This window comes from Desulfobacterales bacterium, assembly GCA_034003325.1.
In the GTDB taxonomy this organism is placed as follows: domain Bacteria; phylum Desulfobacterota; class Desulfobacteria; order Desulfobacterales; family JAFDDL01; genus JAVEYW01.
Genome location: JAVEYW010000004.1, coordinates 230,686 through 288,356 on the forward strand (window position 1 = coordinate 230,686; position 57,671 = coordinate 288,356).

General features: G+C 54.3%; 43 protein-coding genes (2 of these 43 only partly in view). 17 read left to right on the forward strand and 26 right to left on the reverse strand.

Annotation, left to right across the window (positions count from 1 at the left end):
- From RBT11_05945 to RBT11_05975, 7 genes are all read right to left on the reverse strand, one after another.
- A protein-coding gene (locus RBT11_05945) for a cytochrome c peroxidase (protein MDX9786293.1) crosses the window boundary here: on the reverse strand, positions 1–410 show its 5' portion. It extends 1,048 nt beyond the left edge of the window; only the first 410 of its 1,458 coding nucleotides appear in the window; it begins with the start codon at positions 408–410; the stop codon falls past the left edge of the window.
- A 41-nt stretch (positions 411–451) separates the two neighbouring features.
- Positions 452–1,624, reverse strand: a complete 1,173-nt coding sequence (locus RBT11_05950; GenBank protein ID MDX9786294.1) for a cytochrome c peroxidase — start codon at positions 1,622–1,624, stop codon at positions 452–454.
- A gap of 217 nt (positions 1,625–1,841) precedes the next feature.
- Positions 1,842–2,291, reverse strand: coding sequence for a hypothetical protein (locus tag RBT11_05955; GenBank protein MDX9786295.1), 450 nt, complete (start codon positions 2,289–2,291; stop codon positions 1,842–1,844).
- An 87-nt stretch (positions 2,292–2,378) separates the two neighbouring features.
- A complete protein-coding gene (locus RBT11_05960) occupies positions 2,379–3,416 on the reverse strand; it encodes a multicopper oxidase domain-containing protein (protein MDX9786296.1) in 1,038 nt (345 codons plus the stop codon).
- A 1-nt stretch (position 3,417) separates the two neighbouring features.
- Positions 3,418–4,761, reverse strand: a complete 1,344-nt coding sequence (locus RBT11_05965; GenBank protein MDX9786297.1) for a multicopper oxidase domain-containing protein — start codon at positions 4,759–4,761, stop codon at positions 3,418–3,420.
- A gap of 75 nt (positions 4,762–4,836) precedes the next feature.
- Positions 4,837–11,697, reverse strand: coding sequence for a tandem-95 repeat protein (locus RBT11_05970; protein ID MDX9786298.1), 6,861 nt, complete (start codon positions 11,695–11,697; stop codon positions 4,837–4,839).
- A 649-nt stretch (positions 11,698–12,346) separates the two neighbouring features.
- The gene (locus tag RBT11_05975; GenBank protein MDX9786299.1) at positions 12,347–14,617 is read right to left on the reverse strand and encodes a cbb3-type cytochrome c oxidase subunit I; all 2,271 of its coding nucleotides are present in this window, start codon (positions 14,615–14,617) and stop codon (positions 12,347–12,349) included.
- A gap of 468 nt (positions 14,618–15,085) precedes the next feature.
- Here RBT11_05975 and RBT11_05980 point away from each other — a divergent pair, with 468 nt between their 5' ends.
- From RBT11_05980 to RBT11_05995, 4 genes are all read left to right on the forward strand, one after another.
- Complete coding sequence (locus RBT11_05980) at positions 15,086–15,436, forward strand: DUF5752 family protein (GenBank protein ID MDX9786300.1); 351 nt, start codon at positions 15,086–15,088, stop codon at positions 15,434–15,436.
- A 167-nt stretch (positions 15,437–15,603) separates the two neighbouring features.
- Complete coding sequence (locus RBT11_05985) at positions 15,604–16,056, forward strand: universal stress protein (GenBank protein MDX9786301.1); 453 nt, start codon at positions 15,604–15,606, stop codon at positions 16,054–16,056.
- Between the two features lie 14 nt (positions 16,057–16,070).
- Positions 16,071–16,817, forward strand: coding sequence for a dienelactone hydrolase family protein (locus RBT11_05990; protein MDX9786302.1), 747 nt, complete (start codon positions 16,071–16,073; stop codon positions 16,815–16,817).
- Between the two features lie 34 nt (positions 16,818–16,851).
- Positions 16,852–17,091, forward strand: coding sequence for a four helix bundle protein (locus RBT11_05995; protein ID MDX9786303.1), 240 nt, complete (start codon positions 16,852–16,854; stop codon positions 17,089–17,091).
- On the opposite strand, the gene RBT11_06000 is transcribed toward RBT11_05995, so the two are convergent.
- Complete coding sequence (locus RBT11_06000) at positions 17,045–17,710, reverse strand: response regulator transcription factor (protein ID MDX9786304.1); 666 nt, start codon at positions 17,708–17,710, stop codon at positions 17,045–17,047. The genes RBT11_05995 and RBT11_06000 overlap by 47 nt on opposite strands.
- 547 nt (positions 17,711–18,257) lie before the next feature.
- Between RBT11_06000 and trpS the strand changes: the two genes are divergently transcribed.
- Positions 18,258–19,274 (forward strand): tryptophan--tRNA ligase, encoded by a 1,017-nt coding sequence (gene trpS, locus RBT11_06005; protein MDX9786305.1) that lies wholly within the window; start codon positions 18,258–18,260, stop codon positions 19,272–19,274.
- Positions 19,275–19,346: 72 nt separating this feature from the next.
- Here trpS and RBT11_06010 read toward each other — a convergent pair whose 3' ends face one another.
- The 8 genes from RBT11_06010 to RBT11_06045 form a co-directional block, all read right to left on the reverse strand.
- On the reverse strand, positions 19,347–20,132 hold the full coding sequence (locus tag RBT11_06010) for an AAA family ATPase (protein MDX9786306.1): 786 nt from the start codon (positions 20,130–20,132) through the stop codon (positions 19,347–19,349).
- A gap of 7 nt (positions 20,133–20,139) precedes the next feature.
- Positions 20,140–20,949, reverse strand: a complete 810-nt coding sequence (locus RBT11_06015) for an acyl-CoA dehydratase activase (GenBank protein MDX9786307.1) — start codon at positions 20,947–20,949, stop codon at positions 20,140–20,142.
- Complete coding sequence (locus tag RBT11_06020) at positions 20,946–21,719, reverse strand: acyl-CoA dehydratase activase (protein MDX9786308.1); 774 nt, start codon at positions 21,717–21,719, stop codon at positions 20,946–20,948. Before RBT11_06020 ends, RBT11_06015 begins: the two co-directional genes overlap by 4 nt.
- 15 nt (positions 21,720–21,734) lie before the next feature.
- Positions 21,735–23,120, reverse strand: a complete 1,386-nt coding sequence (locus RBT11_06025) for a 2-hydroxyacyl-CoA dehydratase family protein (protein MDX9786309.1) — start codon at positions 23,118–23,120, stop codon at positions 21,735–21,737.
- A 93-nt stretch (positions 23,121–23,213) separates the two neighbouring features.
- Positions 23,214–24,377: a 2-hydroxyacyl-CoA dehydratase family protein gene (locus RBT11_06030; protein MDX9786310.1), complete on the reverse strand. Its 1,164-nt coding sequence runs from the start codon at positions 24,375–24,377 to the stop codon at positions 23,214–23,216.
- 336 nt (positions 24,378–24,713) lie between these two features.
- The gene (locus tag RBT11_06035; GenBank protein MDX9786311.1) at positions 24,714–26,522 is read right to left on the reverse strand and encodes an acyl-CoA dehydrogenase; all 1,809 of its coding nucleotides are present in this window, start codon (positions 26,520–26,522) and stop codon (positions 24,714–24,716) included.
- Positions 26,523–26,590: 68 nt separating this feature from the next.
- The gene (locus RBT11_06040; protein MDX9786312.1) at positions 26,591–28,009 is read right to left on the reverse strand and encodes a 2-hydroxyacyl-CoA dehydratase family protein; all 1,419 of its coding nucleotides are present in this window, start codon (positions 28,007–28,009) and stop codon (positions 26,591–26,593) included.
- Positions 28,006–29,163, reverse strand: coding sequence for a 2-hydroxyacyl-CoA dehydratase family protein (locus RBT11_06045; GenBank protein MDX9786313.1), 1,158 nt, complete (start codon positions 29,161–29,163; stop codon positions 28,006–28,008). Before RBT11_06045 ends, RBT11_06040 begins: the two co-directional genes overlap by 4 nt.
- Positions 29,164–29,756: 593 nt before the next feature.
- Here RBT11_06045 and RBT11_06050 point away from each other — a divergent pair.
- The 3 genes from RBT11_06050 (at position 29,757) to RBT11_06060 (ending at position 35,921) form a co-directional block, all read left to right on the forward strand.
- Positions 29,757–32,909 carry a sigma-54 dependent transcriptional regulator gene (locus RBT11_06050; protein MDX9786314.1) on the forward strand — a complete coding sequence of 1,051 codons (3,153 nt, stop codon included), beginning with the start codon at positions 29,757–29,759 and terminating at the stop codon, positions 32,907–32,909.
- A 478-nt stretch (positions 32,910–33,387) separates the two neighbouring features.
- Positions 33,388–33,768 carry a metalloregulator ArsR/SmtB family transcription factor gene (locus tag RBT11_06055; GenBank protein MDX9786315.1) on the forward strand — a complete coding sequence of 127 codons (381 nt, stop codon included), beginning with the start codon at positions 33,388–33,390 and terminating at the stop codon, positions 33,766–33,768.
- 17 nt (positions 33,769–33,785) lie between these two features.
- Positions 33,786–35,921: a heavy metal translocating P-type ATPase gene (locus RBT11_06060; protein ID MDX9786316.1), complete on the forward strand. Its 2,136-nt coding sequence runs from the start codon at positions 33,786–33,788 to the stop codon at positions 35,919–35,921.
- Between the two features lie 120 nt (positions 35,922–36,041).
- On the opposite strand, the gene RBT11_06065 is transcribed toward RBT11_06060, so the two are convergent.
- The 3 genes from RBT11_06065 to RBT11_06075 form a co-directional block, all read right to left on the reverse strand.
- Positions 36,042–38,387: an SLC13 family permease gene (locus RBT11_06065; protein MDX9786317.1), complete on the reverse strand. Its 2,346-nt coding sequence runs from the start codon at positions 38,385–38,387 to the stop codon at positions 36,042–36,044.
- Between the two features lie 179 nt (positions 38,388–38,566).
- Positions 38,567–40,675, reverse strand: coding sequence for an acetate--CoA ligase family protein (locus RBT11_06070; protein MDX9786318.1), 2,109 nt, complete (start codon positions 40,673–40,675; stop codon positions 38,567–38,569).
- 98 nt (positions 40,676–40,773) lie between these two features.
- Complete coding sequence (locus RBT11_06075) at positions 40,774–41,400, reverse strand: LysE family translocator (protein ID MDX9786319.1); 627 nt, start codon at positions 41,398–41,400, stop codon at positions 40,774–40,776.
- A gap of 361 nt (positions 41,401–41,761) precedes the next feature.
- On the opposite strand from RBT11_06075, the gene RBT11_06080 reads away from it, so the two are divergent.
- From RBT11_06080 to RBT11_06120, 9 genes are all read left to right on the forward strand, one after another.
- Positions 41,762–42,493, forward strand: a complete 732-nt coding sequence (locus RBT11_06080; protein ID MDX9786320.1) for an alpha/beta hydrolase — start codon at positions 41,762–41,764, stop codon at positions 42,491–42,493.
- A 677-nt stretch (positions 42,494–43,170) separates the two neighbouring features.
- A complete protein-coding gene (locus tag RBT11_06085) occupies positions 43,171–43,905 on the forward strand; it encodes a TetR/AcrR family transcriptional regulator (GenBank protein MDX9786321.1) in 735 nt (244 codons plus the stop codon).
- A gap of 344 nt (positions 43,906–44,249) precedes the next feature.
- Positions 44,250–45,422, forward strand: a complete 1,173-nt coding sequence (locus RBT11_06090) for an acyl-CoA dehydrogenase family protein (GenBank protein ID MDX9786322.1) — start codon at positions 44,250–44,252, stop codon at positions 45,420–45,422.
- 31 nt (positions 45,423–45,453) lie between these two features.
- Entirely contained in the window at positions 45,454–46,638 is a 1,185-nt protein-coding gene (locus tag RBT11_06095) for a thiolase family protein (protein ID MDX9786323.1), read from the forward strand.
- A 26-nt stretch (positions 46,639–46,664) separates the two neighbouring features.
- A complete protein-coding gene (locus tag RBT11_06100) occupies positions 46,665–47,528 on the forward strand; it encodes a 3-hydroxyacyl-CoA dehydrogenase family protein (protein MDX9786324.1) in 864 nt (287 codons plus the stop codon).
- Between the two features lie 3 nt (positions 47,529–47,531).
- Positions 47,532–47,696, forward strand: a complete 165-nt coding sequence (locus RBT11_06105) for a hypothetical protein (protein ID MDX9786325.1) — start codon at positions 47,532–47,534, stop codon at positions 47,694–47,696.
- A 7-nt stretch (positions 47,697–47,703) separates the two neighbouring features.
- Positions 47,704–49,233 (forward strand): aldehyde dehydrogenase family protein, encoded by a 1,530-nt coding sequence (locus RBT11_06110; protein ID MDX9786326.1) that lies wholly within the window; start codon positions 47,704–47,706, stop codon positions 49,231–49,233.
- Between the two features lie 12 nt (positions 49,234–49,245).
- Positions 49,246–50,373: a pyruvate flavodoxin/ferredoxin oxidoreductase gene (locus RBT11_06115; protein MDX9786327.1), complete on the forward strand. Its 1,128-nt coding sequence runs from the start codon at positions 49,246–49,248 to the stop codon at positions 50,371–50,373.
- Positions 50,357–51,652, forward strand: a complete 1,296-nt coding sequence (locus RBT11_06120) for a thiamine pyrophosphate-dependent enzyme (protein MDX9786328.1) — start codon at positions 50,357–50,359, stop codon at positions 51,650–51,652. Before RBT11_06115 ends, RBT11_06120 begins: the two co-directional genes overlap by 17 nt.
- Before the next feature lie 112 nt (positions 51,653–51,764).
- Here RBT11_06120 and RBT11_06125 read toward each other — a convergent pair whose 3' ends face one another.
- The 7 genes from RBT11_06125 to RBT11_06155 form a co-directional block, all read right to left on the reverse strand.
- Positions 51,765–52,550 carry an SDR family NAD(P)-dependent oxidoreductase gene (locus tag RBT11_06125; protein MDX9786329.1) on the reverse strand — a complete coding sequence of 262 codons (786 nt, stop codon included), beginning with the start codon at positions 52,548–52,550 and terminating at the stop codon, positions 51,765–51,767.
- Between the two features lie 51 nt (positions 52,551–52,601).
- On the reverse strand, positions 52,602–53,345 hold the full coding sequence (locus RBT11_06130) for an amidohydrolase family protein (GenBank protein MDX9786330.1): 744 nt from the start codon (positions 53,343–53,345) through the stop codon (positions 52,602–52,604).
- A 71-nt stretch (positions 53,346–53,416) separates the two neighbouring features.
- Positions 53,417–53,806: a hypothetical protein gene (locus tag RBT11_06135; protein ID MDX9786331.1), complete on the reverse strand. Its 390-nt coding sequence runs from the start codon at positions 53,804–53,806 to the stop codon at positions 53,417–53,419.
- Between the two features lie 260 nt (positions 53,807–54,066).
- Complete coding sequence (locus tag RBT11_06140) at positions 54,067–54,846, reverse strand: tyrosine-protein phosphatase (GenBank protein ID MDX9786332.1); 780 nt, start codon at positions 54,844–54,846, stop codon at positions 54,067–54,069.
- A gap of 45 nt (positions 54,847–54,891) precedes the next feature.
- Positions 54,892–56,397, reverse strand: coding sequence for a radical SAM protein (locus RBT11_06145; GenBank protein ID MDX9786333.1), 1,506 nt, complete (start codon positions 56,395–56,397; stop codon positions 54,892–54,894).
- Positions 56,394–57,152, reverse strand: coding sequence for an ABC transporter ATP-binding protein (locus RBT11_06150; protein MDX9786334.1), 759 nt, complete (start codon positions 57,150–57,152; stop codon positions 56,394–56,396). Before RBT11_06150 ends, RBT11_06145 begins: the two co-directional genes overlap by 4 nt.
- Before the next feature lie 3 nt (positions 57,153–57,155).
- On the reverse strand, positions 57,156–57,671 hold the 3' portion of the coding sequence (locus RBT11_06155) for an ABC transporter ATP-binding protein (protein ID MDX9786335.1). The gene runs 246 nt beyond the window's last position; 516 of the gene's 762 nt are visible here — the last part of the coding sequence; its start codon lies beyond the right edge, outside the window; it ends in the stop codon at positions 57,156–57,158.

Sequence of the window (57,671 nt, forward strand, 5' to 3'; positions counted from 1 at the left end):
CAGCCGGTGGCCCGGCCGTCCCAGAACATGCCGCCGATCCATGAGGTTATACCTAAATTCACGTCGTAGTCTGGATTATAATAAAGTACAGGACTCTCCCCGCAATAAGCGGAGGTCGGCGGTTTTCGATTGCCGTAGCGCGTCGCGATCGCCCCCTCGTAAACGGCCAGGCTGTCGTTGACATCGGAATCCGGGCCGGTGAAAGCGGCGACAGGATCATGGCAACTCGCGCACGACTGAAGACCGGTTACCGACAGGCTGGAATCGAAAAATATAGCCTTGCCGAGGCTTATCAATTCAACATTTTCAGGCTCTTCTGCTGCCTGAGCCCGTGACGCCAGGGGATTTCCGAAAACGGATGGACCGACCACAAAAGTCATTGCAATCAAGATATAAGCTATTTTTTTCATACGGATGTTCCTTTCCGGCATTGTCTCTACCGTTCCGTTTCTTATGGTTGATAGCCATCGGTCAGAGTGTGCAGAAATGCTACGATATCATCTATTTCCTGCTCGTTCAGACCGAGGCGCCCAAGGGTTCCCGGCATGGCCATCGGATGCCGGTGAACGGTTTCCGGCACTTCGGCTTCAGGCCAGTTGCTTTCGGGAAGGTCGCGTGTATTGTTAAAAACAACGACTTCGCGGAGCGTTTGGTGGTAGCCGTTGTGCGTATAGGGTGCAGTAACGGCGCAATTCCTCAGAGACGGGATTTTAAATTTACCATCCTCCTTTGCCGCCTCTTCTTCCGGGTAGCCCGCGCTGCGCAGGAAATCACCCACCCCCTTGTCTATGTAATCTTCTTTATCCGGATTGAGTGCGGTAGGAATCGTGTAGTATGGCAATTCCGGATTACGCGGCGTGCCCAGGTTCTGGTGGCCGAAGTTCGTAAAAAGCCCCCAATCTCCCTCCGCGTGGCAATTGGCGCAACGGCCTTTTCCCATGGGCTGGATAAGCTGGTAGCCGCTAAGCTCCGATTCCGTGAATTCAGCCTCTCCTTTTTTCCAGTAATCGTATTTTGACGTGAATGGACTGACCTCGGGGGATTGCATATAGGCAGACAATGCCAGCGCAACGCATTCATACGTAAGATCGATGTCTTTAAACACCGATGAACCGAAAACATGCTTAAAAAGATCGGCATATTCGGCCTGGCGTACCGAAAGCACCACTGTTTTTTTGTTCGGATTATGCATCTCAAGTGGATTTAAAAATGGTTGCTTCGCCTGGTCTTCCAGAGTGTCCACACGCCCATCCCAGAACAAGCCCCCTTTGTACTGACCCTCAGGAATCGCAAGCGACGTGGCCGGATCGAAGTAAAGAGGGGGGCTGAACATGGCATACGCGACACTCTGCGCATTGCGGTTGCCGAACCGGTTCCGGATGGCCCCCTGCGAGACCGCCAACTGGTTGGAGTCCGCGAACCCGGCCGCCGGATCATGGCAAGAGCCGCACGACTGGCCCGGCGGTTTGGAAAGATTGGTATCAAAAAAGATTGCTTTGCCCAGGGTTTCGATAGGGCTTAGATCCGTGACCGGATTTTGCGCCAGCCCGAGAGATTGAGCTGCCAGGCCGTAAAGGCTTACTCCCAGGGCAAGCACCAGAAATTGATAAGCGATTTTTCTCATCTGAAACCTCCTTTTTGAAGCAGGATTACGACGCTGTCGGTCTCGCATAGCGCCCTCCCCTTTGAAAAGCCGGATTAACAGGTTAAAATTATGGTGTGCATACGGTAGCAGCGATCAACCAATCCGAGGGTACATGACGTTGAAGGCGTTTCCCCTCGTAACTTATTCAGCCACGCAGACACGACGGCGTGAAAAAATATACGGCCTTGCGATGGAATCATTCCACGATAAGATTTTCAGCCTTGAAATTTCCGATGACGACAGTGACCTTGTCTCCTGATTTGACGTACCCGCCCGGGTTACCAAAGAACATCCAGTAGACGTATCCTTCCTTCGGCTCGTTGGATGAGCGCAAGGGACCGGTTTTTGGGGGGGCCGGTACAATAAACTTCGCCCCTGTCTCCTGATGGATCAGATAGGGCTTGGTTTTGCGATCGAACAGGGGGGCTGCTTTTTGCGCATCTACCACCCGGTAGCGAAAGTCGAGCATGAAACCTGAAGAGGTCAACCTCATACCGGTGATCTGAATGCCCCATGTCTCTTTCATGCTTTCCGTAATTGCTGCCTCTTTTGCCGCCTGCTTTTTCGATGTGGCAGCGCACTCGCTCAGCGGCAGCGACAAAATGGCCAGAAAAATTACCAACGGCACCAGAACATTTCCCTTCATGCGCTTTTCCTTTACCTGATGAAACCGGGCATCCCCGTCGCCGAAAGATGCCCGGTTTCGTGTTCAACTCATCCTTTTTGCCGCCGGTCAAGGCACGAGTGCCTGGACCGATATATAAGCGTGCATCGCCCCTTTAACCGTAGCAACATTGGTCCGGAAAGCTCTGCGGTCAAAGATCGGATAATTTCCGGTTGCCGCCGTGGATGGCGGTGAAAACACCGCGTCCAGCGTCTTGCCCGCCGCCAGGAGCAGCGCATAGTGCTGCTTTGGATACGGGTACAGGTTGCCGTCTTCCGCAATGACGCTCAGATGGGCGCCGAGGATCTCCGGCGCGTGGTCTTTCAACCCCGCGTTCAGGAACCGCAGCAACACAGTAGTGCCTGCATTGATAGCAGCAATCGGCGCTTCCGCATCGGCGGCAACCCCGTTGACAAGGAAATACATCGGCTCGTAATCGATCGTGCTAGGATAGGCAGGAGTACCGTAGGTTCCGTCGGCCACCGCCGCATGCAACGCCGGGTCGATCTCACTGTAAATGATCATCACCTCTTCATTGTAGGGCATGTCCGGATAGGCCTGCGCCGGAATGTCCGCGGTGGCCTCAACCACATTCTTGGTTACCCCTCCATACAGTCCCATCTGCACCTGGACAGCGGGATGGGTTCCACTGTGATAAAGATACGTGCCGGGTTTGATATTGCTCCAGATGTAAGAGGCCGAACCGCCTTCCGCCGGGGTTTCATGGGTAAAGGATCGTATCCGGCCGTCCGGAGTACGGGTTACCAGCGGTGGTGAAGTCCCTACCTGTCCCGGGATGATAATGGACACCGGTACACTAAGTTCATTTGTCAAGTTTACCGTCAGCCCCTGTCCCGCCGGAACCATGAGTTTCGGTCCCGGGACAGTGATAAGGTTATCCCCGGGAACAGTGCCATCGCCTATATCATAAGATACGAGGGCATATCCCCACATAATGACACTTGCACCATCGGGCATATCGATAGTCGTTTGTGCGGCCCTCAGATTATACGTCGCGCCATAGGCCGGGCCAGCCATCACCGCCAGGGCGATCAACCCCATAAGTATAATTTCCGGAAATTTTCTTTTCGGCTTGTGGTTTATCATGTCAATTCCCTCCTTCCTTTCCCATTATGGGGTTTTCGCCTTGTTCCAGAGGCAGAGCCATCATGGAACCGCCGGGGGGTGTGACGATCAGCATGGTCATCATGCCTCCAGGAAAGATATCGTTGTTGGTCATCTCCTTCTCTGTATGACTGTGCAACATATAGGTGAAGCCGCCCATTGGGTTAAGCCCGCCCTCTCCCGGCGGCAGGCCGCCCAAAGCGCCCAAGAACGGGCTACCGCTCCAGAAGCCGCCGAAGGCCAGGTCTCCCGTCTCGGGCAGAAGCACCGGAAAGGGCTTACCGTGGTCATTCGGGTCCTCGCCGGGTGCCATGGGATCATCCGGGCCATGGCCGTAAATGTCCCATCCCATTCCGGCGCCTGTCCAGGTAAAAATCGCGTCCACGGTCTGCCCCGGCACGGACTGAACGGTAAACACCTCATAGCTCAAATCGGTTCCCTGGCCTGCGCTCGATTCGAGTAGCCTGCCGTCCCGGGCGATCACCCGGGAATGATTGCCGTGATGATGAAGGGGATGCAAATCTCTTCCCGCACCGATGACCCGCAGAAGTATTTTCTGGCCAGGTTCCATCATAGGCATACAGTTATATGGCTGGTTGGGCAGCCAGCTGACAAAGGGTGCAAACATGGTGTCCGGCGCACAGCGCCCGTTGATGAACCAGTACCCCGGGAAAAATGTAGTGGTGTCAACCTCATCCATCCTGCCAATTTCCACGAGCCTGTGGATCTTGGGATCCATCTCGCTCAGCAGGAAAAGATACTCCCCGTCGTACGCCGAATCAGGGTGGTTGTAAGCCTGCATGGGTATCGATGGTCTGACGATGAGGGCGCCAAAAAGCCCCATATCCATCTGCAGGTCGGTCTGGGTGCCGCTGTGATACAAATACGTCCCCGGTTGAGCGGCCGTGAAACTGTAAGTCACGGAACCTCCCGGAGGCACTTCCTCTGCAAGAAGGCCCGCGTTGGTAGCAACGGGGTCGGTTGTCACCTGGCCCTGCCCGGGAAATACGATGGACACGTTCACGGGCAAGGTATTGGTGAGAGCGACCGTCACCGAATCTCCCTGGTTGACGATCAGGGTGGGCCCGGGATACTGCACTATCGGGGTATCAGTCCCCGTCGCATTGGCGAACCCCCAGAAATAGACCGAGTTCCCCTCAGGGGTGCTGATATGGCCGGATTTCGCGGTCAGGGTGAAATCAGGGCCGGTAATTCCGTCGATCATCCCGGGCATCATCGCCTGGACACTCCCTGCAATCAGCAGGGAGAGTGCCATATAGAGCGTTAAAGCACCGAGGACTGCTATTTTTGATATGTTATCTTTCATGTGAATCCTCCTGTCGATTTACGGCGTTTGCTGTCCAATCCCGCCACTATCCTGTTGAATGAGTAGACCCATAGACTAACCCTGCGGTGTAGTAATAACGATTTCGGTCATCATTCCCCCGAGATCCTCCTGATTATTGCTCAGATAGTTCAAGTTGGTGGTATACAGGAGGTACGTTCCGGGAGCCACCTCGGTAGTGTCGATAATAGCGTCCACAGCCTCGCCGCCACCCAGGGTGACTGAGTTGGTCGTATAATAGAGGTCCTTGCCGCTTGGTCCCCGCAGTATCCGGGCATTAAGCCCCACCACCTTCATCGGGAGGGTGGAAGCCAGAGTGTAGAACCGGGTTACGTCCAGGTTCGAGATGCGCAGCAGGATTTTCTGCCCCTGTTTTGCCTGGATCAGGGAGCTGACGTTCTGCGACGCCGTACCGATGGTAAAGGCGTCTCCTGCCGAAGGCTTCTGGGGAAGCGCGCCAGCCAGAACGACCTCGATCCGCGTGTTGTTTCCTTGCTTTCTAATGGTGTAGTCTGCAATTCGCCTGGAGGCGCCTTTGAGTGCACCCGAGGTGAATACCAGATCCAGTCCGTTGTAAGCATCATCCACCATCGCAAGCATGTCGCCCGAAATGTGGAAGCTGCCCACCTGCGGCGCCGGCGAATTTACCACAGTCGCCATATCCACAAAGGTATTGGCAGCTGCCGGCGGCAGGCTGCCCTGCTTCAGGGTGTCCGGGTAGCCCCGGCCGTTCAGCATGGGGTACTTGTCCGCCATCAACTGAAATGGCAGCGGCTGTACCGTCAGACTGGCGTCGTGGAAAGCCGGGTCAAATCCCGCCATCTGAATGGGGTAATCCACATGATAACCGGTGGAGCCGTCGCCGTCATTGTATGCGAATCCCATATAAGGCGGAGTCCCTAGATCCTTTAATGCCTGATCGTAATCCTGCTTCGGCGTGACATACAGGTTGCCTAACATTCCCATCTGCATGTGCTCGGTGGCCTCCACGTGGCAGTGATACATATAGGTGCCGGGCTCTACCACGTTATAGTAGTAGGTAAGCATGCCCAACATTTTGATGGAGATGGACGCATCCGGCACCCCGTCAAAGACGGCTGACGCCTGCGGGAAACCGTGCCAGTGTATCGTATGCGGGTCGAACAGATCGGGACGCTTCGCCATGCCCACGTTGGCCAGGTTCAGGTAGAGTCTCTGGCCTTCCTTCACCTTGATGGTCGGTGCAGGCCATTCCGCCCCCAGCATCCCCTGGTGCATGACCATGTGCATGGGAACTGTTCTCACAGCCGGATCACCCGCTTGCACTGCGGGAAGAAGATGGCTCAGGTTGCGGAAGCTGAAGATATACTGCTCGTATCCATCCGCCATGGTGCTGAAACCATCACCGGCGCCCAGGAGGAGATACCTGTTATCGTTGTCCGGAATGCCGTCCCCGTCCGAATCGATACCGTCCTCATCCGGCGGGATCTGAACCACCATCGCCTGGGTCGGCGGCAGGTTCAGGCTTACGGTTATGTTTACCGTAACCGTGCCGGTCCTGTTATTCTGATCTTTTACTTGAACCGTCAGGGCGTCGGTGCCCAGGAAGTTCAACACCGGTGTATAGGAGACCGTACCGCCCTCCGACACGGTGGCCGTTCCATTCTTCGGGTTCACCTGGATAAGGTAGGTATGGCTATCGCCCACATCAGGATCGTTGGGCAGAACACGGGTCATGCCGACTGTGTTGATCTGGGTGATGATGTCCGCCGCCGTCGGGCTGGGCGCCTCATTGGCGGCTCTTATGGTCACCGTGATCGTCACCATGGCAACAGTGTAACGTTGGCCATCGCCTACCAGGTACGAAAAGGCGTCCGTGCCCTCAAATCTCCTGGTCGGCGTATACGTAAAGGCCCCGTCCGCGCTCAGCGCCACTGTGCCGTTAATCGGGTCAACCAGCGGTGTGGTATCGACCACGAGGGAATCTCCGTCGGGATCGAAGTCATTGGACAAAAGGCCGGGCGCCGCCACTACAAGAGGCGCGGGATTGCCTCGACTGGGCAGTAAAATGGTATAGGCATCATTACCCGCCACCGGTGCCAGGTTGCCCGGGGGGACATAGCGGTCGGCCCCGATATATCCGGTGTCTCCTGCGAGGTCGCCGTCCATATCCGTGGTGGTCAGGCCGGCAGCGCCTCCCGGGATAGTCGCCGTGACCTTATAGCTTGATACCTGAACGCCCGCTTCGTTAGAAACGTCGACATCGATGGAAAGCGGCGAGTAGCGCACATCGATGAAATTACCGCCCTCATCGAATGCGGGCATGGCCGACGGGATGGTGGTGAACTCTTGCTCGAGAACCGTTTGTCCTCTGGGGTTGTTGAAGTATGGCGCAACAAAACCCGGGTCGGTACCACCGGTGAAAAGACAGTTGATTACAAGCAGTGATTCCGGCTCCAGATCCCAGTATCTGTCATACACCAGACTGAATGTCGTCGGGCCGGCTATCTCGAAGTGGAAGGACCTATTTTCCCAGATGATGTTGCTGTCTATGACCGGGTTGGAATTCCGGGATATGATCCCGGCCGGTTGGGCCTCGGACAGGTTGGAATCCACAAATGCCGCGCCGGCCGTGGCCGTGGAATCGTTATGCGCCACGGTATTGTGGACAATCTCGATATTCGCCGTGTCCTGCATGGAGATGCCGCCGCCGGCCAGACCTGCCACGTTGTTCGCGATTATATTGTTGATGATCCGGATAGCGTCTCCGGGGAGGTTGAACTGGGTGCGAATACCGCCGCCGTCGCCGGCCCCGGCCAGGTTACCCTGGATCAGGTTGCCGTCGACCGTCACCGATCCGGAGCCCGGCGTCTGTCCGCCGAGGACCAGCGGTGCCGCGCCACCGATGAAGATGCCGCCGCCGGATACAGATATGCCCTGATTGAAGGACTGGTTGAAGATGATCGAGTTGCGGGCAATGGTGCCGCCGTCGCTCCTTCCGAAGTGGCCGATGCCGCCGCCGTTATTCTGCATGAAGTTTCCAGCGATGAAGTTGTTCGTCACCTCGTAGTAGTGAGCGCCGGTGTAAAGAGAAATGCCGCCGCCCGCGCCGCCCAGACCGCCGTTGCCGGAGATCTGATTATGGTGGATGCGGACGTGATCGTTGCCCGCGTCCTGGTACGCCAGGCCGTCGGCCGTCTCCAGTACCAGGGCGGGATGGCCGAGGGTGATGGCGCCCCCCTGGGCCGAACTGTTGAGCCGGACCCGGTTGTTGGAGATTTCAAGGAAGTGGGCGTAACCGTTGACGAAAATGCCGCCGCCGGTGGATGCACCTTCCACAGTGAAGCCGTCGATCCGCGCCCTGAACTCCTTACCGAAGCCGCCGTATAGCGGGATCGTGTTCTTTGCGAATACGGAGATACCGGCGCCTTCAACTGCTGCCAGGGCGGGTTCCAGCCCGGCAAAATTGATCTGCTGCGCAGGCAGCAGATCGAATGCGGCAGTTAGCCACAGGTCCTGAATTTTGTCCCGCCAGTCGAGTATTTTCTCCGAGGGGACCTGAACCGCGTCGATAAACGTGACACCGGCACCCCAGCCTTGAAGCTGAACCGCCTTGTGCATGATCACCAGCTCTTGATAGGTTCCCGGGCCCACCAGAATCAAATCGCCCGGGTTCGCGTTGTCGATCGCCGTCTGGATCCGCTGGCCGGCGTTGACATATCGAACCTCTCTTGGTTGTCCGGTCGGCCCTGTTCCCAGCGGTCCGACGGTGACGGTCACGCCCAGCTCGCTGGACTTACCATTATCACGGGTCACCACGAGCTGACCCGTGGTGGTTCCTGGGGCCACGGTGCCGGTGATAGCAGCTGAAGACCAAATGATATCGGTCAGTGGCACCCCGCCGATGGTCACGGTGCCTGCTGAATCACCGAATCCATAATCCCTTGTAAGCGGCGCACCTGTCTCCGGGTTCGGAACTTCGACGTTGCCCATGGATTCTATAGTGATCGAAGCACCAGCCGCAGCAACGTACGGTCCGCCATCCACCTGCTTGATGACCGGTGTGCCGTTCGGGAATTCGACATCCACCGGGAATTGTTCCGGTCCGGCGAAAGCAGCGATGGGAACCACAGGGGTATCCAGGTAGGTGGTTGTCCCCGGCATATACTGGAAGGTGTAGGTGAACTGGCTGTATTTCGGATTATGTTTTACCGTCGGATGCGTCGGATCATTCAGCACCACTGTCAGCATGTGCGGCGACATACCGCTGGGTTGCGGGAGGTTGGCCGTGTAGGTAGACGGCACCAGCGCATTGTAAGCGCCGTTCTTGTCGGATGCCGAATAGCTGATCAGATTGCCCTTCCAATCCCGAATAGAAATAGGCAGCTCCGGCGGTGCGTATTTCTCGCCAAAGGCGGGAGAGGCCGGGTCAAATTCGTTGGCCAGATCGTCCAGGATAAAGCCCACTACCTGGCCCGCCACGGGGACCTCGGTGAACAAAAAGAAGTTGCAGGCTGCGTTCAGGCCCGGCTTCAGTGCCACCTGCTTGCGGTCCGGCAGGGGCCTCTCCTCACCGGCAAAGGGAGCCGGAATTCCGGGAAAAAGGGTCAATTCGGCCGGAACCGGGCGGGAGTCGCCCACCAGGAGCGGCTGATTGTCAAGTGTATCCTGTTCCGGCGCCGTGTTATCCGGCGATTCGCCCGGCATTACCGGGCTGCCGTCTATCGGGAGGAAAGGACCGGTGTATTCGTCGCCAAAATCAACGTTTTTGTCCTCTTCCTTCACGTGCTCATAACCGGGCGGGGCCACCGCCTCCACGATGTAGATGCCGTCCGGAAGGTCGCCGAAAGCGTATCCACCGTCAAAAACTCCAGGCCGCGCCTGGTTGAAGTTCCTTATTCCGTCGAAGGCGTCATGTTCACCGAACAGCGCGCCGGGGGCAGGGCTGTTGCTGCCCATCGCGCAATCCGGCAGGTTGTCATCCCAGCTGTCGGTCCGGGTGAATGCGATCGCATCTCCCCAATCGAACACGCCGTCATTATTATGATCCACATCCTCGGGTCCCTTTGTTCCGCCTTCGGACCAGCCAATTGGATAATTGTCCACATCGGATAGGACAGGGACATACGGATATGTCGCATTTGCTGGGTCTTTGGGGTCGATTTTGCCGTCAGACCCCGGAAGGCCTGTCTCATTGTTGACTTCGTCGACATACAGGTTTACCTGCACTCTGGGAATGCCCGGCTCCCAAGGCTCAGCAGCGGCCAGCCGGGGGTCGTTTTCAGCCCGGGTCGTGGCATAATAGACCATGCCGGATATCCCGCCGTTCAAACTGGGATCGTAAGGCGCTTTGCCGAACTCCATCCGGACGGTCTGGCCCAGGAACACCTGGAACGCCTGGGTGAGCACCTCACCCGGTTCGGTTCTCGAAAGGCCCAGAGAATCACCGTCACAGTTTTCAAGTTGCTCCTGCGGGTTGAGAACTTCTCCAGGGACAACAGGTCCGCCGGCATCCACGACGAATGTGGCACCGGTTGCCTGGTAGCGCGTAAAGTCCACCTCGGCCACCAACCAGTTGAAAAAGGGGAAAACCTCATCGAAGGGAGCCTTGCCCTCCAAGTCGGTGGCAAAGGACTGATAGATGGTGCCATCCCGGAAGCGGATGTTGACTAGCTGCTCCGGCAGGCCCTTCTCGGCTGGATCCCAGATACCATCCCGATTGCTGTCCTCGAACACACCGGCTTCCAGGCGGCCGAACCAGTTGAACACCGCCACATCTCCCAGATCCCCCGCGTCAGCCGGCAAAGTGATGTTCTTGGTGGCGAAAATGACGTCCAGGTTATCATCCCAGATCACCAGTTCATAGGTCCCGGGGGGAATTCCGGTTATCGTAAACTCGCTGTTCTCGTCGCATGGCGCCGCATACACGCCACGGCCCGTCCCAGCCGTGCCGCTGTTCAGCCCGACCCATGCACCGGGGATTGGATGGCCCGTATAAAAAGTGAAATCCGGAGGTCTTGAGTTGTGAAGATTCACGATCCGCCCACTGATTTCGTTGCCTCCCGTGAAAAATGCCGGATCCCGCATGGTCTTGACAAACCCAACGAACACATGAAATCCGGGGGGGCCAAACTCCACGAAAAACGGGGGCTCGTTTGCCTTGACCCAGGCATCAATGACTTTCTTGCCCTCGATGGTTGAGGTCTGGTGCCAATCCTGGCCGGCAGGCGGGATTACAATGACCCCATACTTTCCGGGGGCCAGGTTCTGGATCAGCGCATGGCCGTCGGCATCCGTGGTCACCGACCCGTCACCCATTTTGACGACGTTGCCGTCCTGTCCGTATACAGTTCCGATAGGGTTGCCGAAGGCATCCGTCATCATGGCGCCCGCTGTGATACCGTATTTGCCGCCGGCATCCTCCACTGTGACCTTAAATCCTCCAAGTCCTCGCTCCTCGGGAAGATCGGGCGCGTTATTGATGGGAAAATTGTCCTCGAACACAAAGACTGAAATCTGCGCCGTGGGCAGGGGAAGGGGCGTTACCTTCACGTCCGCGACACCATTTATCACCGGTGCACCACCTATGGTATACCCCGCATCCGGTAGCACCGAAACAAAATACCTCTTGCCGGGGTCAAGGGGTATGTTGTCAGGCGGAGCCCCCCTACCTTTGGCCACCACCGGCGCATAGCTCCTGTGAAAATTCAGTGACAGCTGGTCAGGCTTTCCGGGGCCCAGATCATACGTGGTGTCTTCTTGCAGCAGCCAGCGGTAATCGCTCAGGGGTACAGTATTACCGTCTTGATCTCCCCAGGTTACATTCAGCTCGAGTGCCCGGGCGTTGGACGCAATAAGCGTTCCCATAAGCAGTACCAGCATGAATGCCAGGTACCACCCGGCGGGCCTTCGGCCACGCGTCGTGCAATAACTAGTCATGGTTTCCTCCTTTTTTGGTGATATACTTTTAATTAGAACCACTTGCTTGAGAACTCTTCTCGTTTACCGATAACCTCACGCTAATAACAGCCGATTTCTTTTGGCGCCGAACCCTATACTTTGAGACCCGATCACGGACCGCCGATCGTGCTTGATGGTTTTTTTAGGTGTTTAAAAGGAAAACGAAGGATCAGAGGGGCGTCCTTCCTGGATGGATTATTATGTTCTGAAGGGTATAAATGGAATGGGGTGCATCCTGTATCTAAGCCCTGCCAACAATTTATCTGTATTAAAACATTATCCGGCAAAGCCGGATGCTGGGATGCGGTGATGCTGAGATGCCGGGAAGCCGGGAAGCCCGAGATGAATAAAAGCTGCTTTTCACCTTCGGCAAACATACACGCAAAAGCGTGCATGTTTCTGATAAAGAGGGTCTATAACCTCAGATGCCAAGGTCGTGGTGTTACCATGCAGATCGCCGCCTGAAAATAAAAAGGCAGAACCAACTGAATAGCCCTGCCTTATGTTGCTTGATATGATTTCCCGGCTTATTCTTCCATTTTATTTCGATCAACCCCGGCGAACGCTATTAACCCAATGCGATGAAGGGGGATGGTGGCCGGCTCGGTGATGGCCCGCCCGGATACCATCAGGCTTTTATCGTTTTAAGGTAGGTCAACCCCGTCGCGATTACCATCGGCACAACACCAGCCACGATCAGGACCAGGTGGGAGGGCATGCTGATCCATTCCAGCATTCGAATTCGGTCGCTGCCGATAAATTCAAGGCTTCTGGCATGCCAATAGCCGTTTTCGAGAACATCCCAGATTTGTAACACGCCCTCCGGAAACAAATTGGTGATCACCATCAGGGCCAGCCCGATATTGATGCCCCAGAAGGAAAGTTTCACAAATTTTTCCGGAAGGACCCACTGCGCATCGGTCAGCACATGGCGCAAGCCCAGGACCACCAGCGCCATGGCCAGCATGCCGAAGGCCCCCAACAAGGCGGCATGCCCATGGTTCAAGGTCAATATGGTGCCAGCCTCAAAATAACTCACCACCGGCATATTGATCAGGAATCCGAATATGCCCGCGCCGACAAAATTCCAAAAGCCGACCGCCATTAAAAAATAAAACGCCCATTTATGCGGAATGATCCTTTTGGGGACGCCGGCGGCCTCTCCGGTACCGGTCAACTTGATAAAGTCCCATGCATCCAGGGTCAGAAGCGTGAGCGGCACCACTTCGAGCGCCGAGAACATGGCCGCCAGGGCCATCGTGAAATTGGACTGCCCGGTCCAATACCAATGATGCGCCGTGCCCATGATGCCGCCGGCCAGAAAGAGGATGGCGTCCATGTAAATGACCCGTACGACATTGATGCGCCGCACGACACCGAGTTGATAGAAGGTGACCGCAACCAGGACGGTTACGAAAAGTTCAAAAAACCCTTCCACCCATAAATGAATAATCCAGAAACGCCAGGTGTCCACGACCGTAAAATTGGAGGTGCTGCCGAAAAAAAAGGCCGGCAGGTAGAAAAACGGAATGGAAGCCGCCCCCCCTAAAAAAAGCAGGGTGATTTCTTTTTTATGGGGATCTTTGAGCGCCGGTATCGACACCCGGTACAGCAGCACCAGCCAGAAACTGAATCCGATCACCAGAATGATTTGCCAAAACCGACCCAATTCCAAATACTCCCAGCCCTGATGGCCGAACCAGGTCCACAGCCAGCCAAAGACCTGATGAATCCCGAGCAGTTCTCCCAACAAACTGCCGACCACCAGCACGACCAATGCCCAGAACAACAGATGCACCCCGATGGCATGTCCGCGCGGCTCCTTGCCGCTTAAGGAGGACCCCAGCAGAAGGCCGCCGGCCACATAGGCGGTGGCGATCCAGAAAATAGCCAGTTGAAGGTGCCAGGTTCGCAAAATATTGCTCGGCAGATACCTGGACAGATCCACCCCGTAAAAATTTCCCGGTTCCGCACGATAATGCGCCAGTGCGCCGCCGATCATGACCTGGGCTAAAAACAGAAGCGCAACGATGAGAAAGTACTTGATGGCGGCTTTTTGTCCCTCGGTCACTTCACCCGCGAGCATGAGCGGATAACTGCCCTCGGGACCGCCCTTCCAACCCAGGTAATCAAACTTGCCGAAAACAAACAACACGACGGCCAGTCCAGCCAGCAGCATGGCGACACTCAGGGCGCTCCAGAGAACCGCATCACTGGTCAGCGTATTGCCGACCGTCGGGTCATAGGGGAAATTATTGGTATAGGAATAGGGCTTGTCCGGTCGATTGGCGACGCTAGCCCACGCGGTCCAGGCGAAAAAAGCGGTCAGGTGATGAATGTCGTCTTCCTTGTGAATATAGTTGCTTGGAAGGCCTGAATTCACTGTGGGGTGTTTGAAATAATCGGCCCAGAATACAAGTTGCTTTCGGAAGGCGGCTTTTTCGGCATCCACGAACGTCAATCGGTTCAATTTTGAATCATATCGATTTTCTTTCAGGACAGTGGCTACCCGGGCATTAACCAGGGCTCGCTGTGAACCGTCCAGAGCGGATAAATCGACCCCGAAATCGCGTCTTGCGATATCCCCTGCCGCCTCCAGGGAGAGTTCGTGCAGGTACTGCGCCGAAAAGTCCGGACCCAGGTAGGAACCATGACCCCAGATGGAGCCGTTTTGCATCAGGCCATATTTTAAAAATACCTGCTGACCGGCTTCAATTTCTTCTCTACCGAAGATTTTGGCACCCGAGACATCGACCACGCTATCCGGTATGGGCGGCGCGAATCGATATGCCTGCACCGACATGAAAATCAAACCGGCCATGCCGACGAAAAAAACCAATACGACAGCGCGTCGCCACCATGCTGAAAGCGTCGGGGCGGCGGAATAGGGATCTTGCATGGCAAATCTCCTTCCTTGACTGTTGGAAATGAAACCTTTGTTTCCTGTTAGGGGCCTAACCCGGCAAAGCCGAAAGTCGGACGGCTGGGCTGCTTGGCTGCCAACGACCTTCTCCAATGATACACGCTTTTTCGTGTATGTTTCTGACAAAGGGCACTTAAGACGGCGTCAAGCGGTTTGAAACGGGTTTTACATGAGAAAAGAACTACCCGTTCCCGGCCGCTGAGACAATAGGGTGTACCATGTAAATTTATCCTAAATGAGATGTATTGCCGCTATCCAAGTCAGAAAAGGCTTTCACCGTACCGTTGCACGGTGGTTTTCAATTCATAGGTCGTTACCCTTAACAAAATAGGGTATGGACCTTATTTTTCTATGGACAATAAACGGTCATGCTAAAAGGCAACAGAACGCCCCTGTGCACGCGGGACAACCCATCCATATTGAACGATAGGAAAGCAAACGGGCATGGCAAATCCATTTATGGTCACCGATTGTGCGTTGATTGTCATCGCCACCGGCGAGAAGGCGTATAATCTGCGCGATCTTCTCGACCGTCTCCAACGCATGACGAATCCGGCGATGATGTATTTTCACTTCTGGGACGGGCTGTTGCGCACCGATTTTGTCGACCCGGAATATCAGAACGACCTTGCGTCCTGGGTGTATCATGGCCTGCACGACCGCCGCCTGGCCGATTTTGTGCTTCAAAAATCACTCAAAGAAGGCTTCGGCCTGACGGTCACCGAAGCCTTGTGGAAAGGAAAACCGGTGATGGTGGCCGTTCTTTCCGGAAGCAGGGACCGCATCAAACTTTAGAGGGAGCGGCAACCGAGTGGTGTTCAGCCAAGGGGTCCGTTTCAAGAACCGAATGAAAAGTGAAATATTTTTCACCACCGGCAACGGTTACAACGAGCCATCACGCGAACCGCATTGCATAAGCAGCAATTCCGGATTTCGCTTCACCCCAATGAAAGGAGGAAGCCATGTTACCCATTCGAAAAATAATCTGTCCGACCGATTTCAGCGAACCGTCTTTCAAAGGGATCGAAGCAGCAGTAGAACTCGCGGAACATTTTTCCGCGGAACTCATTCTCGTCAACGTCATTACGCCCGCGTACCCGTTTGTCTCCGGTGTGCCCGCGAAATTTGATATGGAACAATACCGGGAAGAATTGCTTCGACATGCAACCGAATCGCTGGGAACAATCAGCAAAGACCGGATACCGGATGGCGTCGGCACCCGGAAGGTGGTCAGGCAGGGCAGCGCCGTTGATGAAATCATACAACTGGCCGAATCAGAGCATGCCGACCTGATCGTGATCGCCACCCATGGCTGGACGGGGTGGCGAAAATGGATCTTTGGTTCGATTGCCGATAAGGTGGTGCATCTGGCCCCGTGCCCGGTGTTAACCGTCTCCGAGCCTGAAAAGAAGTAAACAGGAGGCTTCCGATGAAATACATATTCGGTTTTCTATTGATTTTAGGAATTGCATCCACGGCCGGTGCGGCCGGCCGGTCCGTGCCCTATGAAATCGATGGCGTGCCTTATGAGGGCTTTTTTGTCGACGCCGGCGCTAAGGCGCCCATGGTGTTGCTGATTCACGACTGGGATGGATTGACGGATTATGAGGTGAAGCGCGCCGAAATGCTGGCCAAAATGGGTTATACGGTATTTGCGGCCGATTTGTTCGGCGCCGGTGTCCGGCCGACCCGGATGGAAGACAAACGCCAGCATACCGGTGAACTGTATAAAGACCGGACAAAGATGCGTGCGCTGATCGCAGGAGCGGTGGAAAAGGCGGCCGCCATGGGGGCGGATATCGGCAACGCGGTGGTAATGGGGTACTGTTTCGGGGGCGCGGCGGTGTTGGAGTATGCCCGATCAGGGGCGGAAATGAAGGGATTTGTTTCCTTTCACGGTGGGTTAAGCACACCGGAAGGACAAAATTACACCCGGACAAAGGGCCGTCTGCTGATCCTGCACGGCACGGCAGACACAGCCATCCCCATGGACGATTTTGCCAAATTGGCCAAGGAGTTGGAACAAAACCACGTTTCTCACGAGATGATCACTTACAGCGGCGCCCCCCATGCCTTTACCGTATTCGGATCCGAGGCGTACCGGGAGGATGCCGACAGAAAATCCTGGCAGCGTTTTTCGGGTTTTTTGGCCGACACGTTGAAGAAAGTCAAATAAATTTGCGTAACTGCTCAGGTATTCAGGAGTCAGAATGAAAGAACCCGCAAAAAGGTTTGAAGACTTGGTGGTGTGGCAGAAAGCCCACCAATTTGTGCTTGCTGTCTACCGCTTGACGCGATCATTCCCGAAGTCAGAAACTTATGGTCTGTCTTCCCGATTCCGGCGAGCGGCTGTCTCTATTACCGCAAATATCGCTGAAGGATTCGGATTTCTTAACGATACCATCAAACTTTCTGGGTCACCAGCCCATTTTCAATGGCATAGGCCGTAAGGGTCGCAGCGTTATGCAGATCCAGCTTGTTCATGATATTGGCGCGGTGCTTTTCGACGGTTTTTACGCTGATATGAAGGAAGTTCGCTATGTCCTTGTTCAGGTAGCCTTCGGCAAGCAGTTTTAACACCTCACGCTCGCGCTGGGTAACCGTGTCCCAGGCGGTTTTGGTTTTCAATTGCTTTCTTTCTTCCAGGTAGCCTTCCATCACACTGTCCGCGATACCGGGACTGATGTATGTTTTTCCTTCCAGCACGCTGTCGATGGCAAGCATCAATTCATTTCGACTGGCGTCTTTGATGCAATATCCGTCGACGCCGGCCTTGAAGGCCTCCAGAACGTATTGATCGGATTCGTGAATGGTAAGCGCCAAGATTTTAACCGCCGGAAATTGACCCTTAACGTCTTTAATGACACTGATGCCGCTCAATCGCGGCATGGAAAGGTCCAGCAGGAGTAAATCGGGCTGATGCTTTTTGATATATCGCATGGCCTCAAGGCCGTCCGGCGCTTCATTGACGATCTCCAGATCACCCCGCATGGAGAGCATTGATTTCAGCCCCTCTCGAAACAGCTTGTGATCTTCCGCAATGACGACTGATTTCTTCCTGCATTCCATGACAACCTCCGGGTCCCATCCCCAATGTTACAAGAATGCGGGGGCTTCTGCGGCAAAAGGGCATTAAAGAGAAGACGCCGCTGATTGATTTGAGCCCTCGCCAATGCAGCCTCTAATACTCTCAGCTTTTTCTCAAAAGCATAAACTCATCGCCAACCGGCTAATTTCACGGGAATTTGTATTTTTTTGCAGCACACCTTCAGAGGCTAAATGGATGCCAACCCAACCATATATTTTAATACATTATTATATCAGGATGAATTCTATATAACAATACATGATGTTCCTTTATAGCCTAACGGCATTTCCAAGTAAATCTTAAATTTAACCTATTCAGGACGAACGAGCCGAATACGGCACGTACAGGAAGGTTCAGCACCTTACCGCTTCATCTATGTATATGTTATAAAATCAGGTTGATCCAGTAAGCCTGCAACGATTTAAGGTGTAAGATTTTTTTTCTGCATAGACGTGAAATCGCGTATGGTGAGGATAAAGGATTCACTCCGGCTTGATCGACCGCCTGTGGACAAAGAGACGCACGCTTATGAAAATAGCACTTACCGGCATGAAGCCGACCGGATCCCCTCATTTAGGTAATTATATCGGTATGATTCAACCGGCTCTCGAACTGGCTCAGTCATTCAGGGCACTGTATTTCGTTGCAGATTACCATGCCCTTACCGTTACACCGGACCCGGAGGCACTCAATCGGCAATCCCGCGAAATTGCGGCGACATGGCTTGCATTGGGGCTTGATCCGGCCAAGGCAATCTTGTTTAGACAGTCAGACATTCCAGAACTATTTGAATTCGAATGGATATTGGCCTGTTTCACGCCAAAGGGGATACTCAACCGCGCACATGCCTACAAAGCAGCCGTGGAAAAAAATACAAACGAGAACCGGTATCCCGACGACGGTATCAATGCGGGGCTTTACAGCTACCCGGTGCTGATGGCGGCCGATATTCTGTTGTTCGGCGCCGAGGTGGTGCCCGTCGGCGCGGATCAGAAACAGCACATTGAAATGGCTCGGGATATCGCCACCGTCATCAACAACCGTCATGCCGATATCCTGACCGTGCCGGAACCGTTGATCCGAGACAACCACATAAATTTCCCCGGTATCGACGGTCGAAAAATGAGTAAATCCTACCGGAACACGATTCCAATATTTGCCTCTCAACAAGCGATTCGAAAGCAGGTCATGCAAATCAAAACCGATTCGAAACGTCCGGATGACCCCAAAAATCCGGAAGAGTGCCATGTGTTCGGAATGTTCAGGCATTTTGCCCCCCCCGAAGCGGTTACGGCATGGCGCGAGCGCTATATAAACGGCGGGGCTGCTTACAGCCAGATAAAAGCCGAATTAGCCGATCTGCTGGAGGCAAAGTTCGGGAAAAGCCGGCAGCGGTATGAAGCACTGCTGCGAGACCCTGAGCAGATCAATGGCGTCTTGACTAAAGGCGCGACAACAGCCCGTTCTATTGCCAATCCGATACTGAAAAAACTCCGCAGTTGCATCGGCATTGACATAGCGCCTTCAAGGTTGAGTTCTCTTTAATTTCCGGCATGGCGCCACAGCGACCGCCGCCTGAAACCCTCTCCCTCATGAGCTACTTATGCAAGGAGGAGGCTAAGCGGTTTCCGTGAAAAAAAGATGCGCCACCTCATTCAGAATATTCTGCACGGCCAGAACGCTGGGTGAATCGTCGGGAAGGTCGATCAGGGGTTGCCCCTTGGTATTGCACACCAGAATATGGTCATCTTCCGGCACGAATCCGATGTTGACAAACCCCAGATCTTCCGCATACCCCCTTGTCATCTCCCGCTCTTTTTCGCTTCGAATGCGATTGACCAGCACATAATCAATCAAGGGGGCATCCTCATTATACTTCGTCGCGATATCCCGAACCTGCGCCAGGGTCGCAAAGCCCCTTCGGGAGGTGTCGGTGACGAGAATCAGCTTGTCGATTCGATGCACGGCCCTGCGATTGACCTGCTCCACGCCCGCTTCACAATCGATCAGCGTCATATCGTACTCTTTTGACAAGGCCTGAATCCCGTATCGGAGCATGTCGTTGACCCCGCAGAAGCATCCCTTGCCTTCGGCCCGCCCCATCGCCAGTAGATCGTAGCCCCTGTCACTGCTTTTGATGATCTCTCGAATGATGGTCTTTATCGGACGGCTGATGAGATCCTTTCGTTCGGCATTGCTCGAAATGATCTTCTCACGATAATCCCCGATGGTTCGCTCCGGTATCTCTCCCAGCGCATACCCCAGATTGACCATCGGATCGGCATCGATGATCAGCAGTTTTTCCTTTTCCCTCAACAGCAGCTTGGTGAAAATGGCGGATATGGAAGTTTTTCCGACACCGCCTTTACCGGCTATGACCTGGATTTCTCCTTTAGTATTCATTTTCTGCCTATCCTTTCGCGGCAGAGCGGACCGGGTTCATTTTGGCGTATCGTTCCTCGGCAAATATGGCTGCTCCAAGCGCTCCGATGATTTGAGGGTCAACGGATAACTCGACAATCGGCACGCCGATCACTTTCTCAAGCTCCTGAACAACGGCCGGATTTTTGGCCACGCCGCCGGTCAAACAAACTTCTTTGAGAATGCCGACCTTTCCAACCAGGCGATGCGCCCGCCTGGCCAGCGCACCGGCAACCCCCAGCGACACGTCCGCCCGGCTGCGCCCGCTCGCTAAAAATCCCATCACGTCAAATTGTGTAAAAACAGTGCAGATACTGCTGATGGGGACGGGATCAACGCCTTCCAGAGCCAGTGGGCCGATTTCTGACACATGCATTCCCAGGGTTTTGGCGATTCCCTCCAGAAACCGGCCCGTCCCGGCCGCGCATTTGTCGTTCATGATGAAATCAACCAGGTCCCCCGACCCGTCGATGCGAATGACCTTGCTGTCCTGGCCGCCGATGTCAATGATCGTCCTGATCTCGGCGTTGACCCACCAGGCCCCTTTCCCATGGCAGGAAATCTCGGATAAATTGTGACCGGCAAACGGAATTTTCTCCCGCCCGTAGCCCGTGCTGACGCAAAAGGTGATATCTTCCAGGCTAAGACCCGTATCCGTCAGCACCATCTCCATAGCGAGTCGTGCCGACTCAACCGGGTTGGGTTTCACCACGAGAATCGAATGCGCCAAAATTTTATTATCTTCCAGGAGCACCGCCTCGGCGCTCATGGACCCTACATCGACACCGGCAAATATCATAGCCCACCTCCATTTACACTCAGCGCCGCACCAATCGCACCGACATAATCCGGCTCGGTTCCAAACACCTGCGTCCGCACCGGAAACGCTTCTCGAAGCAACGCGACAATGCGTTCGTTATTGGCCAAACCGCCTGCGATGACGACGGTTTCTTCCAGTTTAACCCGCTTGCAAAGCGTGACGATGTTCTGGGTCAGGGCGCGAAGAATGGAGTCCAGAATGTTGGCCACCGATTCGCCGTCATTGACCAGGCTCACCACCTCACTTTCCGCAAACACCGCACACTGGCTGCTCATATTCACCTGCCGGTCCGCGGTTTTGGCAATACCGGCCGTATCCTGAACTGTGCATTCCAGGGCTTCACAAATAACTTCCAAAAACTTGCCGGCGCCGGAGGCGCATTTATCGTTCACGCGGTATTGAAGCACCCTTCCAGCATGGTTGACGGTTAACGCGTAGCTTTGCTGCGTGCCCAAGCACAGCATGGTCCGGCAGGTCGGCTCCGCCCAAACGCCCGCTCTGCCCATGCACTTTATCAGGGGCTCGCCCCGATGGGGCCGGGACACTTTCCCCTGCCCCCATCCGGTGATCACCAATTGATCCGCTGAATCGACCTTGTCCCCCCCCTCTTGTCGTAACTCGGACAAAACGCGCGCCAACGCGCCGTCCGGATGGGCCTGGGTCGGTGTTTTGGCCGCAAACAACACCTTACCTTCTTCCATAAGTACCGCTTTGGTATACCCGGTGCCGATATCACATCCTAAAATCATGCCAATCCTCCTTGGTTATGCAAGGGTTCCGAAAAACTCCGACAGTTGGCTCAACACGATATCGCGCGGTGTGAAGCGACCGTCCACCCAGTCCACTTCCATCGTCATGGTGGGGATATTCAGCTCTTCCCCAAAGGCGTCGCTGAGCAGCTTGGGCATCGTCCAGGAGTGCTTGCATCCCATGTTGCCCGCATAAATCGCCGCGTCCGCGCCAATCTCCTTGGCGACGGTCAGCATATCGTTCAGATACACGTCGGTATGGCTCATGACCGTTCGATGCATCGGAAAGTTGAAGGTTCGCCAGGCTAGACCCTCGATCATCGATTCCACACTCGATGTATTGATCACCCCAAGAACATCCTTGGGCAAATTTGTCAAGCCGCAGCCGGCATAGGTGCTGCCGTACATATCTTCCACCCAGTCACCGAGGTAGAGGGCATACGGAAACATGGAGCCGGTCCACAGGGTTCGAATCTCTTTTTTCCCTTCCGGCAAAAAGGAAATTCCCTTTTGTTGTCTTTCCAGCGCCTCGTTATAGGTTACCTCGGAATACTTGGGCAGGTTCTCGCTGCAGCCGCCCATCATCAGCGCGGCCAGGTCCAAGAGCCGGTGCATGCCGGGATCCGGAATCGGGCGGTTTTTCCGCAATTCAAACAACTTATATAGATTGGACATGTACGCATTGGTCCATTCCACCCGTTGCCGCAACCGGTCTTCGTCCATCGTGTGTCCGGTGGCTTTTTCGATCGTTTCGATCATTCGATGAATCTCATCCACAAAGTATTTAAAAGCGCGCCGGTTGCTGTAATAGGGAGAATCGATGCCGTAAAGCGGAACACCGAGCTGGTGCGCCGTATACTGCATGGTAATATTGCTCGAATCACAAGGCGCGGTCGTTTTAACGAACATCATGGGCTTGGGAAATAATCCCTTTTGAAAGGCCATGAGGGGCGCCTTCTGAAACGCGCATACATGGCCGGGTAACCCTTCGATCTCGCTGGCGTCCAGCTCTTCTTCCACCCCCGTTTTATACGTGGCGGCTATGACGAGAGAAAAAAGTTCCGGCAAAAGGGCTGCAACATCCAGCCCATAAAAAAGCTCCAGCGGCAGGGTCGGGAAAACCCCTATGAGCGGCTGTTCCTGCTCGATGCGACGGCCCAGATCCTCTATATAGTCTCTCAAGGCGATGGAAAAGGTCTTAATCCCCTGGCTGTTTTTCGGCTTCAAAAGGGCCACGATAAGTTCCGGATGAACCTTGGGAAGCAGGGAGGCATGGTAGTCGGTTCCTTTGGCCAGCAGCGCCGGAATATCCAGTTCCTCTATTGTGGTGGCCCCGCTGTCAATGCCCCACACAAACATATCGCAGGCCCTGGACATTCGGGCCATGTAATCATACTTCATAACGGCATTCTCTTCCATATTCCAATCCCTTTCGCTTTTCTTTCTTTCGGTTGATGGTGGTCCTTGCCTTAGCCTGCGGCAAAGGCTTGCCCCTTATTTGCCGATCTTTTCCAGAAAGGCCTGAATTCGAGTTTTAAACCGGCCCTTGTCCGCGGGAATATATTCCAATTCCATTTCCATGACGGGAATGCCGTCCGCCTCAAGCGCCTTTCGATGCATGAGATTCTCGCCCGCATAATTGTCGCAAAACGCCAGTTTCTGAAAGATGACACCGTCTACTCTGGCTTCAAGCGCCATCTTCTTCACGAACTCGAGCCGCTCCGCCGTTGCTTCAAGCATCCGTGGGCAGGGCATGTGAGTGAAATACCGGTCCATAATGGCAGCCATCGGGTCAATGCCCTCATCCACCATCTTGTCTATGTACTTTCTTCCCGCACAAAGCGAGTCGGTTACCACTGTAGCGCCGAGACTCTCGATAAGGTCGATAAGATAGGGGTCCCCCATATCACTACCGCCGAGCATAATCCGCGCCCCGGTGTTATTGATGACGGGCCGCGCTTTAAGCTCCGCGATGGCTTCTTTAAGCTTTTCATTGAATAGGTTCTTGGGCATCGAAAACCCCGCCTGAATGATGTTGAAGACTTCCGAACCGGTCACCTTCGGTTGATCCAGCTTGCGCAGATCGTATAACTCGTGCATGAGCCGTCTATACTCATTGTAGGTCTTTATCGTCTTGCGAAGAGACTCCTCCGAAAACCGAAGGGCATATGCCTCACAGACATCGGACTCAAGGTGGTCAATCTCTTCTCGATACCACTTCACCCGGTTTTCTCCCTTGGTGGCGTGCGGCACCGATATCAAAGACACAAAAGGAATTCCCACGACATCCTTCCACAGTCCGTGCGTTCTTCTCATCGTCTCACAACCGCTCGTGACGACCACCCCGTCCAAAAACCCGTACTGTCCTTTCATCCCCAGTTGGATGAGAGACCGGCTGTAACTGCACAGGAATTTGTGCATGTGAATATCTGCATCCTCCGTTGTCTGAGCCCCCCGGCCCCCCAACCGGATCGGCAGAATTCTGGACGGGCCTTCCAACGCCGCAAGAACCTCTTCCGGCACATAACTGCAGGTATACCCGAACACCTTGCCCCCCGCATCCTTCCAGTTGCGGATATAGGGGTTCTCCGATCGAAGCGGAAGCGTCGTCAACTCTTCGAGCGCACTTAACTTCCCGGCACCTGATTTTTCTCCCATGCTCATACTGTCCTCCCTGTGTAACCAAAGCCTGACTGTTAACTTCAATAAGAACCGACGCGCCACCCGAGATTGATACAAATGCTTCGCGCAATACGGCCGCATCGACTGATGGTGAATAATCGGCGCGCAGCTCTCCGCCGCAGTTGAACACTGACTTTTTGGCAACATACCCGAGAAGGTGTTGGGCCCGAACTCCCCACGGACATTCTGTTTAGCAAATCAGTAAATCAACCGGTTAAATCTTAATCTGTTCTTTTCATTTGATGGTCTTTGCTCGCTGTCAAAACCGAAGCAAGTCGATTCGACGATTAACGACAAATTTTCATTTGTGCCCTATCTACCGCCGAAAGCTTCGTCCGTAATCTCCATTGGTGCGTTACAGGAATCTAAAATTACCGCCATGCGGGCCGACGTGACCGGCAGCATGGTTCGCATGCATGTTTCGGCTGTGTGAATCTGTCCGGTATAAAAATCAGGATCCGGTATCGGCTCACCCGTGGCAAACTTGCGTTTGGCGACCACCGCCCGCCAGAGAAGCATCCATGCCACCATGATATCTCCAACCACATCCATGAACGGGCAGGCGTAGAGATAGGCGTTTTCAAGATCCCCCCCTTTGACGGTCCGGGTCAAGTGCTCTCCCACCGCTTCGAGTTTGTCCACCGCGGCTTCCATCGCTTGAACAAATGCGCGAATATCCGGAACATCCTTAAACGATTCCAGGCTCTTTCGAACCTCGCCGAGAAAATCTCTGAAAAGCCGCCCCCCCTTGATCATCAGCTTCCGTCCCATCAGATCCATGGACTGAACCCCGTTGGTTCCTTCGTAGATGGTCAGAATCTTCACATCCCGAACGAGCTGTTCCGTCGGATACTCCTTGATATACCCGTATCCGCCGAAAATCTGCATGCCGAGGTTGCAGATTTCAACCGCCCGGTCCGTCACATAGCTTTTGGCGACCGGAATGAGAAAATTGAGCACATTGTCATAGATCTCTCTTTCCCGGGGGGTTTCCGCCGTATCTCTTTTATCTTCAACATTGGCGATATAGTACAGCATGCTGCGCGTACCCTCAGTGATCATCTTCATGGTCATCAGCATGCGCCGGATATCCGGATGATTGATAATGGGAATGGGCGTCATTTCGGGGTCCCCCAGCCGGGCGCCCTGAATTCGGTTTCTTGCATGCGCCAGCGCGTAAAGATAGGCCGAGGATGCCACCGACATCCCCTGAATACCGACGATATGCCTGAATTTATTCATCATGACAAACATGCTGGACAACCCGGTGTTTTCCGGCCCGAGCAAGGTGCCGATGCACGCGCCTCTGCCGCCGAGCGTCATGGAGCAACTGGGGGTGCTGTGATGGCCCATCTTGTTTTCTATTCCAGTGCAGTAAACATCATTTCTTTCTCCGAGACTGCCGTCCGGGTTGATGCGAAATTTGGGCACGAGAAAAAGCGAGATACCGCCTGCACCCGGCGCAGCGCCCTTAATTCTGCCCAACACCAGGTGAATAATGTTTTCCGTCAGATCCTGGTCTCCGCAACTGGTGAAAATTTTGTTGCCGGTGATGTTGAAAGTTCCGTCCGGATTTCGGGTCGCGGTCGTTTTGAGGTGCGACAAATCCGAACCGGAATCCGGCTCCGTCAACATCATGGTGCATCCCCATGTGCCGGTGTAAAGGTTATGAAGATACAGGGCTTTTTGTTCTTCGGTACCGAACAGCTCGATCAGCATGCCGGGGCCGTGAATCAGATGCACGGGAAACATCAACCCCATGTTGGCGCCGATCATATAGGTTCTGGCCGCCGCAGCGACCGTGCACGGCATTCCCTGTCCGCCGGCTTCTCTCGGCCGGTCGATGGCGAACCAGTCTCCTTCTTTCATCGCCTGCCAGGCGGTTTTAAATTCATCCGGCGTAATGACCTTATTGTTCTCATACTTACACCCGATTTCGTCTCCAATTTTAAGGGTCGGATGAATATACCGAAGGGCCAGATCTCTGGCCGTTGAGACGATCATGTCCACCGTCTCTTTATCAAAATCCGCAAACAGCGGATGCTTGCTCAAATTCTCCACCTCAAGCTGCTCATGCAGCACAAAATCAATATCCCTGCGATCGGCAATAACCTGCGCCATAATCAAAAACTCCTTTCAAATACTTCCCGGACCACCGGTCCGGCGGTGAACCAATTCCAACCCCGGCGTCATGCCGCATTTTCTTCCCTGCTCATCCGATAGATTTTGCACATCTCGGCAAAGGATTCGATGCGTGTTCGAATCACTTCCACCGGATACCTCCGATCATCATATACATCCCCTTCCAATACGATCACGGGGATATCCATCTCTTTCCGGATGGCGTCCTTAAGCGCCAACGCATCGCCTGCGATGGGGCGACAAGCGTATGGAAACAGTCCCAGCACGCCATCGATATGGTAATTCCGGATGGCCGCCGTAAAGTGTGCCGCCCTCTGTTTCAAAGAACCGATGAGCGGTACGCTGAACATTCCCTTTGCAATGATATGATAAGGATCCGGTTGTAAAGTTTCTCCCAAATCCGGCATCAACGCGCCGCCCGGAAACCAATCCAGCTCGACGATCGGCATGGCCAGCCCCACCTCCTTAATAAACCGGGCAATCGCGGGGTCAACAAACGAGGGGAAAAACATGGTAACGCGCGGGGCTCCTTTTTCATAATACCCTTCTCCGCGCTCAACCCGCTCTTTGGTTTCCCGAAGGATGGTATCCACGGCGTCCTGAAGCCGCGCCACGTTTTCCCTGCTCGGGCCGCACAAATACATCATGAAGACATACCACATCGTCGTTATACTGACCGGCACCGGATCGGCTTCGACAACAAGCCTCATAATCCGCTCGATTGTCTGCATATATTTTCGGCCTTCGAGGAGACATTGCCAAAGCATCTCTTCCGTCACCTTCTTTCCGATGACCTCCGAAATGCGATCCATGGCCTTTCTCAATTCCTCGGCCAGATACCCGACCGACCTGTCCGGAAACAGAAATTGCTCATCCGCGTTTTCATCCATGATCCGGTTGACGGTGACGATGGGCACATCATATACCTCACTTAAATACTCATCCACCTTTGCGGCTTCATCGCAGCAGATTCCCCAAGACAGTTGAAGATCGGGTACGGGTATCAAATTAAGAAGATGCCCGCCAGCTTTGCACCGATTGCAACCGCAGTGAGCCCCCGCAGGCGTCAAAACCGTCTTTTCCGCCGCTTCCCATACCGGGGCCATCTTTTCAAATAGTCCGTGGTATACCATCAACAGCAGAATACTTGGGAAACCCGCATAGATGCCGTCATCGGCCAACGCAGCCGCCGAACCGAGGGCTGAAGAAAGGGACGGGAGGGTATTGTAAACACGCTTTCCCTTTTCCTCGACCGCCAGCATGAAATTGATCAGTTCTCGCATATAAACGCCCAACAGCTTTCGAAATCCCGAAAGATTCACCTCAAAATATTCCGTCAGGCGCTGCTTTGCGCCGGCAATATCACGATCGGTAATATTGAGTTTATGGAATGCCTTTTGAATGCGGGGCAGTTGGTTTTCAATCTCTTTTTTTTCATAACCGCACAGGGCAAGAAGCTCTCTCATGCCGACCGCCTTTCAAGGCTTTCCATAAAAGCACTGATGCGTGTCTTCATTCGCCCCCGATCCGATGCGTCATAATCGGAGTCAAGCTTCAATACCGGCAACCCTTTTTCCTTAAACCGCTCAGCGAAATAGGCAAATTCAATATCAAAGGTTTCGCACAACGTTAACTGGTACCAGAGGACCCCTTTCACGGCGAAATCTTCCGCCAACCGGACCACGTTCGCCAGCCGGGTTTTCATGGCGGATCTCATAAAACAGGCGGGGCACCGCTGCCTGAGGTATTTGAAAGCCAACGATTCCAGTAAATCAGCGCCATTTACGCCCACATTTTCCCAATAGGCCCTGACTCCCTCGCCGACTTCCTCAATCACGATTTCACCGCCGGCCTCTTCGACCAGACCAAATAGCTTATAGTCTCCGAGCGCAATATTGGGGGTAAGCAACAGCAACCGCTGCTTGCCGTTAATCGGCACTTTCCGTCCGTTTTCCAGTGTCTCGCATAGGGAAGTCAGCAGTTCCCCCATGACAACCGGATCCAAGAGAAAGCTGGCATGATTGAGTTTTATAAAGTCAAGGGCGCTTATCAGCGAAAAAGAAGATTGCCGCATCAGACTTATTCTTTTCAGAAGCGTCCGAAGCCGGTTATAAATACCGATGGATTCCGCAAGCTTCTCATCCGTAATCTCATTGCCGGTCACTTGTTCGAGCTTTTCCTTCATTCTTCGCAGGGAATCGATATAATAGGCCATAGCCCTGTCGGTCTGAAACTCCTGCGGAAGCCCCAATCGCCAAGTCTCAACACCGGTATGATACTCCCATAGGTCGGCGAATTTTCGCATATGCTGACAGGTCGTTGCAACGATCAACAGATCGGTCAGCTCATAATAAGCCTGATCCCTCAAAAGCCGATACCCCATTTGCGCGCGGGCAAAGGCACATTGAAACCGGACGACAACGGCGTGAGCGGCTTCCACCGGTTCGGGATCACCGCCGTGAATCTGGCAAACCGGCACCGCCCCGGCGGCATGGATCAGCTCGTGAGGAACATAATCTCCCACATTGGTAGCAACGACCTTTATGCCCTTTCGTTTCATCCCACTTATCGCGATGGGCCGTTCCAACAAAAGCTGTGACAGCTTGTCCATCCCGGGCATGTTACTCTCCTTCGAGGCTTCGTTGCGTTAATCCCTTGTCCGATTCCATTACCGCCACAGCACGTTGATCTCATGCCGCCGTTTGATCCTGCCGTTATGCTTTAACAAGACAAGCCCGCAAGGATTCAATGTCCGCGGCCGATCTTTTCAGGTGTAGATCACACGCCTTTGTATCCATAGATTAAAAGCAAATCACATGCCATCACCATTCGCATGGAAATAACTTTTTGTATTCTTTGATTTTTTTTCATTACTACCGTTCCTCGGCAACACCAGCAAAAACGCATTATGTCAACCCACCGCCATGCTACCGTTTAAATGCAAACACCCTTTGACAAGGCCCCCTGTCCGTATTATAAAATACGCGGTATTTGAAAGTTAATCGCCCAGTCATTTTGCATCACTCATATTTTATTATTTTTTTTAAGCTGCCATGTCAATTGGAACCATCTCGCCCGCTGAGGCGATTCGCCTTTTCACCACGAATCGGCCGATGGAAAAAGGGACGCAACCCCTCGTTGCCGCCCTATTTGATTTGGGTGGTTGCATATTGACACATTTTTTGATCTTCAGTCACAAACGCGGGAGCAATAATGATACCGGAGGATCCTCAGTTTTCGCAAGCGCAGTGGGAATTTTTAGCCACGCTGCAAGCATTTAACACGCCCTTGCCGATTGACATTCTCGGCACTTTGGCCCCTTTGATGCCCGGACCGTTGTTCGACCTCCTTCTTCGCTCGGAACACCTCGGTTTTATGAAAAAAACCAACGGGGATATTTTGCAGCTCACCGCAAACCTGCCCCCCGGCGTTTTAAAAACCCTGCAATCCATCAATTCGCCGGAACGAATCTCTGAGATTTTCGACCAGTTAAGGAAAGACGGGTTGCTTTCCCGACTAAATCCAACCGATATTGTCAATCTTCTGATCAAGGCAAAACGGCATGAAGATGCGGCTGCCATTCAACTGGATCTGGCGGAAACCGCGATTCATGACGTGGATATGGAAACCGCGATCATGAACTTGATTCAGGTCGTCGAAGCCCATCTTCGAAAACCAAAACCGCTGGAAACCGAAAAACGGCTGATCGACCGGACCCTGACGGTTTCCGACCAGTGCATCGCAATGGGTAAAGGCTTCGCAGAAGTGCTGCCGCTGTTACAAAAACTGCTTGTCGTTTCAGACAATTTGGGAGACAGACGCTCCCATGCCATTATTCTCCTTCACTTGGGGCGGCTGTATTATCTATCCAATATGAATACGGAGGCGCTGAAGGCGCTTTCGGACGGCAAACAGATGGTCGAGGAACTGGGCGATGAAGATATTTTATTCCAATCGGCCGAATTTGTCGGCCTTTTTTACTTCATGCAGGGAAACTACAAGCAGGCGTTGATTCACTATGAGAGAGCCTCGGAATGGGGTAGATATACGGAAAGCGACACCATCAACCCGTTCGCGCCGGTGTTTTTCAGCCTGACCGCCCTGGCTTTGGGCCAATTCAACCGCGCCATCGACTTGCTGGATATATTTCATCGCATTGCCATCCAAAAAAAGCAGCCGAACGTTTCGACCACCCTGCGAGCCGTTCTGGGGTACATGCTGCTGACATTCCACAAGGACAAGGAGGCCCTGTACCATCTATCCGTCGCCAATGAAGAGGCCAAGAAGCAGAAAAATGCGCTGGCCCTTTACGGTGTCAGACTATTCAAATCTTATTATCATTATTTAAAAGGGAATCTGACGGAAGCCAGGGATTTATTCGTAAGGGCATTGAGTGAGGCCGCCCATGCCAACATTATTCGCGCCTATGCCGCTTATCCGTGGGTGCTTGAAATGCTTTTTGATTTTGAACGGCAAAATGTATCCCTGCCCCATGATTTTAGTTTCGATACCACCGCCGAACGAGTCAAACAGGACATCAATAGTTCTCTTAAAGGGGTTCTCATGCGACTTTTGGCGAAGCGCGCGATCGTCAATGGAGAATCTATTGAAACCATACAGGCGTATCTGGAGGACAGCCTCAAATTCCTCACCCATTCCGGCAGCGTGGTGCAAACGGCAAAAACACGGCTGGAGCTGGCCCGCCTTGAACTGACCAAGGGAAATCGTAAAAAAGCAGCGGGGTATGCCCGAAAGGCCTGGCAAAGTCTACCCGCCTATGCCGAACGCCTTTTTCCCGATGACCTGCAACATCTGATTGACACCGGATCCAAGGGTCCGTTTCTTAAAAGTTTTTTATCCGCGGAAGTCGTCTTCAACCGCTTTTCCGAAGTGCTTGAAAAGCTGGTCCCTGCTTCGGATCTGAAAGTCATTCTCGGTCGCCTGGTCGCAACCACCAATCGCTTTTTCAGCGCCGAGCGGGGTGGTTTTTTCCTGGTAAAACAGAATGCGCCAAGAGAGCAGTTAGAATTGCTCACTGCTGTCAATCTCACTGAATTGGAAATCACTTCGAACACCTTCAAGCCGCATATTCAACTGATTTCCGACGCATTTCGTACCAATCGCGCCATTCTCACCCGCCCATCCCCACCGGGGAAGCAGAACAAACGCATCGATACCGTGACGGCACTTTGTTTGCCGATCGACTTGGGAAATGAACGCAGGGGTATCTTGTACCACGACAACTCGTTGCTGATGGACAGCTTTGATTTTTTGGATGATCATGCGCTGGAACTGCTTAAAACCCATCTTGAAACCCTCTGCCGTCAAATCTGGGAGTATTGCCATTCAGCCCAAAGAAAAACCCGTCAAGCCTCAGAGAAAGAGATCGAAACGGAAAATACGCTGAAAGAAAAAATTATCGGCGAAAGCCGGGCCATTGGGGATTTACTGAAAAAGGCGCAGCGCATTGCCGATTCGGAGTCCCCCATACTGATTCAGGGTGAGACCGGCGCGGGCAAAGAAATTATGGCCCGCTGGATTCATAAACACAGCCCGCGGCACAATGGGCCCTATGTCATCATCGATTCGACCACCATCGCTGAAAACCTCTTGGAAAGTGAGCTTTTCGGGCATGAAAAAGGGGCGTTCACCGGCGCTTCCCGTCAAAAAGCCGGCCGGGTTGAGCTTGCCAACGGCGGAACCCTGTTCCTGGACGAGGTGGGGGAACTGCCGCTTTCAATACAGGCGAAACTGCTGAGGGTTCTGGAGGAAAAAACGTTCACCCGCGTCGGGGGCAGCCGGGTTCACCGGTGTGATTTCCGGTTGATTGCCGCCACCAATCGAAACCTTGCAAAAGAAGTACAAGCCGGTCGATTTCGTGAAGATCTTTTTTACCGCCTGAATGTCCTTCCCCTCCAAATTCCGCCCCTTCGGGAAAGGAAAGAGGACATTATTCTGATGGCGCGGCATTTTCTCGGAATCTATTGCAAACGTCTCAACCGCCCCCAGTTCCCCATCTCGCCCAAAAATGTGTCGGCATTGCTTGCGTATCCCTGGCCCGGAAACGTCCGGGAACTGAAAAATGTGATCGAGCGGGGCGCGCTGCTGTCCAACGGCAGCCACTTGGAATTGCAGCTATCGGCAACACCGGTGGACCCGCAATCGTTTTCCATTACCGATCTGCCATCCATGCAGGAACTGCAACGCCGCTATATCGGACATGTGCTGAAAAAAACCGAGGGGCGAATCGGGGGGCCGGGGGGAGCGGCCGACATCCTCGGAATGAACAGATCCACCCTCTACTTTCGAATGAAAAAGCTGGACATGCCGTTAAACTCATCACCGAATGAAACTTCGCCGGATTGAGGAAAGGGGCTGACCCGAACGCCAATCTCGGCTCAAATAAATTATACGAAAGGCTCATTCCGCTGACCCCCACGATTGTTTTGTTCTGATATAAATCGTAATAAAATTCCGTATATTATGTATGCTTCCAGTCTCATACCCATGCCCCGAAGGGGTTGTGTCAATCCCATGGAAATCGTCCTTCCTAATGCCGTCCTAATGCCTTGACACAACCCCTTCAGGGTTGTTTATAAATGGGTTGGCATCTCGCTTTCCCAGGGTAGCGGCATACGCCGCAACCCCGGGCTGGATTATGCAGCCCACTATGGGGCAGTAGGCCCAGCCCATCGTCTCGACTGTTATTGCCGCGGGTGATATCGCTCTGCCCCAACACGGGTTAGAACAAATTCACCGTGCGCCAACCCCTTGAAGGCCTTGACACCCAGCCATTACATATTATAATCTGCGCATATGATAACCTATAGAAAGGAGTCGATAGATGCGGCCGGCTAAATATTCCCAATCCACGGATGAACCGCCTTCGTGCAATATCCTGCACCCCATCACGGTTCGGAAGGTATCGGAACAGATGCCCTCGGAGGCGGCGCTGGACAGTCTTGCCGGGTTCTTTAAGCTCTTTTCCGACAAGACCCGGGTCGGCATTATCTGTGCGCTGAGTCAGTCCGAGATGTGCGTCTGCGACCTGAGCATGCTGCTCAAGATGAAGCAACCCGCCATATCCCAGCATCTTAAAAGCCTGCGTCAAATGCGTATCGTCAAAACCCGCCGGGACGGTAAAGTCATTTATTATGCCCTGGATGACGATCATATTCGTGCAGTGCTCAACACGGGCTTGCAACACATTAATGACCCTGTTTGAACCACCGGGGAATCGCCATGGCAACTGTATACCATATCACGGGGCTGGATTGCGCGTCTTGTGGGTTAAAACTTGAAACCGCGATCAAGAAACTGCCGGGCGTGTCTTACGCCGTGCTGGATTTTGCCAACCTGCGCCTTCATCTGGAGGCCCTCGATGTTGAACGGGTGCGCGCTGAAATCAAGCGAATCGAGCCGACGGTTGAAATTCTTTCCGCCGCCCCCCACGCTGAAAAAGCCCAAAGCCAAGCGGACGTATTCGGAACAAGAAGGGCGGCCGGCATTATTATCGCGGCACTGATCCTTTTAGGTGTGCATGCGGTTTTTGAAGAACGCTTCCACGCATCCGGTTGGCTGGTGTTGGATTATGGCATCGCGCTGATCGCATACTTTCTTGCCGGCACCAACATCTATGTCAACGCTTTCAGAACCTTTCGCAGAGGTGATTTTTTCGATGAAAATGTCTTGATGGTGGTTGCAACGGGCGGCGCGATCGCCATTCACAGCCTCTCGGAAGCCGTGGCCGTAATGATATTTTTTAAGACGGGGGAGCTTCTGCAAAATCTGGCGGTAGCGCGCTCGCGCCGCTCGATTCATGCGCTTCTTGCTTCAAAACCCGACCACGCGAATTTGGAGACGGACGAAGGCCTTCGCCAGGTGCCGCCGGAACAGGTGCGGGTCGGGGAAATTATTTTGGTCAAACCCGGAGAAAAGGTGCCGCTCGATGGTGAGGTGGTGATGGGGCAATCCAGTTTGGATGCATCGGCCTTGACGGGTGAATCCGTTCCGCTGAGCGCCCGAATTGGCGATAGCCTGATGGCGGGAATGATCAACTTGGCGGGAGCCTTGAAGCTGAGAGTGACCAAGCCTTTCAATGAATCCTCGATTGCCAAGATCCTTGACCTGGTTGAAAATGCTTCTGCCCGGAAAGCGGCAACGGAAAAATTCATCACCCGGTTCGCGCGGTGGTACACGCCGATCGTGGTGGGTGCCGCCGCCGGTATCGCGGTGCTGCCTCCCTTGATAATGGCTGAGGCGAATTTCAAGACCTGGATTTATCGCGCATTGGTGGTGTTGGTAATTTCCTGCCCCTGTGCGCTCGTAATCAGCATTCCCCTGGGATATTTCGGTGGCGTCGGCAGGGCCTCGCGACAAGGCATACTGGTCAAGGGGTCTAACTTCCTGGACGCGCTTGCAGCGGTCAAAACGGTTGTCTTTGACAAAACGGGCACCCTGACCCGAGGCGACTTTGCGGTACAAACCATCGTGCCCGTGAACGGCTTTGAAAAACAACAGCTGATGGAATTCGCAGCGCTTGCCGAAATGCATTCCAATCATCCGATCGCCAAATCGATTATCGCCAAAGGCGCCGAAATGGGGCTGAAGCTGGATGGCGCATCGATCGTCGAACATGTCGAATTGCCCGGAAGGGGAGTTCGCGCTCTGGTGGGCGGGCACGAGATACTAGTCGGGAGCGACGGCTGGATGCATCATCAGCAGATCGTCCATCATGGCTGCGCACTCGAAAGCACCGCCGCGCATGTTGTCATTGACGGCGAGTACGCCGGGTATATTGTGATCGGAGATTCGATCAAGGCCGATGCGAGGCAGGCCATTGCGCAATTGCGAAGCATCGGGATCGAGCGCATTGAAATGCTCACCGGCGACAATCGCTGCACGGCGGAATCGGTTGCCAGGGCCTTGGGGGTGGATGCGTTCCATGCGGAACTCCTCCCGGAAGACAAGGTGCGTTTGCTGGAGGAAATACAATCGACCGCCAATCATGGCGGGAAAGTTGCGTTCGTCGGTGATGGAATCAACGATGCCCCCGTCCTTGCCAGGGCCGATGTCGGGGTTGCCATGGGTGCCCTCGGCACGGATGCTGCGATCGAGACGGCCGATGTGGTGCTCATGACCGATTCTCCGCTAAAAATGGCAGAGGCGGTTCAAATCGCCCGCCAGACCCGAATCATCATCTGGCAGAACATCGTGATGGCGCTTTCGATAAAAGTCGTGTTCGTGGCCCTTGGGGTGATAGGCCTGGCATCGATGTGGGAGGCTGTCTTTGCCGACATGGGGGTAGCCCTCGCCGCAATCATTAACTCCACACGGATGTTAAGGACAAGCGGTCGCGCTGAACCAACTGTATCATGATTAACGTAATGTCCCCTTTTTTGCGGAAAATTCACCAGCGCCTTCGATCGCTCACCGGCGCACCGTTATTTGGTGCCAATCCGGCTCCCAGAGTGCAATTCTCTTCATAACCGCTCGTCATCAAGGTGGCCACAATATCGGCAGCAATCCCACCGATACAAGCAGTGAAATAATTGTAATGGGCACGCCGACTTTCACGTAGTCGATGAAGCGATAGCCGCCGGGGCCCATGACGAGCAGATGGGCAGGGTGCGAAAGCGGGCTGGCAAAACTCGAAGAGGCCGAGATCGCCACGGTCATCATCAACAAGTGAGGTGAGATCTCCAAAGCGCCGGCAGCGCTCAGCGCCACCGGCGCCATTAACACCACCAGCGCAGCCGTGGGGATAATTTGCGTGCCGAGCACGGTTACGATGAACAGCGCCGCGACAACCCATCGCGGGCCGAGATCACCGACTGCGGTAATCAAGGCAGCCGCCCCCATCTGCGCCGCTCCGGTGTTTTCGATGGCCGCGCCCAGCGGCAGCATGCTTGCGATAAGGAATACAACCTTCCACTCAATGGCCCGATAGGCTTCCTCTATGTTCAGGCAGCCGGCGAGCACCATCAGCGTCGCCCCGGCAAGGGCGGCAATGGCAATCGGAACAAGGCCTGCGATAGCACTCAAGATGACCGCCAGCATGATGGCAATGGCAATGCGGGCCTTTTCCAGGCGTGGCGCACGCGCCGCGGCCTCATCCAGCACGAGAAAGTCCGGATCGCGGGCCAGGGCCGCCATGTTTTGGCGTTGCCCGTAAACCAGCAGGGCATCGCCGAATTGCAAGGGCATGTCCTGAAGCCCGGTGCGATAGGCACGTCCCCTGCGCCAGATGGCAAGCACGCTGATGCCGTAACGCTCGCGGAAGAGCAGGTTGGCGAGAGACTGCCCCGCGAGAGAGGTTCTCGGTGAAAGCAGCGCTTCAGTAACGCCGATTTGTTGTGACTCCAGTTCGGCAACCAGGCCGGGGGATTGCTTTTCGATCTGAAGTTGCTGAAGACCTTCGAGAATCTCAAGATCGCGGGGTGACCCCTGCAGCACGAGCAGATCGCCGGCCCGCACCTTCTCATCCGGCGAAGGCATGCACAGCAGTTCCTCCCCACGCACAAGGCCAACCACGGTCAAACCGAATGCATTCCCCAGGCGACTTTCAACCAGATCATGATCGACCAGCACCGACCCCGGTGGAACACGTACCGGCAGCAGCTCGGGGCGGCCTCCGGCAAGCGCTTTCACCCTGTCCGCCGCTACGAAGCGCAGTTCCGTGACAAAGCCCAGCTGCGTCATCGTTTCCAGCGCGTCCCGCTCGCCCTGAAGCAGCAGTCGCTCTCCTGCCAAGAGTCGGTGCTGTCGCAGATCCTTGATCTCGCGTTCAATCGGGCCGTGCAGGGCCATCACATGAATGTGATGCGCCCGCCGCAAGCCGCTCTCCGCGAGCGTGGAATCTATCAGCGGCGACCCTTCGGCGATCAGTCCCTCAGCCACCTGCAGCCGTTTTGAGAAGTAATGATTCACGCGTTCGGACGACTCGACCTGAAGGTGCTGACTGGCGCGAAAGCGCTGCAGATGGTCGGGACTGCCGTGAACGATGAGCGTATCTTCCGCCTGCAGCACGTCATTTGGACGCGGCGCAAGCATCAACACACCCTTTCGCTGGAGCGCCAGCACGGTCAGATAAAGGGCCGAGCCCAGTCGGCTCTCGGCGAGGGTGCGGCCGTCGAGCGGGGATCCCGTTGGGATGCGGGTGGTGAAAATGTGCGTGTCGAGCTGATAGAAAGAGCCGATCGGCAAGGGATTACCCGCCTCTGCACCCGTGGAACGATTGGGAAGCAGGTGGCGTCCGATAAGCACCATGAATGCGATACCGGCCACAACGATGGCCGCGGTGATCGGCGTAAAGTCGAAGATAGCAAAGGGACGCATGCCGGCAATGTGAAGGGCGTCGGTCACCAGGATGTTCGGCGGAGTGGAGATACCTGTAAACGGACCGCCGAGGAGGCAACCGAGCGCCAGCGGCATCAGCAGCCGGGAGGGTGGGCGCCCACTACGCCGGGCCAGCTCCATGGTCGCCGGCAGCAGAATGGCTGCGACCGTCACGGTGTTGATAAGCGCCGACAACAGACTGGCGGCCAGCATCAAGGCAACCATGAGCGTCACTTCGCCGCCTTTTGCGAAGCGTTGCAACGGTTGTCCCAGTTGCTGGGCGATACCGGTGCGGGTCAGTCCTTCGGACAGAATGAACAAGGCCCACACGGTGACCACCGCCGGACTGCTGAATCCGGCCAACGCCTCTTGCGCAGTGACCAAACCCGTCAAGGCAAGGGCCGACAGCACCAGCAGCCCGACCACATCCACACGCAGCCGGCCAGCGATAAACAGGATGAGTGCCGCTGCAACAATCGTGAGGAGCATGATGATCTCATATACCAAGAGGGTTTCCTCCGGAGATTATTGAATTTATACCGGCAAGGCGGGTCAAGGCGGCAATAGGGAAGTTCCCCCTCTTCTCCGCGTTCATTCACGATGTAAAAAGGTGACGCCGCCCTCCTGCCAGCCCATGCTGTAAAGGAAGTTGTCCGCGGAGGAAAAGGCATCCAAGTCTCTCCTTCTCAATCCGAAGCCGAGCGGTCTTGCAGAATAAACCTTGCGTCCAGCGCCATACAACCCTCTTCGTAACTCATAACCGGATTCAGGTCGATTTCCTTGATGCTCGCCATGTCCTGAGCCAATGCCGACAGTTTCAGCAGATTGTCCGCCAGGCAGCCGATATCCTTTGATTTCCGGCCGCGTACGCCGGCAAGCACCCTGTAACCTTTAATCTCCCTGATCATTTCCTCGACCTCGCTGCGATCCACCGGTGCAATCCGCAGACTAATATCTTCCATCAGCTCGGCCAGTACGCCGCCCATGCCGAACAGCAGGGTCGGGCCAAAGGTCGGGTCCTGCTTTACCCCTAATATCACTTCCTGACCCGCGGGTTTTGCCTGCGCCATCACCAGGACGGTAAAGCGTTCGTTCGGCGGCAGGGAGCCGCCTAATTGATTCCGCATTTCGGTAAAGGCATCCGTCACCGCTTCGGGGCTATTCAGATTTAATACAACCCCGCCCACATCGGATTTGTGAATCACCGAAGGAACGTCTATTTTCAATACAACGGGCAGGCCGATTCGCCCTGCGGCCTTCGCCGCCTCTTCGGCGCTAGCGGCTGACGCATGTGCCGGCACTGGAATGCCATATAATTTTAACACATCAAAGCATTCGGCCTGGGTGGGATTGCGATTTTCTTTTTCGGCCCTGTCGATAATCCGGCGCGCGGGCAAGGGGTCAACGGCTTTTGCCACGGGCATCATCATCGTCTGATGGTGCTGTCGGAACTGATAGGCTCGGTAAGATGCGCTCAGCGCCCAGGCGCCGTCTTCCGGGCTTTTAAAAAAGGGAAACCCCAGCGTTTCCTTAAGAAAGCTTGCTTCCCGGTCATCGATCATCAAGCACAAGGCGACCGGTTTGCGATACCTGGCGCTCAACTCCTTGACAACATGCATAAAGCGGTGAGAGCCTTCACGCTCCACGTCGCTATACCCATGCGCCAGAATCATGCCGTGAATGCTGTCGTTGGACAACACCATCCGCGCAATGGACTCGTAAACCGATAGATCGAAAAGGTCACCCAAATCCAAAGGATTTCTGAGATTGATCACCCCGCCACGCACATGTTTTCTAATTTTTTCAAGTTCTTCCGGCGCAAATGGCGGGAGTTCAAACCCGAAATGTTCCGCTGTATCAGCGGCAATAACCGCATGCCCACCTGAACGGGAAACAATGGCCAGGTTTCGGCCTTTCATTGGCGGCAATTGGAAAATCTTTACAAAATCAACCATCTGTGCATTCGAATAGACCCGGATAATGCCGGTCTGTTTGAACGCCGCACTGACGACCTTGTCGTCCGTTGACAAGGCTGCAGTGTGCGAGGCCGCTGAAGCTGCCCCGGCACGGCCGATTCCCGATTTGTGAACGATGATCGGCTTTTTACTTTGTCCGGCAATCTGCATCAGCCGGCGGCCATTTTTAATGCTCTCCAGATACATGCAAATGATCCCGGTCCCGGTGTCTTCTTTAACCAGGTATTCAAGGAGATCCGATTCATCAACGTTGAGCTTGTTGCCAATGGAAATAACCTTGTTAAAATGAATGGCATCATGTGCAAAAAAATCCATATACGTCCCGGCAACCCCGCCGGACTGGGACACAACAGAGACCTTACCCTTTTTAAAGGGAATCGTCGTTAGGCCAAAGGAGGTGGCCAGTCCATTTTCGGTGTTGTTGACACCGATGCAGTTGGGCCCGACAAAGCGAATTCCAAATTCCCTCGCCGCCGTTAACAGCTCGGCTTCCAGGGCTTTTCGCTCTATGGAAAACTCCGAAAAGCCGCCGGATTCGATGACGATTCTGCGAATACCCACCTCGCCGCATTCACGCACGATTCCGGGCACAACGGCCGCCGGTGCCAGAATAACCGCCATATCCAGAGGAAATACAATTTCTTTGATATTTTTATGAATCGGCCTGCCCAGAACAACACCCCCTCGAGGTCCCACGGCATGAACCTGACCGTCAAACCCCTTATAGATCAGGTTCTCAACAATAACCCGGCCCATATTATTTTCCTTGTTGCTCACACCGATAACAACGATACTTTTGGGATAGAAAAATCCTTTCATAATCCAGCAACCTCAACTTTCGGGATTCGGTTTATATCGCAGACATGCGCCAACAAAAACACTCCGCCTGAAAAGGCCTCTTCATCAACGCATCCTTGCTATCGCTCCGTTGTTGCCAGCTTGAGCGCCAAGGCCAGAAAAACCGTGCCGGCAACCCTGTTCAAAATCTTCTGAGCACGCGCAGACCGGTTCAGCCATTGCCCGAGCGTACCGGCCAGAAGCGCAATCCCTCCAAAAACCAACAGGGCCGCAACGATAAATATGCCGCCGAGCAGCAACAGTTGCAACGACAAGGGCCCTCGTGTAGGATCGGCGAATTGCGGCAAAAATGCCAAAAAAAAGATGGAAACCTTGGGGTTCGTGATGTTCATAATGATCCCACGACCATAAAGCCGCCAACGATTGGCTTTCCCGCCGGGTTCACCCTGAATTTTTTCAATAGGGGCTCGAATGGCTTGCCAGGCAAGATACACCAGGTAGCCTGCGCCAAGGAATTTAAGCGCGGAAAAGGCAACTGCCGATGTCTGAAAAATGACGGCGACACCCAAAGCAACCGCACTGCTGTGCACGATGAGCCCCGTGCACAAGCCAAGCATCACCACGATCCCCGCACTCCGCCCATGCAAGGCGGACTGCGCCAGTACGAATATATTGTCGGGACCCGGCGCGAGGGCAAGCAATAAAGAAGCCGTGGAAAAGGTCATTATCGTTTCAACAGACAGCATCAAAGCCTCCAACTATTTAAATTAACATAATTCTCACCAATGCATGCAGCCGATCCCCGCATCGAAAAAAAGGGATGTATGCCATTAACAACAGGGCGATAATCAGTTGTATGGTAGCGAATATACCATCGTATGGCTATATTTAATTACTTGGATATGAAATTAATTGACGGATAAGATAGAATCCAATAAATTGATCTAAAAGGCGCTTAAATAGTCAAAAGAAAACAGAATATTACCCAACTTCCTGGAATCATTTCAACGAGGGAAAGTTTTCCGGTTCACTCACGAATGAATATGTGCACATTTTGATTCTACATGGGCGCTCACCCATTATACTAACAATTGTGGGAGGAACGGCATGAAGTTATATGTGGAAAGGCATGGGAAGGGTAAAAAACTGCTTTTCATTCACGGCGCGGGGGGCAGCTCCGCTTCCTTCCATCTTCAGAAGCAGTACCTGAAGCATTGTGTCGAGGTTATCCTCATCGATCTGCCGGGCCGTGGAAAATCGGGAGATGAAGGGTGCCGATCCATCCCCGAGTACGTTGAGGTGGTAAGAACTGTCATCGACGAGCAAGGCCTTGAAGGGTGTTATCTTGTCGGCCACTCAATGGGCGGGCTTATCGCGATGTCCCTCGCGATCGCGCACCCGAAGGCAATTAAAGGCCTCGTCCTTATTACCACGGGCGCCCGCTTGAGGGTGTCTCCTGCGATTCTGGAGTGGATCATGGTAGACAAGGAGAGGACCGTTAAGTCCTTGGCGCTTATGGGTTTTTCGAAGAAGACGCCTCCGGCCGTTTCAAGGGACGCCGTCGCAGAAATGATGAAGGTATCCGAGGAAACAATGTACGGTGATTTTCTTGCGTGCGATCAGGCGGACATTATGGAAGAGGTCGGAAGGATAAAAATGCCGACATTGATCATCCGAGGGTCTGACGACCAACTCACGCCGCCGCACTATTCCGAGCACCTCAACCATGCCATCAAGGGCTCGGAGATGGTTTCGATTGCGGACGCGGGCCACTGGGTGCTCCTGGAGAAAGCAGAGGAGGTGAACCGGGCGATCGAACGCTTTATAACTCATCAATAGGTTTTCAACGCACGGTTATTTTGTTCTGATATAAATAGTAATAAAATTCAGTATATTATGTATGCTTCCGATCTTATTCCCATGCCCCGAAGGGGCTTTGTCCACTAGCCCGGGGTTGCGGCGTATGCCGCTACCCTGGGGAATCGGGTCGAACCCTACCCACTTACCCCGAAGGGGTTGTGTCAATCCCATGGAAATTATCCTTCCCAATGCCTTGACACAACCCCTTCGGGGTTGTTTATAAATGGGTTGGCATCTTGCTTTCCCAGGGTAGCGGCATACGCCGCAACCCCGGGCTGGATTATGCAGCCCCTATGGGGCAGTAGGCCCAGTCCATCGTCTCGACTGTTATTGCCGCGGGTGATATCGCTCAGCCCCAACAGGGGTTAGAACAAATTCACCGTGGTTTTCAACGGATTACCTATTGCAATTATCAATATTTTGCCTTATGTAGCGAATTCTTATCAACCAGCGGCGTCCGCCTCGCTAACCTCGCTGGTTTCTGCATCGGCACAATGGCCGCAGCCTCTTATCGGTGACTTGGCAACCACTTGTGCCGAGCGCTCATATGTGATTGCTGTTGCCCTGTTGTAAATCCTGCGTAGTGGTTGGCACGGCACCGTGTAGTATAGGCGACCCGGCGGGATCGCTTACCTCAACCAAGAATCGGAGCAAGGATGAACGCGCGAGACAACTTCAAGCAATTGGACAAGAGCCTTCGACTGCAGAGCATCATCGACACTGCCATCGACATATTTCACCGAATGGGGTACCGGGCCGCCACACTGGATAACGTGGCCTCGGAGCTGGGCATCACGCGATCGGCACTCTACCACTACGTCTCCAGCAAAGAGGATCTGTTGGCGACCATCTACCTGCAGACATCGGACCGGTTCTTCGCCAAAGCCTACGAGATCGGCGATTCCGACTTGAGCCCCCTTGAGAAATTGCATGCTTTCTTGCGGCACAACCTGAAGCGGATTGTTGAGAACCTCGCGATGTTCGTTGTATTTTTCAATGAGCAGGCCGAGTTGCCCGCCAAGGAGGCGAGCCGGATCGCCGAGGAGAAGAGAAAATACACGGCAGTGGTTGAAAAGATACTGGAACAAGGAATGGCCGAAGGCGTGTTTCGCCGCTCCCCCCCGAAGCTGATGGCATATGCGATTCTGGGTATGTGCAACTGGACCTACAAGTGGTATAAGCCCGGGCGGGACGGGCAGAGCCCGGAAGAGATCGCCGATCACTTCATTGCACTCATAGAGAGAGGCATTCTCGCCGACAAGAGCGGCCGGAGCGCTTCTTTCCAACGCAAGCGTAGAGAGGAGGCGCGTCGTATCACCGATGAACTGAAAGAGAAAGGGGAGAGGCTGAACAACTTGATCAGTGATCTCCAGACAATCCTCGACCGCTGAGAAAAAGCGGTGTTATCGATCCAGAGCGTTTCCCTTCGGTAGCGCTCGCCCCTTTTGAGGTCGTCCCGGCATCGTATTTCACAGAAATTTTTACCCGTCTCTCGGGCTCGCCTGCTTTTGCATTTTGGGGAATTACGCCCCTATTTAGTGCCCCCAATTTCTCGGACGCTCATGGAGCGTCCGAGAAGGAAAAAATGTTTGACACGTAAGCCGAGATGTGACAAATTTTACATGACAGACACGCCAGTTAAACTAACGGTCAAGTTAGACAGTCAGAGATCGTCCTTATGCACGTTGATGCCAACGAGCTTATGCCGTAAGGTCATTACAAAGGAGCCAAATTCATGAGCGATCAGTATGATGTTGAATTGTCCGAACAGCACGTCATCCTCCGCAACACGGTTCGAAAATTCGCCGATAAGGAAATTGCACCCCATGTCGACAAGGACGAGAACGAACATCGGTGGCAACGCGATCTCGTGGATAAAATGGCCGAGCTGGGGCTATTCGGTTGTCCGGTCCCCGAAGAATACGGCGGAAATGACATGGGGTATTTGGCCCATGCCATCGTAACGGAAGAAATCGGCAGGGTGTCCGGATCCCTCAGGGTCGCTTTCAATATGCAGACCATGGGAACCGCCATGTCCATTCTGAAATGGGGAAGCGAAGCGCTTAAGAGAAAGTACATTCCCGCGCTCGTTTCCGCGCAGATGATCGGCTGCTTCGGCATCACCGAACCGGATACCGGTTCAGACACCGTGGCCATGGCCACCACGGCAGTCAAGGATGGCGACCATTACATCCTCAACGGCCAGAAGATGTGGATCACCTGGTCACCCGTGGCCGACATGGCGGTAATCTTTGCGATGACCAACAAGGCCGCCAAACACAAAGGGATGAGCGCTTTTGTCATGGACATGGATTCCCCCGGGGTAAAGACGGCTCCCATTAAGGACAAACTGGGGCTATGGGCCTGCCCCACCGGTGAAATCATCATGGAAGACGTAAGGGTTCCGGCGGGCAATCTTCTAGGAGAAGAAGGGCGCGGCTTCGAGTACCTAATGAAGGAGCTCATCAGCACCCGGCTTTCCGCCGCGGCGGGTGCCGTGGGAACCTGCCAGGCGGCAGTTGACGAGGCCGTCAAGTACGCGAATGAAAGAAAGCAGTTCGGCGTCCCGATCGCTGAATTCCAGATGGTGCAGGAAACCATCGCGAGAATGGTGGTCGAAACCGAGGCAGCAAGGGCGCTGACCTGGCGATGCGCCATTCAGAAAGACCGAGGCATGGTCAACAACATGCGTGAAACAGTCCTCGCCAAGTTCTATGCTTCCCGAGCGGCGGATGAGGTTCCCAACCTGGGTCTGGATGTTCTGAGCGCTTATGGATATTCCAACGAATACCCCATGGCACGAATCCTTCGCGACGGCAAGGTATACAAAATTCTCGAGGGCGCAACCAACATCATGAAAATGATCATCGCGGCGGATGCCTTGGGAATAAAAAAGGCCAATCGATAGAACCCATCCATTATAATATCGGAGGCGACATATGAAAGAAGTGGTCATATTGGGGGCGGCCAGAACGATCGGCGGTCAATTTGGCGGATCATTTCAAAACTTGACGGCCCCGGAACTGGGTGCCGCGGTCATCCGTGAAGCCATTAACCGTTCCAGAATCGCTTCAGACCTTATCGATCAAACCATTTTCGGAAACGCCTGGCAGGCGGGGGCAGGACCGAACCCGGCAAGGCTCAGCTCGGTCATGGGGGGTATTCCCGTCGAAACCCCGGGGGTCTCGATAAACGTCCGCTGCGGTTCGAGCCTTCAGGCGTTAATTTTCGGAGCGCAGGCCATCAAGGCGGGAGACGTCGATACCGTTATGGTGGGGGGCACTGAAAGCGCCAGCCAGATCCCATACGGACTGCCGCGTGCCCGATGGGGTTACCGTATGGGGGATGGACAGTTGGTCGACCTGATGCATAAGGACGGATTCCGATGTCCACTCGGCGGCGGCCTGATGGGTGAAATCACCGACTGGCTCGCCGAGGAAAGAGGCATATCAAGACAAGAGCAAGACGCGTTTGCCGCGGAATCTCACAACAAGGCCGAGGCCGCTGTCAGAGAAGGAAAATTCGCAGAAGAAATCGCCCCGATTGACGTCAAGGTAAAGAAGGGCGACCGCATTCGGGTCGTCGATGAAGAGATTTTTCGCAAAGGGGTCACAGTTGAAAGTTTGAGCAAATTACCGGCGGTTTTTGTCAAAGGTGGAACCGTTACGGCGGGCAACGCGTGCGCCCTGTGTGATGCCGCGTCGGCCGCTGTGCTCATGGACAGGGAAAAGGCGGCGGCGATGGGGTTAAAACCATTCGCCCTGTTGCGCGGTTACGCGTTTGTCGGGGTCGAACCGAAGCACTTCGGTTTATCACCCGCCAAAGCGATTCCGGCAGCTCTCAAGAAAGCCGGCCTCACTCTCGGCGATATCGACCTTCACGAGTTGAACGAAGCGTTCGCCGCTCAGTATATTGCCTGCGAACAGGACTTGGACCTCGACCGCTCCAAAGTCAATGTCCACGGCGGCGCCATTGCCCTGGGCCATCCGGTAGCCGCTACGGGCACAAAGTTGCTCACGACGTTGCTCTATGCGATGAAACAACGCGATGTGACCTTAGGAACCGTGAGCATGTGTATCGGAGGCGGCAATGGCGTGGCTGCGGTATTCGAGCGGCTGAACTGACTTTTGACATCACGGGAGATTCAAATATGGCTGTCCAAAAAATTCTTGTCGTCGGCGCCGGAAATATGGGAGCGGGCATCGCGCAACTTTGTGCCCAGCAGGGTTTAGAAGCAGTGATTGCCGATATCAGCCTGGATCTTTCCACGAAGGCCAAAGCCCTTATAGACAAGGGCCTTCAGAAAAGGGTCGACGCGGGAAAACTGGCCGAAACCGAAAAGAAATCCATCGTATCCCGCATCTTGACGGCAGGGGATCTGAGTCCTGCCCGGGAGTGCGATTTCGTCATCGAGAGCGTCGTGGAGGATATCCAAATAAAGAGGAACGTCTTTGCGGAGTTGGACAATCTTGCCCGGCCGGATGTCATCTTTGCCACCAATACCACCTCGCTTTCCATCAGCCGGATAGCCGAGGCCACGCGGCGCCCCGATAGGGTGGTTCAGATGCATTTTTTCAATCCGCCCACGATCATGAAGCTTGTCGAGATCATGCCGGGGGCAAAAACCTCTTCTAAGACACTTGAAGTCGCTCAAACGCTGGCAAAACAGCTCGGTAAAGACCCGGTAGTTTGCAGGACCGAAGCGCCTGCGGGAATTGTCAGCCGGGTTCTCGGCCAACTGTTGAATGAAGCCACATGGCTGGTTGAATCCGGGGTGGCCGCGCCTGAGGATATCGATAAAGCCATGAAGCTCGGGGCCAATCATCCGATGGGGCCATTGGCGCTGCTCGATCTAATCGGTTTGGATGTCCATCGGGCAAAAATGCAGACGCTGGCTAGCGTCCTTAACGACCCCCGGTACAAACATCCCGGAATCATCGACCGGATGATAGAGGAAGGCTGTCTGGGCAAGAAAGTCGGCAAGGGGTTCTATTCCTATGAAGATGGGAAATGAAGTTTGAACCCATCAACCTCGGTATATGAAAAGACACCGGCGGTTCCGTTCATCAACAAGCTGTGCTACCCCACTGGCGGCCCGGCCCGGATGGATTGGGTGAAAAAGAACATAGCCGTGTGCCAGAATCTTTTCAAAGAAAGCCTGAAAGCCCTGTATAAGGAGTAGACCCGTTATGCAGCATATTACCCGAAAATTGAATCTTCAAGACATGAACCCCGGGGCGGGAATCGGGACTGAGTGGCTGGCCGCAAAGGGAAACCTATTGGCGTGCATCTCCCCGATAAACGGCGGGGCGATCGGCTCCGTGCAGCAGGCATCCGAGGAAGACTGCGAAAAGGTGGCCGGTGTTGCAGCCCGGGCATTTGAGCTCTGGCGCACGGAGCCGGCGCCCAAGCGGGGCGAGATTGTGCGCCAAATCGGAAATGCGGTTCGCGCAAGGAAAAAAGATCTGGCGGCACTCCTTAGTCTGGAAATGGGGAAGATTCTGACAGAGGCCGAGGGGGAAGTTCAAGAGATGATCGACATCTGTGATTTTGCCGTGGGTCAATCCCGGATGCTTTACGGCCTTAGCATGCACAGTGAAAGGCCCCGGCACCGGATGTTCGAGCAATGGCACCCTCTGGGGCCGGTTGGTGTGATCACGGCGTTCAATTTTCCGGTGGCCGTATGGGCCTGGAACGCCATGATCGCCTTGGTTGCCGGAGATACGGTGGTGTGGAAGCCTTCGACCAAGGCAAGCCTTACGGCTGTTGCACTGATGAAGATCATTGAACCGGTGCTCCGAAAAAATAAGGTTCCGCCGGGGGTGCTGAGCCTGGTTGTGGGGGGCCGGAAACCGGTGGGAGAGTTTTTGATCATTGACCGCAGGTTTCCGCTCATATCCGCCACAGGCAGCGTGGCCATGGGCCGTCATGTGGGGGAGACGGTCGCGGCCCGCATAGGAAGAACCTTGCTCGAACTTGGCGGCAACAATGCGGTGATCGTAACCCCCACCGCGGATATGGATTTGGCTGTGCGTGCCATTGTGTTCGGGGCCGTGGGCACGGCCGGACAGCGTTGTACCACGATTCGTCGAGTGATTGTTCATAAGGAAGTGGCAGATGATCTGGCCGCCGCTCTCATTCGTGCCTACAACCAGGTGAGAATCGGTGATCCGCTCAGGAAAGGCACACTCATGGGACCGCTGATTGATAAAAACGCCGTGTCCCTTATGCAACAAGCACTCAAGGCCCTGAAAAAGCAAGGCGGTCGAATACGCTGCGGCGGAGAAATCCTCTCCGGCGGGCTATTTGATACAGGCACTTATGTGACGCCGTGCCTATGCGAGGCCCAAAACCACTATCCCATCGTGCAGGAAGAAACATTTGCGCCCATCCTTTACATGATCGCTTACGACGATCTGGAAGAGGCGGTCAGGATGAACAACAGTGTACGCCAGGGGCTGAGCGCCGCCATCTTCACCCAAGATTTGCAGGAATCGGAATATTTTCTGAGTGTTAACGGCAGTGATAACGGCATTGCCAACGTCAATATCGGCACATCCGGGGCAGAAATCGGGGGCGCTTTCGGCGGTGAAAAAGATACCGGCGGCGGCCGGGAATCCGGCTCGGATGCATGGAAGACCTACATGCGCCGCCAGACCAATACCATCAACTGGTCTCGAGAGATGCCGCTGGCCCAGGGGATCCGGTTTGAGGTATAAAAGGGAATTTTCATGCGTTTTGTTGACGGAAACACAGCCGTGGCCATGGGGGCGCTGTTTGCCGGATGTCGTTTTTTTTCGGCCTATCCCATCTCGCCGGCAAGCACGCTTCTTTCCGCTATGATGGACAGGCTTCACGCAGCAGGGGGCATGGTCATCCAGGGGGAGGACGAGATATCCGCCATCGGTTATTGCCTGGGCGCCGCCATGTCAGGCCAAAAGGTCATGACCGCCACCTCCGGGCCAGGCATCAGTCTTTGCAGCGAGAACATCTCTTTTGCCATCGCGGGAGAGATTCCCATCGTGATTGTCGATGTGATGCGCCAGGGGCCTTCCACCGGGGCTGCGACACGGGGTGCGGACGGTGATATTCAGTTTTTGCGTTGGGGATGCAGCGGCGGTCTTCCGGTCATTGTGCTGGCACCCTCGGATGTCCGCGACTGTTTCACCCTGACTGTCCATGCCTTTAATCTGGCGGAACGGTTTCGCTGTCCTGTCTTTCTCGCTTCCAACAAGGAAATCGGAATGACCCGCGAAACCTTGGATATGGATACGGTGGAAAAGCCGGAGCCGGTGGAACGAACGCTTTACGAATCCGGGGAGGCGTTTCTCCCTTTCCGGACGGCTCCGGGCGAGGATGTGCCGCCGTTTCTCCCCATCGGAGGTCCCGTGCCGGTTCGACAGACCTCATCTTCCCACGGTCCGGCGGGCTTTATCACCAGCGATGCGCAGCTTATTCAGCAGGGGGTCACAAGGCTTCAACGAAAAATCGAAACCAACGTCGAAGCCTGCTCCTTTTATGAACTGGAAAAGCGGCCTAACGCTCAAACCCTGTTGATCACTTACGGTGTTACGGCCCGGGCCGGCCGGGCCGCCACAAGGACCCTTTTTGAAACTCGTGGCACTCCGGTCGACCTGCTTGTGCTAAAAACACTCTGGCCGGTTCCGGAGGATCTCCTGCGCGCGGCTTCCCGAGGCATGACCCGGATTCTGGTGGTGGAGATGAACCTGGGGCAGTACATTCATGAAATCCGCCGGGTCTTGTGCCATCGCAAGATCGAATTTTACGGAAAGATGTCAGGAGAATTGATTCGACCCGAGGAGATCATTCAGGAGTTTTCCGGTGCCCAGTCTGCTTGATCCCAAAAGACCGCCGGCCTTTTGCCCGGGATGCGCTCACACCCGGTGCGTGCGGGCACTCGATCGGGCATTGGGAGACATGGCGCTTAAACCGCATCAGGTGGTCATTGTAACCGATATCGGTTGTTGTGGACTCTTCGATACGTTTTTTACCACGCACGCATTTCATGGCCTGCATGGCAGGGCATTGACTTACGCCGCCGGCATCAAGCTGGCTGCCCCTCATCTGAAGGTGATCGTAGTGATGGGAGACGGGGGGCTTGGCATCGGCGGCGCCCATTTTCTTGCCGCTTGCCGGCGGAACCTGGATATGACCCTCCTGGTGTTCAATAACCTCAACTTCGGTATGACGGGCGGTCAGTTTTCCTGCACCACCCCTGCGGATGCTCAGGTAAGCTCCGGCTTTCTCAATACGCTGGAAAGGCCCATGGACGTTTGCACGGTGGCGGCCGCCGCCGGCGCGCCGTTTGTCACACGCTGCTCGGCATTCGAGAAAGACCTTCCCCAAGTGGTGACGGAATCCCTCTCATTCAAAGGGTTTTCCGTGATGGACATCTGGGGTCTTTGCACCGGACGGTACACTCGGCGAAATCCCCTGAAGCCGGAAGATCTGCACGCCGTCATGAGGAAGTTACCCGGGTTTCGAGGCCCTGTTTCGCACAACCAGCGGCCGGAATTCGAAACCCTCTACAAAGAAACCGCCGCCGGGGCTGGCCCTAAACCGGATGAGGAAGAGATACCTCAACGGTTTTCACCTCCTGCAGTTGCGCGCCGTGAGATATTGCTGCTGGGCTCTGCGGGTGGTGGTGTGATTACGGCTGCGACAATTCTTGCGCACGCAGCCATTCTCGCCGGCATGCACGTCACCCAGAAAAACGACCATGATGTAACGGTGATGCGGGGGCCGTCCATCAGTGAGCTGATTATCTCGCATGCCCCCATCGATTTCACCGGGGTGAATGCGCCGGATGCCGTTTTGGCGCTTTCACCGGAAGGCATCAACCGTAAAAAAGAACTATTCAAAGCCATGAATCCCGACGGGGTGGTCATCGCGAACAAAGGCGAGGACATCCCTCCAGCTCGTGGCCGAATCATTCAAGTGGACTTTAAAGCCCTCTGCACCCACAAAAACGATGTGGCCTTTGCAGCCGTGGTCGTCCTGGTCCGACAGGCAGGGCCGGTGTCCCTTGAGTTGCTGGAAGCCGCCGTCCGGCGGGCGTATCGTGGGAGACGGCTGGATAATTATATCCGTCTTCTAAAGCAGAAGAACCCCCCCTGAAAAGACATTGCGCGGTTTTACGCCGCAGGGGCATCGGCGGCGCCGTGAAAGAGCATGGTGCGTTTGACACGACCGGAATCTGAGCATGAGGCGCCGGAACGAGTGGTCGAACCTAATTGAATCCGCCCATAGCCGCCTGCAGGCAATTGCCGTTGATGCACCAGGATTCGGGCAGCGCGAAATACAGGATGGGATAGGCCGCATCTTCCGGCTGCATGATTCTGCCGTGATATTTCTCCATCACCGCATCCCGGGCTTTTTGCGGGAGACCCACTCGCTCGCCGTCAACGGACTCGTCCTGAGATTCTCTTACCCTGGTCAATCGGGTATCCACCATGCCGTAGGCAATGCAGTTACAGGTCACGCCAAAACGCTCCCATTCGTGCGCCACCACCTTGGTCAGCGAGATGATCCCGCCTTTTGCGGCGGCATAGTTGGCCTGTCCGGGATTGCCTCTGAGGCCGGACATCGAAGAAATGTTGATGATCCGTCCATTATGACCCGCCACCCGCATATACTTGGCTGCCGCACGAATGCAGTTGAAGGTTCCCTTAAGGCTGATGTCGACCGCCATATCCCACTGTTGATCGGTCATCTTGTGGATCATATTGTCCCGGTTGATGCCGGCCAGGTTAACCAGAATATCCAGCTTGCCGAACTTCTCGGCAGCGGTATCCATCAGTTTCCGGCAATCATCGGGCTGAGTAACATCGCCGATGCAATGGCACGCCTTTCCGCCGGCCGCATCGAGTGCATTGACGGTTTCCACCGCCGCACTCTCATCCACATCATTAATCACCACGGCACAGCCTTCCTTCACAAACAGTTCCGCAGTGGCCTTGCCGATGCCGCGGCCTGAACCGGTAATGACCGCCACTTTGTTATCCAGTTTGCCCATCTGATTCTCCAAATTTTATCTGAAATATGTTCTATGGTTTTGATGCCGGGGTCATGTATTCTCGGCGGCGAGCCGGCACCCTGATTCTCTCACCCATACGACCTTTCCGTCCAGGATGGTCATATCCACTTTCATGTCCAGGACGACCTCATCGTCAGATCGCAACAGATCCCCGTTCAACAAAATCAAATCCGCTGTTTTTCCAGGCGTGATGTCGCCCTTAACGGCTTCTTCAAAGGCAGCGCGGGCGGCATTACAGGTATAGAGAGCCAGGGCGTTCGGCAGAGAAACGCGCTCCTGAAGGTTGATTTGTGTGCCGGTTCGGGTTTTTCTGGAAAGGGCTGCATAGATGCCCGCAAAAGGGTTCAACGGTCCCACGGGGCTGTCTGAACCAGCGGCTACGGCCACGCCTGCTTTCATGAAAGACCCGATGGGATAGAGATCGGCGTGTTTTTCCGCGGGGACGGTTTGAATATATCGATCGCCGTTATCAAAAAGAAATCCCGGCTGGGTGACCACGTGGATGCCGAGCGCAGCCAGGCGATGGGACAAATGCGGGGGGCACAAAAATGCATGCTCCAGGCGATCCCGATGGTCCGAATGCGGCTTGGCGGACAAGGCCGCTTCAATGGCCGCGCAGGCGGCCTCAATGGCGCTTTCTTCCACGGCATGAATGGACACCTGCACCTCGAAGCTGTTCGCTTTGGCGACCAGCCGATGAAGGTCCTGCGGTTTCGGGTAAAGTCTGCCGGTCGTTTCGTTTAGAATAATCTTGATACCTATGAGTAAGGATATATTAAGGAAACGGCATGGGGTCTATGGTACCGATTATACCCTCACAAGGCTATATTTATTTACTTATTTATTTACCTGGAATACCGGATTGTCAACGCCGACACAACACCCCAAATCCAATTGAAGACAAAGACGGCCGCCGGAGTTAACAGCCCGAGTTCAATGCCACCGACCCCTTTTTGGGCCTTTGGAAAAACGATAAACAGTTGCACGATTGTTGGAAAGAGGCTTAAGATCGTGCCCTTATAGATCGGCCTGGCATTATACAGGGGCAAAAAAAACAACACCCCCCAAATTCCCCCCCAGACGATCCTCGGATACAACCAACCGGCAGTTAACGCCGGGGCAAGGGATACCCCCAAGGATCGGGTGATGCCCAAATCACCGAATAGCCATACGGCCAAACTGTTGACCACCGCTCCCAAACAACCTGCTGAAAAGTAAATCAGTAGTCTTTTCATAGCCTTATCTCCTTAAGAAATCAGAAAATACCTGATGCTGACTATTGCTCGCAACCCCCTAGGGGCGAACCTGTGTGTTCGCCCTGATTACGAAGGGCGAACACACAGATTCGCCCCTACAATGCCAACGGTCAATCGAAAATGCGCAATACATAAACGGTATATCGAAAAACCCGGTGTCCTTTATAACACCTTTTGTTCATGGAGTGATTCGGCGCACTCGGCGCATGCGTGAGCGAGCGCGTTGCGGCACGGCCCGTTTACTCAGTGAATTTCTCACGCAAAATCCTCACGTCCGATGGGTCGATTTTCAGGTATTGCGTTATAAAATTTTCGATACCGCCCGCTGCCGTTTGCACGGCATGCCAAAACGCATCAAAATATTCCGGTTGTGCGCTCAGCACGGGTTCGATAAGGGGTTTATCGGAGAACAGGCGTTTTGATCCCAAAAGGTATTCCAGACGCGCGATCCCCTCGGCCATATTCCGGTAGGCGCGGGAAGACAACAAATAATCCTCCAGGATTCCCTGTTTTGGCACCCCCAGGGCTGCCAGGAGCAACGCGGAGGCAATGCCGGTGCGATCTTTCCCCAATGAACAAATGATTAAAACGCCGGACTCGGTGGTTATCAAGTGGTTCAAAAAGGCGCGAAATATATCGGCGGAATCGATTACCAAAGAAGTGTAAATGAGTTTCATTCGCGCGGTAACATCGTTTGCGCTCGATGCGCTCGTCTCCAGAAACGTCATGAGGTGCCCGACACTTCCCCCGGAAACCCCCAATTCAACAATCCGCGGTGGGGAAGCTACGGGAAATTGCAGGGGGCGGTAACGCCTTTCCGCCCGCGTTCTGAAGTCAAAGGCCGTATCAATGCCAAGCCCTTCAAAGTGTTCTATATCTTTTGGGGTCTTTAATTCAACATGTCCGCTGCGAAACAGAAGATCCCCCCGCGTTGTTCGCCCATTGGCCGCCGCATAGCCACCCATGTGACGAAAGTTTGAAACCCCGGTGAAGTTGAAAAACCGATCAGACTGCAACATCGTTCGCCTCTTTTTATTTTAGTGATACCATATTTTCGACGGCGATCACTCTGAATTTTTCATTAAACCCGGTTGCATGGCCGCCAATCGGCGCTCTTTCTTATAATCATCGAATTTCTGATAGGTTTCCTGCTGCCACATGGGCGCGCCGAACACCTCGTGCTTAAAGGCGGTGATGCCGATCTTGAGAAAGTGTTTGTGATGGTGACGCAAAATCGGATTTAAGGAAAAAAAGGCCTTTAAGACTTCCTTTGGCTGCCAGTAGTACTTTCGGATTAAGGAGATATGCGCATCCGTGATCTCATCGAGATTCGGTTCTTCCTTTGTCGGCATGACCGCCTGAATCATATCGTATTTCGAATAATCTTGAACCTTGATGCGCCCGAGCCGCTCCATTTCCGCGTGAAACGGGGTACCCGGAAAGGGGGTCACCACATTGAGGCCGAGATGATCCACATATTTTCGCAAGAATTTCATCAGGTGAATCCGGTCTTTTTCCGTCTCTTCCCAGAGCCCGATCATCACGGTGGCCATGACCATGAGGCCATGGGTTTTCAGAATATGAAGGGCCTTTTGATTGACGTCAATGGTGGTTCTTTTATTAAATGCATCCAGAAACGCCTGCCGGCTGTGCTCGATGCCGAGCATGAACTGATAGACGCCGGCCTCTTTAAAGCCGGCCATCAGATCCTCGTCCCGGACAATGAGATCCGCCCGGGACTGAAGCCAGAAACGCTGGCCGGTTTTCCGGGCGGTCATCTCTTGAATAAATCCTTCCCCTTTTTCACGGGTCAGGTTAAAAATATCGTCTCCCACGTAGAAGATATCGCGGCGATAGGTTTCTTTCAGCAACTCGAATTCTTCCGCAATCTTTCGGGGGCTTTTGGATCGCCAGTTATGTTGCCAAAAAACAGCCTCCGAGCAAAAACTGCAATCAAACCGGCATCCTCTTGCGAAATTCACCAGAAAGCCGCGTTTGCCTTCGGACGGCAGCCCGACGTAGGGATGCTCCATGTTGTATAGGTGGTAGGCGGGCATGGGAAGCGCATCGAGATCGGCAATGAGGGGTCGCGGGCCGGTAAAAACAAAGCGCTCGTTTCCATCCAGATAGGCCAACCCCGGAATTCCGGACACATCGCTTTGTTTCTCGATGGCCCGAAGAAATTCATGGCAGGTAATCTCCCCTTCCCCCACGCAGATAAAATCGATGGCGGCGCATTGGCGAAGGGTTTCCTCCGCATTGAGGGACGGGTGCGCGCCGCCGGCGATGATCCGGGTCTTCGGGCTGACCTCCTTGATCAGCCGGGCCGCGTTCAGGGTGTCCGGCATAAAATAGGTACAGGCCGTGGTCAGGCCAACCACTTCGGGTCGCTCGGCCCGAATTTTTTCTTCCAGATTCCGCCAGGGATTTTCCGCGATCGTGCCGTCAAAAAACTCGATATCGAAATCGTTTTCAAGATAGGCCACCAATTGCAGGCATCCGGGACTGGGCACCCATGCCCGCAAAAACTCCCAGATCTTATGCGGCGGATCCACCAACAGAAATTTCATGATGTATCTCCAAAATAAAGTTGCCGGACAACGGCATTCAGCGGCCATTGTTCCGCCGGCGCCATTCCGAATACAAACCCGTCATCCATGATACAAACGGAATCGGAAAGTAACAGCACCGCCTCGGCATTTTGCTCTGCGATTAAGATGGTGAGTCCCTCTTGTTTCAATTGTTGAAGCGCCTTGCTGATCGTGTCCATCACAAGCGGCGCAAGCCCCAGAAACGGTTCATCCAGCAAGAGCATCGTTGGCCGCGCCATCAGCGCTCTGGCAATGGAAAGCATCTGCTGCTCACCACCGCTTAAGGTTCCCGCCTTTTGGCGGCGCCGCTCTTTGAGCACGGGGAAAAGGTGAAACATTCGATCCAACTCCGCCTTGATGCACGGCCCGCCGCCGCGATTGCGTTTCCCGGGAGGACCCGCGCCCAGAAAAAGGTTGTCCAGCACGGAAAGGGTGTGAAAGATATGCCTGCCCTGCGGCGCATGACTCAATCCTCTATCAACGATGTCCGAGGGGGAAAGGCCCGTGATATTTTCGCCATTAAAAAAAACAGCGCCTTCGGTGATGTGGCCATCCGCATCTTCAATCACACCGGAAAGGGTTTTAAACAAGGACGTCTTTCCCGCTCCATTTTTCCCCAGCATTCCGGTAATGCTCGCTTTTTCAATCGATACCGCGCACCGGTACAGCGCCCGGACATCCCCGACCACCGATTCGTACCAAAGCGTCAGGTCATTCACTTCCAACAACACCACGGGTCAGCCTCCCCAATAGGCGCGCATCACTTCCGGATTGCGCCTGATCTCGTCGGGCTTTGCCTTAGCAATAATCCGGCCCTGGTGCAACACCGCAATCTCATCCGAAAGCGTTGAAATCGAATTAAAATGATGATCGATCAGGATCAGGGTCATCCCCTGATGCCGCAACGTGATCAGCTTTTTCGCCAACCAGGCGATCTCGGTTTCGCTCAATCCCCCGAAGGGCTCATCCAGCAGCAGCAACCGGGGGCTCATGGCGAGGCATCTGGCAATTTCCACCAGGCGTTTGCTGAAAGAAGAGATCTGCGCCATCTTCCGGTCCGCCTTATCGTAAAGATCGAAAAAGTCCAGCGCTTCAAAGGCAAGGGCCAAATTACGATGTTCTTCCCGGTAAACCGAGGGAGAGCGAATTCCGGCCATCCAAAAGGAGACCTTTGTTTTCAGGTAGCGGCCCAGCAGAACGTTTTCGATCACGGTCAGGTTGCAAAATACCTGGCAGGTCTGAAACGATCGGGC

Bases quoted from the DNA above. Each gene is read 5' to 3' on its own strand.
- RBT11_06095 (MDX9786323.1), top strand. From the start codon at position 45,454: ATGAAAGAAGTGGTCATATTGGGGGCGGCCAGAACGATCGGCGGTCAA.
- RBT11_06125 (MDX9786329.1), bottom strand. From the start codon at position 52,550: ATGGGCAAACTGGATAACAAAGTGGCGGTCATTACCGGTTCAGGCCGC.
- RBT11_06045 (MDX9786313.1), bottom strand. From the start codon at position 29,163: ATGCCCGGGATGGACAAGCTGTCACAGCTTTTGTTGGAACGGCCCATC.
- RBT11_06015 (MDX9786307.1), bottom strand. From the start codon at position 20,949: ATGATATTTGCCGGTGTCGATGTAGGGTCCATGAGCGCCGAGGCGGTG.
- RBT11_06135 (MDX9786331.1), bottom strand. From the start codon at position 53,806: ATGAAAAGACTACTGATTTACTTTTCAGCAGGTTGTTTGGGAGCGGTG.
- RBT11_05990 (MDX9786302.1), top strand. From the start codon at position 16,071: ATGAAATACATATTCGGTTTTCTATTGATTTTAGGAATTGCATCCACG.
- RBT11_06140 (MDX9786332.1), bottom strand. From the start codon at position 54,846: ATGTTGCAGTCTGATCGGTTTTTCAACTTCACCGGGGTTTCAAACTTT.
- RBT11_05950 (MDX9786294.1), bottom strand. From the start codon at position 1,624: ATGAGAAAAATCGCTTATCAATTTCTGGTGCTTGCCCTGGGAGTAAGC.
- RBT11_06025 (MDX9786309.1), bottom strand. From the start codon at position 23,120: ATGAAGTATGATTACATGGCCCGAATGTCCAGGGCCTGCGATATGTTT.
- RBT11_06115 (MDX9786327.1), top strand. From the start codon at position 49,246: ATGCGTTTTGTTGACGGAAACACAGCCGTGGCCATGGGGGCGCTGTTT.
- RBT11_06010 (MDX9786306.1), bottom strand. From the start codon at position 20,132: ATGAATACTAAAGGAGAAATCCAGGTCATAGCCGGTAAAGGCGGTGTC.
- RBT11_06075 (MDX9786319.1), bottom strand. From the start codon at position 41,400: ATGCTGTCTGTTGAAACGATAATGACCTTTTCCACGGCTTCTTTATTG.
- trpS (MDX9786305.1), top strand. From the start codon at position 18,258: ATGAAAATAGCACTTACCGGCATGAAGCCGACCGGATCCCCTCATTTA.
- RBT11_05975 (MDX9786299.1), bottom strand. From the start codon at position 14,617: ATGCAAGATCCCTATTCCGCCGCCCCGACGCTTTCAGCATGGTGGCGA.
- RBT11_05985 (MDX9786301.1), top strand. From the start codon at position 15,604: ATGTTACCCATTCGAAAAATAATCTGTCCGACCGATTTCAGCGAACCG.
- RBT11_06100 (MDX9786324.1), top strand. From the start codon at position 46,665: ATGGCTGTCCAAAAAATTCTTGTCGTCGGCGCCGGAAATATGGGAGCG.
- RBT11_06000 (MDX9786304.1), bottom strand. From the start codon at position 17,710: ATGGAATGCAGGAAGAAATCAGTCGTCATTGCGGAAGATCACAAGCTG.
- RBT11_05965 (MDX9786297.1), bottom strand. From the start codon at position 4,761: ATGAAAGATAACATATCAAAAATAGCAGTCCTCGGTGCTTTAACGCTC.
- RBT11_06090 (MDX9786322.1), top strand. From the start codon at position 44,250: ATGAGCGATCAGTATGATGTTGAATTGTCCGAACAGCACGTCATCCTC.
- RBT11_05995 (MDX9786303.1), top strand. From the start codon at position 16,852: ATGAAAGAACCCGCAAAAAGGTTTGAAGACTTGGTGGTGTGGCAGAAA.
- RBT11_06145 (MDX9786333.1), bottom strand. From the start codon at position 56,397: ATGAAATTTCTGTTGGTGGATCCGCCGCATAAGATCTGGGAGTTTTTG.
- RBT11_06080 (MDX9786320.1), top strand. From the start codon at position 41,762: ATGAAGTTATATGTGGAAAGGCATGGGAAGGGTAAAAAACTGCTTTTC.
- RBT11_06070 (MDX9786318.1), bottom strand. From the start codon at position 40,675: ATGAAAGGATTTTTCTATCCCAAAAGTATCGTTGTTATCGGTGTGAGC.
- RBT11_06040 (MDX9786312.1), bottom strand. From the start codon at position 28,009: ATGAGAGAGCTTCTTGCCCTGTGCGGTTATGAAAAAAAAGAGATTGAA.
- RBT11_06050 (MDX9786314.1), top strand. From the start codon at position 29,757: ATGATACCGGAGGATCCTCAGTTTTCGCAAGCGCAGTGGGAATTTTTA.
- RBT11_06020 (MDX9786308.1), bottom strand. From the start codon at position 21,719: ATGATTTTAGGATGTGATATCGGCACCGGGTATACCAAAGCGGTACTT.
- RBT11_05955 (MDX9786295.1), bottom strand. From the start codon at position 2,291: ATGAAGGGAAATGTTCTGGTGCCGTTGGTAATTTTTCTGGCCATTTTG.
- RBT11_06055 (MDX9786315.1), top strand. From the start codon at position 33,388: ATGCGGCCGGCTAAATATTCCCAATCCACGGATGAACCGCCTTCGTGC.
- RBT11_06060 (MDX9786316.1), top strand. From the start codon at position 33,786: ATGGCAACTGTATACCATATCACGGGGCTGGATTGCGCGTCTTGTGGG.
- RBT11_06035 (MDX9786311.1), bottom strand. From the start codon at position 26,522: ATGGCGCAGGTTATTGCCGATCGCAGGGATATTGATTTTGTGCTGCAT.
- RBT11_05970 (MDX9786298.1), bottom strand. From the start codon at position 11,697: ATGACTAGTTATTGCACGACGCGTGGCCGAAGGCCCGCCGGGTGGTAC.
- RBT11_05960 (MDX9786296.1), bottom strand. From the start codon at position 3,416: ATGATAAACCACAAGCCGAAAAGAAAATTTCCGGAAATTATACTTATG.
- RBT11_06110 (MDX9786326.1), top strand. From the start codon at position 47,704: ATGCAGCATATTACCCGAAAATTGAATCTTCAAGACATGAACCCCGGG.
- RBT11_05980 (MDX9786300.1), top strand. From the start codon at position 15,086: ATGGCAAATCCATTTATGGTCACCGATTGTGCGTTGATTGTCATCGCC.
- RBT11_06030 (MDX9786310.1), bottom strand. From the start codon at position 24,377: ATGGGAGAAAAATCAGGTGCCGGGAAGTTAAGTGCGCTCGAAGAGTTG.
- RBT11_06085 (MDX9786321.1), top strand. From the start codon at position 43,171: ATGAACGCGCGAGACAACTTCAAGCAATTGGACAAGAGCCTTCGACTG.